Source organism: Microbulbifer sp. 2205BS26-8, from assembly GCF_030731025.1.
GTDB lineage: Bacteria > Pseudomonadota > Gammaproteobacteria > Pseudomonadales > Cellvibrionaceae > Microbulbifer > Microbulbifer spongiae.
In genome coordinates, this window is the sequence record NZ_JAVAMR010000014.1 from 1 (window position 1) to 57,311 (window position 57,311).

55 protein-coding genes and 3 tRNA genes (1 of these 58 running past the window's edge) are annotated in these 57,311 nt (G+C 56.5%); 20 read left to right on the top strand and 38 right to left on the bottom strand.

Translation table 11 applies throughout. The features are described 5' to 3' along the window. Positions 1-211 precede the first annotated feature (211 nt). From panB to Q5Y71_RS06825, 4 genes are all read right to left on the bottom strand, one after another. The gene (panB, locus tag Q5Y71_RS06810) at positions 212-1,027 is read right to left on the bottom strand and encodes a 3-methyl-2-oxobutanoate hydroxymethyltransferase (RefSeq protein ID WP_306041069.1); all 816 of its coding nucleotides are present in this window, start codon (positions 1,025-1,027) and stop codon (positions 212-214) included. A gap of 55 nt (positions 1,028-1,082) precedes the next feature. After that, complete coding sequence (locus tag Q5Y71_RS06815; protein WP_306041070.1) at positions 1,083-2,369, bottom strand: transposase; 1,287 nt, start codon at positions 2,367-2,369, stop codon at positions 1,083-1,085. A 284-nt stretch (positions 2,370-2,653) separates the two neighbouring features. After that, positions 2,654-3,016 carry a hypothetical protein gene (locus Q5Y71_RS06820; RefSeq protein WP_306041071.1) on the bottom strand — a complete coding sequence of 121 codons (363 nt, stop codon included), beginning with the start codon at positions 3,014-3,016 and terminating at the stop codon, positions 2,654-2,656. Beyond that, positions 3,010-3,414 (bottom strand): hypothetical protein, encoded by a 405-nt coding sequence (locus Q5Y71_RS06825; protein WP_306041072.1) that lies wholly within the window; start codon positions 3,412-3,414, stop codon positions 3,010-3,012. Before Q5Y71_RS06825 ends, Q5Y71_RS06820 begins: the two co-directional genes overlap by 7 nt. 353 nt (positions 3,415-3,767) lie before the next feature. Between Q5Y71_RS06825 and Q5Y71_RS06830 the strand changes: the two genes are divergently transcribed. Continuing rightward, the gene (locus Q5Y71_RS06830) at positions 3,768-4,475 is read left to right on the top strand and encodes a SapC family protein (RefSeq protein WP_306041073.1); all 708 of its coding nucleotides are present in this window, start codon (positions 3,768-3,770) and stop codon (positions 4,473-4,475) included. A gap of 411 nt (positions 4,476-4,886) precedes the next feature. Here the strand turns inward: Q5Y71_RS06830 and Q5Y71_RS06835 are convergent. The 12 genes from Q5Y71_RS06835 to Q5Y71_RS06890 all read right to left on the bottom strand — a co-directional run bounded on the left by Q5Y71_RS06835 (position 4,887) and on the right by Q5Y71_RS06890 (position 13,531). Further along, positions 4,887-4,961 (bottom strand) — tRNA-Gln (locus tag Q5Y71_RS06835). Positions 4,962-4,998: 37 nt separating this feature from the next. Then, positions 4,999-5,075 (bottom strand) — tRNA-Met (locus Q5Y71_RS06840). 86 nt (positions 5,076-5,161) lie between these two features. Next, complete coding sequence (locus Q5Y71_RS06845) at positions 5,162-6,121, bottom strand: DMT family transporter (RefSeq protein ID WP_306041074.1); 960 nt, start codon at positions 6,119-6,121, stop codon at positions 5,162-5,164. Between the two features lie 57 nt (positions 6,122-6,178). After that, complete coding sequence (ychF, locus tag Q5Y71_RS06850; protein ID WP_306041075.1) at positions 6,179-7,273, bottom strand: redox-regulated ATPase YchF; 1,095 nt, start codon at positions 7,271-7,273, stop codon at positions 6,179-6,181. A 203-nt stretch (positions 7,274-7,476) separates the two neighbouring features. Beyond that, complete coding sequence (gene pth / locus Q5Y71_RS06855; protein ID WP_306041076.1) at positions 7,477-8,085, bottom strand: aminoacyl-tRNA hydrolase; 609 nt, start codon at positions 8,083-8,085, stop codon at positions 7,477-7,479. Between the two features lie 5 nt (positions 8,086-8,090). After that, positions 8,091-8,726, bottom strand: a complete 636-nt coding sequence (locus tag Q5Y71_RS06860) for a 50S ribosomal protein L25/general stress protein Ctc (RefSeq protein ID WP_306041078.1) — start codon at positions 8,724-8,726, stop codon at positions 8,091-8,093. Between the two features lie 191 nt (positions 8,727-8,917). Beyond that, positions 8,918-9,847 carry a ribose-phosphate pyrophosphokinase gene (locus tag Q5Y71_RS06865; protein ID WP_301419012.1) on the bottom strand — a complete coding sequence of 310 codons (930 nt, stop codon included), beginning with the start codon at positions 9,845-9,847 and terminating at the stop codon, positions 8,918-8,920. A 95-nt stretch (positions 9,848-9,942) separates the two neighbouring features. Beyond that, complete coding sequence (locus tag Q5Y71_RS06870; RefSeq protein WP_306041079.1) at positions 9,943-10,224, bottom strand: hypothetical protein; 282 nt, start codon at positions 10,222-10,224, stop codon at positions 9,943-9,945. Beyond that, positions 10,193-10,267: transfer RNA gene (locus tag Q5Y71_RS06875), tRNA-Gln, on the bottom strand. Before Q5Y71_RS06875 ends, Q5Y71_RS06870 begins: the two co-directional genes overlap by 32 nt. Before the next feature lie 10 nt (positions 10,268-10,277). Beyond that, complete coding sequence (gene ispE / locus Q5Y71_RS06880) at positions 10,278-11,180, bottom strand: 4-(cytidine 5'-diphospho)-2-C-methyl-D-erythritol kinase (RefSeq protein ID WP_306041080.1); 903 nt, start codon at positions 11,178-11,180, stop codon at positions 10,278-10,280. A gap of 64 nt (positions 11,181-11,244) precedes the next feature. Beyond that, a complete protein-coding gene (gene lolB / locus Q5Y71_RS06885) occupies positions 11,245-11,886 on the bottom strand; it encodes a lipoprotein insertase outer membrane protein LolB (RefSeq protein ID WP_306041081.1) in 642 nt (213 codons plus the stop codon). Continuing rightward, positions 11,870-13,531 (bottom strand): tetratricopeptide repeat protein, encoded by a 1,662-nt coding sequence (locus tag Q5Y71_RS06890; RefSeq protein WP_306041083.1) that lies wholly within the window; start codon positions 13,529-13,531, stop codon positions 11,870-11,872. Before Q5Y71_RS06890 ends, lolB begins: the two co-directional genes overlap by 17 nt. A 376-nt stretch (positions 13,532-13,907) precedes the next feature. Between Q5Y71_RS06890 and hemA the strand changes: the two genes are divergently transcribed. From hemA to Q5Y71_RS06910, 4 genes are read left to right on the top strand one after another with little or no spacing between them, the layout of a single operon-like run. Next, positions 13,908-15,185 carry a glutamyl-tRNA reductase gene (hemA, locus tag Q5Y71_RS06895; RefSeq protein WP_306041084.1) on the top strand — a complete coding sequence of 426 codons (1,278 nt, stop codon included), beginning with the start codon at positions 13,908-13,910 and terminating at the stop codon, positions 15,183-15,185. Then, positions 15,182-16,264 carry a peptide chain release factor 1 gene (gene prfA, locus Q5Y71_RS06900; RefSeq protein WP_306041085.1) on the top strand — a complete coding sequence of 361 codons (1,083 nt, stop codon included), beginning with the start codon at positions 15,182-15,184 and terminating at the stop codon, positions 16,262-16,264. Before hemA ends, prfA begins: the two co-directional genes overlap by 4 nt. A 39-nt stretch (positions 16,265-16,303) precedes the next feature. Then, on the top strand, positions 16,304-17,155 hold the full coding sequence (gene prmC, locus Q5Y71_RS06905) for a peptide chain release factor N(5)-glutamine methyltransferase (RefSeq protein WP_306041086.1): 852 nt from the start codon (positions 16,304-16,306) through the stop codon (positions 17,153-17,155). Positions 17,156-17,185: 30 nt separating this feature from the next. Next, a complete protein-coding gene (locus Q5Y71_RS06910; protein ID WP_306041089.1) occupies positions 17,186-18,088 on the top strand; it encodes a cation diffusion facilitator family transporter in 903 nt (300 codons plus the stop codon). An 8-nt stretch (positions 18,089-18,096) separates the two neighbouring features. Here the strand turns inward: Q5Y71_RS06910 and Q5Y71_RS06915 are convergent, their stop codons facing one another. After that, on the bottom strand, positions 18,097-19,533 hold the full coding sequence (locus Q5Y71_RS06915; RefSeq protein ID WP_306041090.1) for a succinylglutamate desuccinylase/aspartoacylase family protein: 1,437 nt from the start codon (positions 19,531-19,533) through the stop codon (positions 18,097-18,099). An 88-nt stretch (positions 19,534-19,621) separates the two neighbouring features. Beyond that, positions 19,622-21,022, bottom strand: a complete 1,401-nt coding sequence (locus Q5Y71_RS06920; RefSeq protein ID WP_306041091.1) for an MATE family efflux transporter — start codon at positions 21,020-21,022, stop codon at positions 19,622-19,624. 428 nt (positions 21,023-21,450) lie between these two features. Between Q5Y71_RS06920 and Q5Y71_RS06925 the strand changes: the two genes are divergently transcribed. From Q5Y71_RS06925 to Q5Y71_RS06935, 3 genes are all read left to right on the top strand, one after another. Next, complete coding sequence (locus Q5Y71_RS06925; protein ID WP_306041092.1) at positions 21,451-22,080, top strand: DoxX family protein; 630 nt, start codon at positions 21,451-21,453, stop codon at positions 22,078-22,080. A 47-nt stretch (positions 22,081-22,127) separates the two neighbouring features. Then, complete coding sequence (gene rhlB / locus Q5Y71_RS06930) at positions 22,128-23,645, top strand: ATP-dependent RNA helicase RhlB (RefSeq protein ID WP_306041093.1); 1,518 nt, start codon at positions 22,128-22,130, stop codon at positions 23,643-23,645. Positions 23,646-23,930: 285 nt separating this feature from the next. Beyond that, positions 23,931-25,079 carry a hypothetical protein gene (locus tag Q5Y71_RS06935; protein WP_306041095.1) on the top strand — a complete coding sequence of 383 codons (1,149 nt, stop codon included), beginning with the start codon at positions 23,931-23,933 and terminating at the stop codon, positions 25,077-25,079. A 173-nt stretch (positions 25,080-25,252) separates the two neighbouring features. Here Q5Y71_RS06935 and Q5Y71_RS06940 read toward each other — a convergent pair whose 3' ends face one another. The 6 genes from Q5Y71_RS06940 to gatC all read right to left on the bottom strand — a co-directional run bounded on the left by Q5Y71_RS06940 (position 25,253) and on the right by gatC (position 31,010). After that, positions 25,253-26,344 carry a glycosyltransferase family 4 protein gene (locus Q5Y71_RS06940; protein WP_306041096.1) on the bottom strand — a complete coding sequence of 364 codons (1,092 nt, stop codon included), beginning with the start codon at positions 26,342-26,344 and terminating at the stop codon, positions 25,253-25,255. Between the two features lie 148 nt (positions 26,345-26,492). Beyond that, positions 26,493-27,332 (bottom strand): sulfate transporter CysZ, encoded by an 840-nt coding sequence (gene cysZ / locus Q5Y71_RS06945; RefSeq protein WP_306041097.1) that lies wholly within the window; start codon positions 27,330-27,332, stop codon positions 26,493-26,495. A gap of 21 nt (positions 27,333-27,353) precedes the next feature. Then, on the bottom strand, positions 27,354-27,653 hold the full coding sequence (locus tag Q5Y71_RS06950; protein WP_301417331.1) for a PA4642 family protein: 300 nt from the start codon (positions 27,651-27,653) through the stop codon (positions 27,354-27,356). Between the two features lie 77 nt (positions 27,654-27,730). Continuing rightward, positions 27,731-29,182 (bottom strand): Asp-tRNA(Asn)/Glu-tRNA(Gln) amidotransferase subunit GatB, encoded by a 1,452-nt coding sequence (gatB, locus tag Q5Y71_RS06955; RefSeq protein WP_306041101.1) that lies wholly within the window; start codon positions 29,180-29,182, stop codon positions 27,731-27,733. 17 nt (positions 29,183-29,199) lie between these two features. Then, entirely contained in the window at positions 29,200-30,651 is a 1,452-nt protein-coding gene (gatA, locus tag Q5Y71_RS06960; protein ID WP_306041103.1) for an Asp-tRNA(Asn)/Glu-tRNA(Gln) amidotransferase subunit GatA, read from the bottom strand. 71 nt (positions 30,652-30,722) lie between these two features. Next, complete coding sequence (gene gatC / locus Q5Y71_RS06965) at positions 30,723-31,010, bottom strand: Asp-tRNA(Asn)/Glu-tRNA(Gln) amidotransferase subunit GatC (RefSeq protein WP_306041104.1); 288 nt, start codon at positions 31,008-31,010, stop codon at positions 30,723-30,725. 354 nt (positions 31,011-31,364) lie between these two features. Between gatC and Q5Y71_RS06970 the strand changes: the two genes are divergently transcribed. From Q5Y71_RS06970 to msrB, 7 genes are all read left to right on the top strand, one after another. Further along, a complete protein-coding gene (locus Q5Y71_RS06970) occupies positions 31,365-32,399 on the top strand; it encodes a rod shape-determining protein (RefSeq protein WP_301417339.1) in 1,035 nt (344 codons plus the stop codon). 118 nt (positions 32,400-32,517) lie between these two features. Then, a complete protein-coding gene (gene mreC / locus Q5Y71_RS06975; protein WP_306041106.1) occupies positions 32,518-33,360 on the top strand; it encodes a rod shape-determining protein MreC in 843 nt (280 codons plus the stop codon). After that, positions 33,347-33,826 (top strand): rod shape-determining protein MreD, encoded by a 480-nt coding sequence (gene mreD, locus Q5Y71_RS06980; RefSeq protein ID WP_306041108.1) that lies wholly within the window; start codon positions 33,347-33,349, stop codon positions 33,824-33,826. Before mreC ends, mreD begins: the two co-directional genes overlap by 14 nt. A 95-nt stretch (positions 33,827-33,921) precedes the next feature. Then, on the top strand, positions 33,922-34,533 hold the full coding sequence (locus Q5Y71_RS06985) for a nucleoside triphosphate pyrophosphatase (protein ID WP_306041110.1): 612 nt from the start codon (positions 33,922-33,924) through the stop codon (positions 34,531-34,533). Beyond that, positions 34,530-36,017 carry a ribonuclease G gene (gene rng / locus Q5Y71_RS06990; RefSeq protein WP_306041111.1) on the top strand — a complete coding sequence of 496 codons (1,488 nt, stop codon included), beginning with the start codon at positions 34,530-34,532 and terminating at the stop codon, positions 36,015-36,017. Before Q5Y71_RS06985 ends, rng begins: the two co-directional genes overlap by 4 nt. A gap of 45 nt (positions 36,018-36,062) precedes the next feature. Continuing rightward, a complete protein-coding gene (locus Q5Y71_RS06995; RefSeq protein ID WP_306041112.1) occupies positions 36,063-40,280 on the top strand; it encodes a YhdP family protein in 4,218 nt (1,405 codons plus the stop codon). Between the two features lie 282 nt (positions 40,281-40,562). Next, a complete protein-coding gene (gene msrB / locus Q5Y71_RS07000; protein WP_306041114.1) occupies positions 40,563-41,096 on the top strand; it encodes a peptide-methionine (R)-S-oxide reductase MsrB in 534 nt (177 codons plus the stop codon). Between the two features lie 83 nt (positions 41,097-41,179). Here the strand turns inward: msrB and yjgA are convergent, their stop codons facing one another. The 12 genes from yjgA to Q5Y71_RS07060 all read right to left on the bottom strand — a co-directional run bounded on the left by yjgA (position 41,180) and on the right by Q5Y71_RS07060 (position 50,689). Next, positions 41,180-41,719 (bottom strand): ribosome biogenesis factor YjgA, encoded by a 540-nt coding sequence (gene yjgA / locus Q5Y71_RS07005; RefSeq protein WP_306041115.1) that lies wholly within the window; start codon positions 41,717-41,719, stop codon positions 41,180-41,182. An 80-nt stretch (positions 41,720-41,799) separates the two neighbouring features. Then, complete coding sequence (mgtE, locus tag Q5Y71_RS07010) at positions 41,800-43,167, bottom strand: magnesium transporter (RefSeq protein WP_371877006.1); 1,368 nt, start codon at positions 43,165-43,167, stop codon at positions 41,800-41,802. A gap of 107 nt (positions 43,168-43,274) precedes the next feature. After that, positions 43,275-43,544: an HPr family phosphocarrier protein gene (locus Q5Y71_RS07015; protein WP_301417356.1), complete on the bottom strand. Its 270-nt coding sequence runs from the start codon at positions 43,542-43,544 to the stop codon at positions 43,275-43,277. A 25-nt stretch (positions 43,545-43,569) separates the two neighbouring features. Beyond that, entirely contained in the window at positions 43,570-44,430 is an 861-nt protein-coding gene (gene rapZ / locus Q5Y71_RS07020) for an RNase adapter RapZ (RefSeq protein ID WP_306041119.1), read from the bottom strand. 139 nt (positions 44,431-44,569) lie between these two features. Beyond that, positions 44,570-45,031, bottom strand: coding sequence for a PTS IIA-like nitrogen regulatory protein PtsN (gene ptsN, locus Q5Y71_RS07025; protein ID WP_306041122.1), 462 nt, complete (start codon positions 45,029-45,031; stop codon positions 44,570-44,572). Positions 45,032-45,034: 3 nt separating this feature from the next. Next, positions 45,035-45,325 (bottom strand): ribosome hibernation-promoting factor, HPF/YfiA family, encoded by a 291-nt coding sequence (hpf, locus tag Q5Y71_RS07030; RefSeq protein ID WP_301417362.1) that lies wholly within the window; start codon positions 45,323-45,325, stop codon positions 45,035-45,037. Between the two features lie 252 nt (positions 45,326-45,577). After that, a complete protein-coding gene (locus Q5Y71_RS07035) occupies positions 45,578-47,038 on the bottom strand; it encodes an RNA polymerase factor sigma-54 (protein WP_306041125.1) in 1,461 nt (486 codons plus the stop codon). 152 nt (positions 47,039-47,190) lie between these two features. Next, positions 47,191-47,916 carry an LPS export ABC transporter ATP-binding protein gene (gene lptB, locus Q5Y71_RS07040; protein ID WP_306041127.1) on the bottom strand — a complete coding sequence of 242 codons (726 nt, stop codon included), beginning with the start codon at positions 47,914-47,916 and terminating at the stop codon, positions 47,191-47,193. 96 nt (positions 47,917-48,012) lie between these two features. Further along, positions 48,013-48,558, bottom strand: a complete 546-nt coding sequence (gene lptA / locus Q5Y71_RS07045) for a lipopolysaccharide transport periplasmic protein LptA (RefSeq protein WP_306041128.1) — start codon at positions 48,556-48,558, stop codon at positions 48,013-48,015. Next, a complete protein-coding gene (gene lptC, locus Q5Y71_RS07050) occupies positions 48,545-49,114 on the bottom strand; it encodes an LPS export ABC transporter periplasmic protein LptC (RefSeq protein WP_306041130.1) in 570 nt (189 codons plus the stop codon). Before lptC ends, lptA begins: the two co-directional genes overlap by 14 nt. Then, positions 49,114-49,653, bottom strand: coding sequence for an HAD family hydrolase (locus Q5Y71_RS07055; protein WP_306041132.1), 540 nt, complete (start codon positions 49,651-49,653; stop codon positions 49,114-49,116). Before Q5Y71_RS07055 ends, lptC begins: the two co-directional genes overlap by 1 nt. A 64-nt stretch (positions 49,654-49,717) precedes the next feature. Further along, the gene (locus Q5Y71_RS07060) at positions 49,718-50,689 is read right to left on the bottom strand and encodes a KpsF/GutQ family sugar-phosphate isomerase (protein WP_306041134.1); all 972 of its coding nucleotides are present in this window, start codon (positions 50,687-50,689) and stop codon (positions 49,718-49,720) included. Between the two features lie 593 nt (positions 50,690-51,282). Between Q5Y71_RS07060 and Q5Y71_RS07065 the strand changes: the two genes are divergently transcribed. The 5 genes from Q5Y71_RS07065 (at position 51,283) to hisD (ending at position 55,612) form a co-directional block, all read left to right on the top strand. After that, complete coding sequence (locus tag Q5Y71_RS07065) at positions 51,283-51,936, top strand: phospholipid-binding protein MlaC (protein ID WP_306041136.1); 654 nt, start codon at positions 51,283-51,285, stop codon at positions 51,934-51,936. A gap of 87 nt (positions 51,937-52,023) precedes the next feature. Further along, positions 52,024-52,257 (top strand): BolA family protein, encoded by a 234-nt coding sequence (locus Q5Y71_RS07070; RefSeq protein WP_306041137.1) that lies wholly within the window; start codon positions 52,024-52,026, stop codon positions 52,255-52,257. Between the two features lie 42 nt (positions 52,258-52,299). After that, the gene (gene murA / locus Q5Y71_RS07075; protein WP_306041139.1) at positions 52,300-53,562 is read left to right on the top strand and encodes a UDP-N-acetylglucosamine 1-carboxyvinyltransferase; all 1,263 of its coding nucleotides are present in this window, start codon (positions 52,300-52,302) and stop codon (positions 53,560-53,562) included. Positions 53,563-53,631: 69 nt separating this feature from the next. After that, complete coding sequence (gene hisG / locus Q5Y71_RS07080; RefSeq protein ID WP_306041141.1) at positions 53,632-54,273, top strand: ATP phosphoribosyltransferase; 642 nt, start codon at positions 53,632-53,634, stop codon at positions 54,271-54,273. A gap of 16 nt (positions 54,274-54,289) precedes the next feature. After that, the gene (gene hisD / locus Q5Y71_RS07085) at positions 54,290-55,612 is read left to right on the top strand and encodes a histidinol dehydrogenase (protein WP_306041143.1); all 1,323 of its coding nucleotides are present in this window, start codon (positions 54,290-54,292) and stop codon (positions 55,610-55,612) included. A 197-nt stretch (positions 55,613-55,809) separates the two neighbouring features. Here the strand turns inward: hisD and Q5Y71_RS07090 are convergent, their stop codons facing one another. Further along, on the bottom strand, positions 55,810-56,241 hold the full coding sequence (locus Q5Y71_RS07090; protein ID WP_306041145.1) for a nuclear transport factor 2 family protein: 432 nt from the start codon (positions 56,239-56,241) through the stop codon (positions 55,810-55,812). A gap of 13 nt (positions 56,242-56,254) precedes the next feature. Next, positions 56,255-57,311: the 3' portion of a S1C family serine protease gene (locus Q5Y71_RS07095; protein ID WP_306041147.1), read on the bottom strand. Its footprint extends 86 nt past the window's final position; 1,057 of the gene's 1,143 nt are visible here — the last part of the coding sequence; the start codon falls outside the window, past its right edge; the stop codon is at positions 56,255-56,257.

Sequence of the window (57,311 nt, forward strand, 5' to 3'; positions counted from 1 at the left end):
ACATCAAGGAGGGGCAGCGCATTCCATGGCATACCTTCCTCTACCGCTCTGTATCTAAAATCAGCCAGCAAGTAATCCGATTCCTAAAATACTGTTTTTGGAAGAAAGCCTCCCGGAAGCTCTATGAACGCCAGCTGATGCCAATGCTTCTGAGGTATACGTGATTTTAACCGGACACCGTTGCCCCCCCATTACTTTCTCCAGTCTTGAATTATTCAAATCGATAGGTTTCTTTACTATTTGGAAAGCGCCCTTGCTCCACGTCTTCTTTGTACCGACTAACAGCATCATCGACGGATTTAGACAGGTTTGCGTACTTGCGCACAAACTTAGGTACCCAATCGAAAATTCCGAGCATGTCATCGGTAACCAATATTTGGCCGTCGCAATCTTTTGACGCACCTATACCTATGGTTGGAATACTAACAAATTGGGATACCTCGATGGCAAGATGCTCTGGTACACCTTCTAGCACGATAGAAAATACACCCGCTTCTTGTGCATCGCGCACGTCATTTAGAATTTTTTCTTTACTCATTTCATCACGGCCTTGGACTTTGAATCCGCCACTGACGTTGATCGCTTGAGGTCTTAGGCCAACGTGACCTACAACAGGAATACCACGATCGACTAGAAACTTAATCGTGTCAGCGATACCTGGAAAGGCTTCAACTTTAACAGCGTCACAACCCACTTCTTTCATGATCCGAGAAGCCGATTGATAGGCCACTTCCTTGCTTTCTTCATAGCTGGCAAACGGCAAATCGACGACGACCAGAGATTTCTTTACGCCTCTCATTACCGCTTGCCCATGCATGATCATCATGTCTAGGGTTACGCCAACCGTATCTGGCATGCCGTGAAGTACCATGCCAACCGTGTCGCCAACGAGAAGAAGATCGCAATGTTTATCGAGCATCTCTGCCATTGGCGCTGTGTACGCCGTCAAGCAAACAATTTTCTTATTGCCCTTAAAGCCTTGGATGTCCGCTACTGTATTGCGTTTATATTGATTAAATTTAGACATTTCTCTTTACTCTATTTAATTGTTTTTCTTGTCCACAACGGTGTCCGGTTAAAAATCACGTATACCTCAGAAGCATTGGCATCAGCTGGCGTTCATAGAGCTTCCGGGAGGCTTTCTTCCAAAAACAGTATTTTAGGAATCGGATTACTTGCTGGCTGATTTTGGATACAGAGCGGTAGAGGAAGGTATGCCAGGGAATGCGCTGTCCCTCCTTGATGTATTTCTGGTCGATGCGATCCGGCTGCTTCTTCAGGCTCTTTTCATCCCCTATCTGCCAGCGATCCTGGTGGTGGTGAGCAAACATGAGTAGCAATAGCGAGGTCATGATCGCCAGCCAAGCCTGTGCGCTGATCCCGGTTACGCTCTTGCTCCAGGCCTTCTTGCTCGCAAAACTGTTCTTCCAGGTATCGAAGCACTTTTCCTCGTCCCAGCGGCGCAGATACAGGAATGCGACGACGCCGGGTTCCAGTTCCATCTCGTTGGTGAGAAACTCGAAACAGTTTCCATCCGGCGCCTGATAGTGAATAAGACGCCACCGGGCACTGCTGGCCTTGAGCACCACTTCTTCGTCCGCCAAAATTCCTTCGTTGATCTTGTGCTCGGAAAGATCCCTCGGCTTGCGATCTTCGACCAACAGGTTGTCTTTCATGCGTGTGATCACAGTTTGGCGATAACCCTTGTACTGGGCATCCCAGAAGGGCATGTCTACATAGGCACGGTCCACGACCCATAGTGCCCGGCGTTCTTTGAGCAGGCTGCCTGGCTCTTGCCCGTAGTCCTTGAAAACCCGCATTTCGTGGAAGTTGCGCGTTTCAATCTGAACGGACGCTGGTGCCCCGATTCTGACATCGTAGAACGCCAACATCATGTGGCCCTTGGGGTTGTCCTCACCACCATGCTTGGGGGCGCAGCGATGATAATGGGCACTTTCGTGCTGGTAGCTGCCGTCTACCGCGTAGATCGAGCGCTCGCCCAATCCAGGGATCTCCGCCAGCCGGTCGGGAAGCACGGCTCGGGCCTGCCTGAACAGCTGCGTCACCATTTGTATCAGGATCTCCAGCCGGTACTCGGAGCTCAAGGCATCGGAGTAGGTTGAACGCGCCACGGGCATTTGTGCGGCCTCCGTCAAATGGAACAACAGCTGTATTTGTTCGCGCAAAGTCTGGATGCCCTGCAGGTGGCGCAGGCAGCCAAATGCGCAGAAGTCTTCCATCGGAAGTGACTTGAAGCGGCCCGCAGCATAGCGCACCCTGTTAAGCGCGTTGGATGCCGGAGAGAAGAATTCGGAAAAAACGGTTTCGCTCATCAGTTCGTTGTGTAATTTTTCGCAGCGATGGGACATGGAAATTCCTGTATATCGATCAATACGCATACAGGGATCGCGTCGCGCACCTGGATGGCCATGTCAAGTACTTTTTCGTGTTTTTTATGTATTTTCTGTCCTGCTGTATCGCAGCGAAACGGGAGCCCTGGACGGTACCGCGCGCCGACTGAAAAAAGTTCAAATATCTTTTGCACGCGCACCTATGAGGCCAAATATACGTGTCAGTGCTGGAATTTTATCGCGTTAAACTCTTTTTCTGCCGGACACCGTTGCTATTGACAATAAGGTGTTTCTCTTCGTGATTACCCCAGTCGCTTTTGGGGATTATCTACGAACATCTGATCCACTTGCTCTCTATTGACCATGCCTATTTCATCCCTCTTAATTTCTCGCACATACGCCCGGATTGACTGTTGTGCCAGACGCAAAGTCTGTGCGCTGGGCGGCTTGAATTGACCATAGAGTTCTTCGATCTCTTTGATATTGTCCTCGCGGCTCAACTCGGGGTCATAGTGGGTGCCCACAATAGAATGGAGTAGCAGGTTGACCTCTTCTGCTGTAAATATCGGCTGATCGTCGCCATCAGAAAGGGGGTCGATCAAAACAAGTGCGGCTAGATCCTCGGGAAACTCTATAAGCTCTCCGGTTTCAATCCGAATCAGCATGGTATCACCCTCAGTTGTTTAGCCAGCTCTCGCTCGAAAATCTGAAACTGGGAATAACTGGAAAAGTCGTGTTCGCTCATCGCCCAACCGAGGCCACCATCGACCTCTACTCGGGTCAGGTGCTTGAGCTTGCTTTTGACGCCCTTGTGCATATCAAGAGCCCTGGCGGTATACATCCGTTTTTTTCTGTCCGCGCCGCCCGTTCGCCTCGCATCCAGATCATCGGTCAGCAGATAGAATCCAAAAATAGCGATTCGATCCAGGTCTGGAAGGATCACTTTAACGGCGGTTTGAGCGATGGTTCTCCCTAAGCCAAAAGGGTTTATTCTGGCTGCTTTTGCAGAGTCTGTACTGTTGTGTCGGTCGGAGAACTTCAGACCCACAACGTAGCCATCCACACCAAACACGACGTGATAACTGAGCTCTACATTAAAAAAGTGCCGCCGTATGGAACCAGTTGAGTCTTTGACTTCACTTGGTTAAGTCGTGGGTGCCCCGCCATAATGTTCTTCCTTGAAACTCAATCGAATGTCCTTATTGACTGAGGCACAAGAATATACCTATCTGAGTGACGTGGTCCAGGCCCTATTTGCGCGCACCGCCCGCCTTGTGCTGCCTTTGCCGATTATTCGCAGGGTGTCACTTGCCGATGGGCGGGGATCGTGTCCCTTATCGTTAATTGCTGGATAAAGTGGTACGGTAGGCACCCCTAATAATTGAATAACACTTTATGTGGCTAGGAGTTGTACTTATGGCACAGATCAAAGCTTTGGATAAAAAGGCACATGCCAACCTGAAATTCACACAGGACATCACGTTTGACCATGTCAGTGGCAATCACATCCTGCCGCTGGTAGTCCAGGAGATGGTGCAGGCGAGCCAGAGCTACCCGATCCTGTTCGTAAAAGACCAGAATACCGATCAGTTCAAAGTGGTTGCCCTGACAGGCCTGCGCCCCGGTGAAAACCTCTTCTCCGGTAGTGAGGGCTGGAATGGCAGCTATGTTCCGTTGCAGGTACGCACCTACCCCTTTGTGCTGGTGAAGAATCCCGAAGATGCTGATCAGGCAGTGCTCTGCATTGATGAAGATTCCAGGATGCTGAGTGAAGCCGAGGGTGAGCCACTGTTCGATGCGGAAGGTGAGCAAACTGACTACCTGAAAAACTGTGCCCAGGCAGTTGTAGAGGCCGCCCAGCGTGTGAGTGTTACCGAGCAGTTTGTCGAATTCCTGGTATCCAAGGATCTGCTTACCCAGAAGAAATTGACCCTGCGTGTTACCGAGAGCGACAAGCCCTACGATCTCACCGGCTTTTTTGTGGTGGATGAAGAGAAACTGAATAAGTTGTCCGATGAGGATTTCTTGGAACTGCGCAAACGTGGCGCGCTGTCGGCCATCTATGCCTCCATAATGTCTTCCATGCAGGTCCAGAACCTGATTCGCAAAAAGCGGGCCGGTTAATAATCGGTCTTGCCTGTCTGCGCTGCGGGTTGCCAGTGATATGCCTATGGCTCCCGCTGCACTGGGTGCGATAATGCCCCCTCTCTCAAAGGCTCGTGCTTAGACAAGATGAAAGCGGGGTGCGGTTTTTCCGGCTGGCGTTTTTCCAAGGGGTTGTGCCGGATCAGCCGGGATCACACGCTTATCTCCGCACCGGCCATGGCGCCCGGCTGTGATGCTACAGACGCCACACCTGCGGGCGGCAGCGCGACCGTGTTTTGGTTTTTGGCATTGCTGTGTGGTTTGCCCGCCTGTCTTGGCAGCGGGGCAGTCACGCCATTGATCCCCAGGTTACCACTGTCGGGCCAGGGCTTTTTTCTGCGTCTGGTTTGGTATTTGTGCTGCAAAGGAGGGGGAACTGGGCAAAAGAGATGGCTGGGGCGGTAGGATTCGAACCTACGCATGACGGGATCAAAACCCGCTGCCTTACCGCTTGGCTACGCCCCAGTTTCTAATCTGTACAAGGTGGACCTTTGGCTTGAAGTGGTAGCAAGGGGGAGACTTGAACTCCCGACCTCAGCATTATGAGTGCTGCGCTCTAACCGGCTGAGCTACCTTGCCATTTTCCCTGTTCTTGCCCGGGCCTGACCGAGGGCGCGCATTATCGTTCTCCCGGTTGGGCGTGTCAACACTTTTTTGTATTCTTTTCAGTTAGTTAGGAGGTTTTCTTTTGCGTCCGGCGCAGGGCCCGGACGACGCCTGGGGCCAGTGATGGCGGCGAGGGCGGAGCCCGCCACCACGGCGCCGGCGCCGGTCCAGCTGATCCAGTTGAGGGGCTCTACAGCAATGTAGTCCGGCCAGGTGGCACTGATCAATGTGCTCAATAGCAGGGTAATGACCGGCACCAGTGACAGGGTGGCGCTGACGCTGGATGCCTCCCAATGGACCAGGGCCTTGCTGAAGGCGCCGTAGGCGATCAGGGTGTTGGCGGTGAGGAAAGCCAGCAGCGCCCACTCGAGCCCGCCGAGGTGTGTGACCGCCAGCGGGTCGGCCATGGGCAGGAAGCAGAGGGTACCGGCGATGTAAATCAATACCAGGAGGTCCTGTGGTGTGGCCCTGCAAAGAATCTTTTTCTGGAAGAAGCCGTATACAGCCCAGGCCACAGCTGCCACCAGGATGTACCCCAGGCCCAGAAGATAGTCTTTGGCGCCGTCGGTCAGGTTGCCCAGGCGCTGGTTGAAAAAGAGCAGCAGGCCGGTCACCACCATGGCCACGCCGCACCACTGGCGCAGCGAGAAGCGCTCCCCAAGCCAGAGTACGCTGGAAATCAACAACAGCAATGGCGCCAGTTGAATCACAATTTGCGCAGCGCCAGGGGTGATGTAATCGAGGCCACTGGCATAGGTGAGGTAATTGACCAACAGTCCCACAACGGCCAGCAGGGTAAAAGGCAGCAGGCCGCGGCCAAATAGTGCCCCGAGCTTCAACTGTCGCGATTGACCATAGTAGATGCCCGCCAACAGAGCGGCGCCGGCAAAGCGGTACCAGGTGGCCGTTTCCGGACTGATATGCTCCAGCAGGCCTTTGAGGGCGATAGGCAGGGCGGCCCACATAAAAACGGTTACCAGGGCCAGGGGCAGACCGATTTTCCAGTTTGATTGCGCCATGGGTTCCAGGTCGGTGGAAAGCCGCCCCGGCGACAGGGCGGCGAAAAAAGAAAAGGGTCAGACGTTAAAGCGGAAGTGGATGACGTCTCCGTCCGCAACAATGTAATCCTTGCCCTCAAGGCGCCACTTTCCGGCTTCCCTGGCGCCGGCCTCCCCGTCACAGCTGACAAAGTCGCTGTAGCCAACCACTTCCGCGCGGATAAACCCTTTCTCGAAATCAGAGTGGATCTTGCCGGCAGCATTGGGCGCCGTGGCACCGAGGGGGATGGTCCAGGCGCGCACCTCTTTGACACCGGCGGTGAAGTAGGTATGCAGGCCCAGCAACTGATAGCCAGCGCGAATCACCCGGTTGAGGCCGGGTTCCTCCATACCCAGTTCGTGTAGAAACTCCTGTTTCTCGTCGTCGTCCAGCTCGGCGACTTCCGCTTCCAGCTTGTTGCAAATGGGTACCAGCACGGCATTCTCTTCCGCGGCAATGGCGGCGACCGCATCCAGGTGCGGATTCTGCTCAAAGCCCTCTTCGTGTACGTTGGCGATATACATGGTGGGCTTCACGGTGAGCAGGCTCAATTCGCGCAGCTTGGCCAACTCCTCTTTTGCCAGGCCGACGAGGGAGCGCAGTGGCCTGGCTTCGTTCAGGTGCGGCTGGATCTTTTCCAGCAGCGCTTTCATTCTGATCGCGTGCTTGTCCTGCCCCTTGGCGGCGCGTGTATAGCGCTGCAGGGCCTTTTCCACGGTATCCAGGTCGGCCAGGGCCAACTCGGTATTGATCACCTCGATATCGGACAGGGGATGTATCTGGTTGGCTACGTGGATCACGTTGTCGTCCTCGAAACAGCGTACAACGTGGGCGATGGCATCGGTTTCGCGGATATTGGCGAGGAATTTATTGCCCAGGCCTTCACCCTTGGAGGCACCCGCGACCAAACCGGCGATGTCGGTAAATTCCATTGTGGTTGGAATCACCTTCTGCGGTTTGACAATCTGCGCCAGCTTGTCGAGGCGGCTGTCCGGAACCGGCACAACGCCGGCGTTGGGTTCGATGGTGCAAAAGGGGAAGTTCTCAGCGTCGATGCCCGCCTTGGTCAAAGCATTGAACAGGGTGGATTTGCCCACATTGGGCAGGCCGACAATACCGCAAGTAAAACCCATAGTGCTATTTTCCCGTTTGCCTGGGGCGTGTCTGCACGCCCTGCTGGTCTGCGTTGGAGAGTCCGGTCGTGACAGTGCTGGCGGGAGCCTGGATGAGCGGGATGTATGGCCATCAAACAACCGGGCCAGCCGGCGCAATACCGGCGATTTGGCGCAGCACACTATCAAGTTTTTGGGACAAAAAGCAAGCCGGTCAACAGGGCCTAACTGCCGGCCGGAGTCGCCGTATGCAGCGCCTTCATGGCCGCGCCCCAGTCGCCACTGACGGCAGTGGGCAGTACCCTGATTGCGCGATCAATGGCCTCGGCCAGTATTTCCTGTTCCGCTCTGGGGGCTCGCTGCAGGACGAACCGGACCACTTCGCCGCCGCGGCCGGGATGGCCGATGCCGAGCCGCAGGCGCATAAAATTTCGATTATTGCCCAGTGCGGCAATGATATCCCTCAGACCGTTGTGTCCACCGTGGCCGCCGCCGGACTTCAGGCGTGCGGTACCGGGGGGAAGGTCCAGTTCATCGTGTGCGACCAGGATGGCCTCCGGGGGAATTTTGAAAAAGTGCACCAGAGGGGCTACCGCCCGGCCACTGCGATTCATATACGTGGTGGGGATCAACAGGCGAACATCCCGGCTGCCGATGCGCAGGCGGCCCGTGAGGGCGTGATATTTGCTGTCCGGGTTGAGCTGGACGCCGTGGTGGCGGGCCAGCTCGACAACAAAATCGGCACCGGCGTTATGCCGTGTCCGGTCGTATTCCGGGCCGGGGTTCCCCAGGCCGACAATCAACTGGATCGGGGTGTCCGGTGCCGCTGTCAAAACGCTTACTCTTCGCTTTCGCCAGTCTCGCCGTTTTCGGCTTCGGTCTCAGCTTCAACGACGCCGCGTGGCTTGTGAATAGAGGCGACAACCAGATTGTGATCTTCGCCGTGGCTCAGATCAACCGATTCAACCGCCGCCGGCAGTTTCAGGTCGGAAATGTGCAATACGTCGCCCATTTCCAGGTTCGCCAGGTCCACTTCGATAAACTCGGGCAGCTTGGCGGCGGGAGCTTGTACTTCCAGTTCGGTCAGCGTGTGGGAGACGATACCGCCGGCTTTCACCCCTTTGCAGGTGTCTTCGTTGAGGAAGTGCAGGGGCACTTTCACGTGTACCTTGGTGTTGGCGGAAACGCGCTGGAAGTCAACGTGGAGAAGCAACTGCCTGGCTGGGTGGCGCTGCAGATCGCGCAGGATCACTTTCTCTGTTTTACCGTCGATGTCCAGGGTGAGCATGGAAGAGAAGAAGGCTTCGTTTTCCAGGGCCTTGAACAGGTCTTTGTGCAGCAGGGACACGGATTGCGGCTTGGCCTTGCCGCCGTAAATGATGCCGGGTACACGGCCCTCCAGGCGACGCAGGCGGCGGCTCGCACCTTTCCCTTCATCGCTGCGGGCAATGGCGTTCAGTTTGATATCAGACATGGGTTAAACCTCGGATTGTCTGTCCAGGGCGACCTGCGACCGGACCGCGCTGGTGTGGTTGAAATTGGGCTTGTGCCCAACAAGAAGGAATCGCCTGGCTTTGCCGGGCGGGCGCGTATTCTACGGCAATCGGCGCCGAAGGCAAAGTGCGGGCCGGCACGGCTCGGCCGGCAGTCGCTGGGGCCGGACGCCTAGCGAAACATTGCGGAGAGGGACTCCTCGTTGCTGATGCGGCGCATGGATTCGGCCAGCATCGCAGACAGGGTCAGCTGGCGTATCTTTGGGGCTTTTTCCATCTTGTCGCCCAGCGGGATGGAGTCGGTCACGACAAGCTCGTCGAGTACCGAATTGTTCAGGTTGTCGATGGCGTTACCCGATAGCACCGGGTGGGTGCAATAGGCGACAACTTTCTGGGCACCGTGCTCTTTGAGGGCACTGGCGGCATTGCACAGGGTGCCGGCGGTGTCCACCATATCATCCACCAGCAGGCACGTACGGCCGCTGACTTCGCCGATGATATTCATCACTTCCGCCACGTTATCGGCGGGACGGCGCTTATCGATAATGGCCAGGTCACAATCGAGGCTCTTGGCCACAGCGCGGGCGCGCACTACGCCGCCGATGTCCGGGGAAACGACCACCAGATTCTCGTATTTCCGGCGCTCGATATCGTCTAGCAGCACAGAGGAGCCATAGACATTGTCCACGGGTACGTCGAAGAAACCCTGGATCTGCTCGGCGTGCAGGTCTACGGTCAATACGCGGTCAATGCCCACGCTGACCATCATATCGGCAACCACTTTGGCGGAGATGGGTACACGCTGGGATCTGACGCGGCGATCCTGGCGGGCGTAGCCGAAGTAGGGCACTACGGCGGTAACGCGGCCGGCGGACGCGCGGCGCAGGGCGTCCACCAGCAGGATCAGTTCCATCAGGTTACGGTTTGTGGGCTGGCAGGTGGACTGCACCACAAAAACGTCACGGCCGCGCACGTTATCGGTAATTTCGACGGCAATTTCCCCGTCGGAGAAGCGTTTGACCACGGCTTCCCCAAGGGGGATTGCCATATGGTCGACGACTTTCTGTGCCAGCTCCGGATTTGCATTGCCGGTAAAGACCATTAAGTCAGCCACTGCGAGTTCCTTTAGTTTGTCTTGAAGTGTAGGTGTGTGCACAATTTTGCCAGCAGTTGGGGTAGGGCATTTCCCGTTCTTGCCTATTGCGGGAGAGGCGGGGCGGGATAGGGGTATTCTGTTGGCCGCTCCCCGTCATCCGGATAGTTGCGCCGACTTTCACGGAGTCCCCCGGTCGTCGACAGGGATTTGCGCGCAAGTTCGCCTTCGCCATTGTGGAATGGGGGGCGGGCTGTGTTCAGCCCTGCACGGGTAACCTGGGCCGGCTGGATCGATGTCGACTGAAACATGGGGAACCGGTTTTCAATAGCGCCACTGCCAATAAACAGAAAGTGGCTGGGGCGGTAGGATTCGAACCTACGCATGACGGGATCAAAACCCGCTGCCTTACCGCTTGGCTACGCCCCAGTGTCTGTCCTCATTCGCTTGAGGTTAATTTCGCGAGCACCTGGTGAACGGGAGAAACTGGTACGCCAGATGCTATAAACCCCCGCCATTTGCCCGGAAGCTGTGCAAACACCGTATTGGCAGCGCATGCGGTATGGAAAGCTGCGAATACACAGCCGCCGGTACCGGTGAGTTGTGCCGGTGCGAATTGCTCCAGCCACACTCTGGCATCGCGGACCTCAGGGTAGAGATGCTCTACCAGTGTCTGGCAGTCGTTACCGGGAAAAACTTGCCGCTTTTCTCCGCTCAGCGCTTTCTCCGAGCGCAGCTTCTCGCGAAGGGCCGCTAATGTAATTGGGGGGGAATCCCTTGTCAAACGCGGGTCGCAAAAAATGGTTGCAGTGCGTACTTGGCAACCCGGTGACACCACCAGATAGTGGCGTTTTAGCGTTGCGACCGGGGTTAATTTCTCCCCGATGCCCTCGGCCCAGGCGGTGCGCCCGCGCACAAATACCGGAATATCTGCACCCAGCTGGTGGCCCAGTTCGGCCAGCGCGTCGATGGACAGGCCGCACTGCCACAGGTGGTTGAGACCCAGCAGTGTGGTGGCGGCATCGCTGCTGCCGCCACCGATACCGCCGCCGTGGGGCAGATGTTTGATCAGTCGAATATATGCGCCCGGTACCTTGCGATTGTGGTTCAGGGATTGTTCCCGCAGCAGCCGGGCTGCGCGGTATACGAGGTTGTCTTCCAGCGGGATTTTCAGTGCACCGGCATCCACGCGGATTTTACCAGTTTCACACAGTGAGAATGTCAGTGTGTCCCCATAATCGAGCAATTGAAAGAGTGTCTGCAGCTCGTGGTAGCCGTCCGCACGGCGGCCGAGTATACGCAGGAACAGGTTGAGTTTTGCGGGCGCGGGTAACTGCAGCATGAGGGAGGGTTGGGCCGGTTAAATCTGATCGACTCATTTTACCTTCTTGCGGGCCTTTCAGCATTCAAAACTCCCACGCCTTGATCACCAGAGTGACCTGCACAGGCCCGGCGCTGGCGTTGGTCCGTGCCTTGATGCGGGTGGGCAGACGGTAGGGACCATTTTGGCGGTAGTCGCTGAACCGGAGCAACCAGCCGGATTGCTGCAGGCTCAGCAGCTGCCCCTGTGCATTGTGTCTCTCAGCGCCTTTGGCTCCGGGGGCCGGCAGTCCACGCACCCAGTAAAACATCTCGGCAGCGGGCAGAGGCCAGCCCAGGGTTTGTGTGGTGAGTTGAGAGGCGCTGCGCGCCACAACCGGGGGTTCATCGCCTCGCACCAGGCTGACGCCGCCGGCGGAGCCGGTAATGACCGTTGTGCCGGCGCCGAGAGGACCACTGAGGTGAAGCCGGTAATTCTGCACACCGTTTTGTGCCCAGGTCAGGTTGGCGCTGCCGTTATCCTTTGGAGAGCGCACACCCAGCTTTCCCCTGATAGTCCACTGCTCCAACTGTGCTACCGTTTTTGCTGTGGTTGTTTCCCGCGGCACATCCGGTGTGCGCTGTTCCCTGGTTTTCTGGCTGGCACAGGCAGAGAACAGGAGGGTGAGAGCTGCGACCAGCAGAAAAAAATAGTTGCGGGCGGAGGGGAATTCAATGATCGGATACATGCTGTTGTAGTGACTCTTTGATTTGCAGACGTTTCATTGCGGCCGGAATCATTTCACTGTGGGGGTGGGTTGCAAGCCCGTCTTTCCAGACCTTGAGGGCACCGATGCGATCTCCCTGTACCCAGAGCACCTCGCCCAGGTGGGCAGCGATTTCATGATCGGGCAACTTCTCCAATGCCCTGCGCAAGTAGGTTTCTGCCGCGCTGTAATTACCCAGACGGTACTGCACCCAGCCCATGCTGTCGAGGATGGCGGGATCTTCCGGTTTCAACGCCAGGGCCTTGTTGATCAGCTGAAGTGCTTCCCCGCGGCGCGACGGATCGTCGATCAACTTGTAGCCCAGTGCGTTCAGTACGGTGGCGTTTTGTGGGTCGCGTTTGAGTAAACTGCGCAGATCGCGCTCAAAGGCCGCGGCATTGCCGAGTTGATCGTTGAGTAAGGCGCGGGCATAGATCAGGCGATGACTGACACTGTTGGCTGCGAGGGCCTGTTCGACCCGCTCCAGTGCCAGTTGCGGCTCGCCGTTCTTGCGCAGCAGTTCAACCTCCATGAGGTAGAAGTGTTCCTCCTGCACAGGGTGTTGTTGGCGAAGCTCGGCAAACCACTGCCGGTTGTCCTTGTGCTGGCCAGTGGCGGCGAGCAATCGGGTACCGCGGGTGATGGCTTTCAGGTAATCGTTGCCCGGTTGGACCTGGCGAAAATGTTCGACAGCGGTGGTAACCTCCTGCTGCTTCTCGGCTAGGCCTCCCAGATAAAAATGTGCTGAAGATTCGTGTTGTCCCAGTTCCAGCAATTTTGTAAACAGTGGCTTGGCCGCGTCTATCTGGTTGGTCTCATATTCAATCAGGGCGAGGGACAGGATCAGATTGCCATCTTCGGGGCGCTGTTTGACCAGTTCGGCAAATTGCTGGCGTGCCAGGGCCAGGTCCTCGCGGATCAGCAGGCGCGCATATTGCAGGCGCAGACGGCTCTCATCGGGGTGGATGTTGACCAGATTTTCCAGGAGTTCGATCGCGTCGCGACGCTTGCCGAGGTCAACCAGCAGTTGGCTTTCCAGCAGCGGCGCATCGAGCTGGTCGGGGTGCTGTTGCTGGACCTGGTGCACTAGGGTGAGGGCGCGACCGTACTGCTTGCCGGCACGCAACGCCATGGCATAGGCCAGAATCACCTCGTCGTTGTTGGGGTATTCCTGAGCCAGATGGGCAAGATTTGCCAGGGTTTGTGCATCGAGTTGCTGATGTGCGATGGCAGTGGAAGCGAGGGACTGCAAGGGCGGCTTGCCGCCCAGCGCCAGGGCCTTTTCTGCATGGGCCAGGGCGGCCGGCAAATTCCCGGCCAGAGTCAGTTCCGCAGTTACCGCCAGGTGAGCTTCAGTATTTTCCGGCTCCAGTTCGACCCACAACTGGGCGGAACGCAGGGCGGCCTGGCGGGCATTGAGGAAGCGGGCGATGTGCGTAGCGCGGGCGGCTACGCCGGCATCCTGAGTGACCTTCGCCTGGCGGTAGTAGTTGGCGAGAGCGACATCGTAGTGCTTGCGGATACCGGCAACTTCCGCCACCAGCAATGTGTAGAAGGTATCAATTGGAAAGGCCCGTGTGTCGGCCGGCCGGGATGAGACGGCTGTTTTTGTCTTTTGGTCCTGCACAGCCTGGCTGGGGGGTTCCCCGGTACCCCCCGGTGATGGTATCTGGGTACAGGACCCTACCATGAATAGAGAGCAGAGGCCAAGGTACAGGGGGAGACTGGCGGCCCCGGGCTTTGGGAATAACAGGCAGGGTGGGAGCATAGATCGTGTCCATACGTTGCTGGGCGCGGGAGCGGGGTACGAGTGGCGTGTTTTAACCGATTAACGCCATATAATTCTAGTCGTGAATCGTTCTGCGAACGGCAGGCTCCTGGCCTCCTGGCCAAATCAGCGCGCAATTTAACCGTCAGCCGGTCTTGCAAGAGAGATGGCGGCCCCTGAAAATGCGCCCCCAATGTGAATTTCGCACTTCGAGATTGAGCACCGACGAAACGCTATGCCATTTGTTATCCTGGGTATCAACCACGACAGCGCGCCCATAGAGGTGCGCGAGCGGGTGGCTTTCGCGCCCGAGGCGGTGGCCGGTGCCCTGGCAGATGCGCGCACATTGCTCGACTGCCGGGAGCTGGCTATTCTCTCCACCTGCAACCGCACCGAGATCTATGGGGCCATCGACGCAGAGCCACTGCTCCGGTGGCTTGCAGAGTACCAGCGTATACCGCTGGAACAGTTGAAAAGCTGCAGTTACCACTATAACGGAGAGGCGGCAGTGCGGCATATGATGCGCGTCGCCTGCGGCCTTGACTCCCTGGTCCTGGGTGAGCCGCAGATTCTCGGGCAGGTCAAGTCTGCCTATGCGGTGGCACGGGAATCCGGCAGTGTCGGCGGCGAACTGCACCGGGTATTCCAGAGGGTGTTTACCGTCGCGAAAAAAGTGCGCACTGAGACAGCTATCGGTGAAAACCCGGTGTCTGTAGCCTATGCCGCGGTATCCCTGGCCTCGCGTATTTTTACTGATCTGAAGAGGCAGACGGTACTGTTGATCGGCGCCGGTGAGACGGTCGAACTACTGGCACGATACCTGTTGGATCAGGGCATCAGGCAGTTGATTGTGGCCAACCGGACCCTGAGTCGCGCCCAGGTGCTGGCGGAGAATTTTGGCGCGGAGGCAATTTTGCTTGCCGATATTCCCGAACATCTGGACCGCGCAGATATTGTCATCAGTTCCACCGCCAGCCAGCTGCCCATTCTGGGAAAGGGCGCGGTGGAATCCGCGTTGCGCAGACGTCGCCACAGCCCGATGTTTATGGTGGACATCGCCGTACCGCGGGATATAGAACCCCAGGTGGGAGAGCTCGATGATGTCTACCTGTACACGGTGGACGATCTGCGCGGTGTGATTGATGAAGGCATGCGCTCCCGCGAGAAAGCCGCCGAGGCTGCAGGGGCGATAGTGGACACCGCCGCGGCAGAATTTACCAAAGAGTGCCGGGCACTCGGGGCAGTGGATACCATTCGCAGCTACCGTCAGCGCGTCCAGGAAATCAGTGGTGTGGAACTGGAGCGGGTGCTGTTGCAACTGGACAAGGGCGGGGACCCACGACGCCTGATGGAACAACTGGTCCGGACACTGACGAATAAACTGATCCACGCGCCCACGGTCAGCTTAAAGAAAGCCACTGCCGATGGCGATCTGGAGCGCCTGCGCATTGTGCGTGAGGTGGTGGGGTTGGACGACCTCGCCGAGATCCCATTAGAGAAAAAGCACAAATGAAAGAGTCGCTACTGAACAAACTGGATCACCTGCAGGAGCGCCACGAGGAGATATCTGCGCTGCTCGGTGATGCCGGTGTAATCGCCGACCAGGAACAGTTCCGCGACCTGTCGCGAGAGTATGCCGAACTGGAAGAAGTGGTGAAATGCTATGGCCGTTACCGGCAGCTGCAAGAGGACATGGCGGCGGCGCGGGAGATGCTCAGCGAGCGCGATTCTGAATTGCGTGAGATGGCGCAGGAGGAATTGAGCAAGGCGCAGTGCCAAGTGGCGCCTCTGGAGCGCGAACTGCAGGCCCTGCTGCTGCCCCGCGACCCCAATGACCGCAAAAATGTCTTCCTGGAGATCCGCGCTGGCACCGGTGGTGATGAGGCGGCGATTTTTTCCGGCGATCTGTTTCGCATGTATTCCCGCTACGCGGAAAAGCAGGGCTGGCGCCTTGAAATTATCAGTGAAAATCCCGGTGAACACGGCGGTTACAAGGAAATCATTACCCGCGTGGCAGGCGAGAATGTCTACGCGAAGCTCAAATTCGAGTCCGGTGCTCACCGCGTCCAGCGGGTTCCGGAAACCGAGTCCCAGGGGCGTATCCACACCTCCGCCTGTACCGTGGCAGTCATGCCGGAGCCGGATGAGCGCGATGCCATTGAGGTTAACCGGGCCGATTTGCGCGTGGATACCTATCGCGCCTCCGGCGCCGGTGGCCAGCATGTGAACAAAACGGATTCCGCCGTGCGCCTGACCCATATTCCTACGGGTATCGTGGTGGAGTGCCAGGACGAACGCTCCCAGCACAAGAACCGCGCCAAGGCAATGGCACTGCTGCAGGCCAAACTGTCCAGCGAACAGGAGGCGGCTGCGGCGCAGGAAATTTCTGATGCACGCAAAAGCCTGGTGGGCAGCGGTGACCGTTCCGAGCGTATCCGCACCTACAATTTTCCCCAGGGGCGGGTGACTGATCACCGTATCGGCCTGACCCTGTACAAACTGGATGAAGTGATGCAGGGTGCGCTGGAGACTGTGATCGAGCCGTTGCGCACCGAGCACCAGGCGGACCAGCTCGCGGCTATGGGCCAGTAATGCTGATGTTTCTAAGCCGCTATAGATAGCTGTTTACGTATGGCCAGTGTCAAGGACAATATTGCTCGCTGGGTGGAATTAACCCACAGCGAGTCGGCGCGATTGGATACAGAGGTTCTGCTCGGCCATATCCTTGCGCGCGGGCGCGTCTGGCTCTACACCTGGCCGGAATATCAATTGACGCCGGCCCAACAGTGCGCATTTGATGGACTACTGGCGCGGCGCCGAGATGGGGAGCCGGTGGCACACCTGACCGGAGAGCGGGAATTCTGGTCCCTCAGATTAAAAGTCGATGCCTCCACCCTGATTCCCCGCCCGGACACCGAGCTGCTGGTGGAAACGGCCCTGTCGCTCTGTCCGCAGCAACAGCTGTGTGCGCTGGACCTGGGCACCGGCACTGGGGCCATAGCACTGGCGCTGGCTGCGGAGAGACCGGGTTGGTGGATTATTGCTGTGGAGAAATCGGAAAGAGCGCTGGTGCTGGCCGAGGAAAACCGCCGTAACCTCGGCTTTCACAATGTGGAGATACAACAGAGTGACTGGTTTGCCCAACTGCAGCCGCAGCGTTTCGCGCTGATTATCAGCAACCCCCCCTATATCGACAGGGCCGATCCACACCTGCAACATGGCGATGTGCGCTTCGAACCGCACTCCGCACTGGTGGCGGGACGCCGGGGCCTCGCGGATATCGAGCATATCGCCACGCGCGCTGTCGATTACCTGGAAGTGGGGGGCTGGTTACTGGTGGAGCACGGCTGGCAGCAGGCGGCGCGGGTGCGGAGGATTTTTAGCGCGGCTGGTTTTGTTGATGTACAAAGCCGCAGGGATTTTTGCCGCCGGGAAAGAATCACGTTGGGGCGAACACAGCCACAGTTGTCCGCCGGAACATAGAGCATCCCGGCGCTGAGAAAAGGGGGGTCTGTGCACGATCACGTCCACCATCGCAACGGCAATGGCGCCTTGCGCCCGCTGCTGATTGCTTTCCTGCTCACACTGGGTTTCTCCTTTGTGGAATTGGTGGGAGGCTGGCTGTCCGGTTCCCTTGCACTGCTCAGTGATGCCGGACATATGCTCACGGATGCTTTTGCTCTGGCGCTCGGGGCTGTCGCTGCGGCGCTGGCAAAAAAACCGGCGGATCGCGATCTGTCTTTTGGCTGGGGTCGGGCGGAGGTGTTGGCGGCGGTGATCAACGGTGTGATTATGCTGCTGATCGTCGCTGGTATTTCCTTTGCCGCGATTGACCGGCTGCGCAACCCACAGCCGGTGCAGGGCACTACAGTGATGCTGATTGCTGCTATCGGGCTGCTGGTTAATATCCTGGCAGCCTGGACACTCTACCGGGGTGAGCGCACACTCAATATCCGCGGGGCTCTGCTGCATGTCATGGGGGATTTGCTGGGCTCGATGGCTGCTCTGGTCTCCGGTGCGGTGATCTACCTGAGCGGCTGGTTACCCATTGATCCGTTATTGTCCCTGTTGATCTGCCTGCTAATCCTGATTTCCTGTGTGCGCTTGCTGCGCGATGCGGTCGATGTATTGATGGAGCGGGTACCGCGGGAGCTGAGTCTGCCGGTGGTGGGTGAGACTCTAGCGCAGGTCAGCGGAGTGCGCTCCGTGCACGATCTGCATATCTGGCGGTTGGATTCCAGTACCGTTTCGCTTTCAGCACATATTGTGGTGGACGACCTGTCGGCCTGGTCGGCGGTGCTGGAGCGCCTGCGGGAAACTCTGATCAAGCGCTTTGGTATCGAGCATATTACCCTGCAACCGGAACCGATTGATCAGGTCGGGCCCGTGATTATCGACAGGGTCAGGACACCCTGATACCGGGTTCAATCTTCATCGTTGAGGGGTTCCGGGACCGTGTCAGTGGGGAATGTGTGTGCCGGTTTGACTACCCCGGCCTGCTCGGCTGCGGGGACCTCCGCAACCACTTCCTGAGGTTTGCTGATCTGTTCTCCCGGCGCCTGGATACCGATATGGTAGGCGGCGAAACCGGGCTGTACCACCTGGTTCAACGCCATACCGAGAATACGCCCGCTGTGTTCTGAGCGAATTTCGGTGCGCACATTGGTAATGGGGTTGGTGACCGTGCCGAGTAGGTCTCCCCGGCCTATAAACTCGCCGAGCTGCACTGCACTGAAGATGATGCCGCCGGTGGTGGCGCGCTGCCAGGTGGAATTGTAATACACCGGCTCCGGGTCACCCCACAGGCGAAATTTGCGTACCATACCCAGTTGGTTCAGGAGGGTGCGGATTCCTTTCACACTGTGGCTGACGGATGGTTCGTCGAGCACCATGGGTGCCCCCGCCTCCAGCGTAACGGTAGGAATGCCCACCTCGACAGCGGCGCGGCGCAGTGTGCCTTTGGCACCGGTACTGTGCAGCACCACGGTGGCACCGAAGCCCTTGGTCATTTTCACGACTTTCGGATTGCTCAGGTCACCGCGCAGCTGGGGCAGATTGGTTCGGTAAAAAGAGCCTGTATGCAGGTCGACCACGGCATTGCAATGGCTGATCACTTCGTGAAAAAACGAATGGGCGATGCGTGAGGCAGAAGAGCCATGGGGGTCGCCAGGGAAGTGCCTGTTGAGATCGCGACGATCTGTGAGATAGCGGGAAGCACGGTGAAAGCCCTGCAGGTTCACGATGGGCACCCCGATAACGGCGCCGCTCAAGTGTTCGGCATTCAGGTGGTACAGCACCCGCCGTACGGTTTCTATACTGTTGAGTTCGTCGCCGTGCACTGCGGCGGTAAGGCACAGAACCGGTCCCGGTTTGGCCCCGTTCACCACCAGTACCGGGGTGGGGCTGTAGACGCCTTCAAAGTGTTGGCTGGGAGACCAGGCCAGGCGGGTAGCGGTTGCCGGAGGTACCTCGGTACCGAGCAGACGCAGGGGCTTGGCGGCCTCCCTGGGTCCTGGTGAGAGGGTTTCCGCTGTGGTGATTTCCTGCACAGGTTGCCCCTGCGCCTCTTGCTTGATGGTATGTGGGGGCTCCATGTTTGCGATGGGCTGGTCCAGCTGCAGGTTTTCCGCCTGGGGCAGGGGTGTCTGCGAACTGCTGTCCGGACCCGCATCAGGTGGGCGCGGCGTATCCCCGCTGGGCACTGGCGGTGCGGGCAGAGTGATGTCCGGCTGCAGGTTTTCCGCCTCGGGCACAATCGAATGTTGCGCCGGATCGGTCTCACCCAGTCCTTGAGTGGCGGTCACCAGCAGGGCAAGGCCCAGCAAGCACTGGATTCTGCTTGGGGAGAGGCGTGGGGTCATGGTTTCCTCCGGTCAGTCATTGGGTTTGTACGACGCTGACGGTAGTGTTTTTGCCCGACACAGGCGCACACTTGGAGCGCGGGCCCGATCAGGATGTTCCCCGCAGTTGAGAAGCCCTCCTGGCGATAGATGGCCTACGGGCCATGGTGATGGCCCTGCGGCTGGTGTGCCAAAAGCGCATTGCCAGCAGTATTGAGGCGGTGCCGAGGCCGATACAGACCCCGGTCCAGTAGCCATACACGCCCCACAAGTTCTCCCCCAGCCAGTAAGCGCTGGAGAGCCCCACCAGCCAGTAGGAGAAAAGCTGGATAAACATGGGCACGCGGGTGTCCTTGTATCCCCGCAGGGCGCCCCAGGTCATGGCCTGGGCGACATCAACCAATTGGAATGCCGCACAGAGCAACAGCAGATTGGTGGCAACGGCGACAATCTCTGCGCTGCTGGTGTAGACCTGTACGAAAACACTGCGCAGGCTGATCAGCAGGATCCCGGTGCCCAGCGCGTAAAGTACTCCAGTACCAATCCCCACCTTGCCCGCAAACAGGGCCCGTTTGGGCCGCCCCTGACCCAGTAACTGGGCAGTGCGGATACTCAGGGCCTGAGCGAGCGCCAGAGCTATCAGATAGAAGATTGAGCCCACGTTCATACCGATCTGGTGGGCGGAGACGATCGCCGCACCGTATGGTGCCAGCAAAACGGTCAGGCTCGCAAAGAAAGTGACCTCACTGGCGGCACCGACACACACCGGCAATCCCACTGCCAGCAGGTGCAGGAGGGTGGGCCAATGGGGCTTGGAGGGTGTCAATTTGAGTTTAAGCGCACGGTATGCGGGGTCGCTGCAGGCGTGCCAGAACAGCGCCAGGGCAATCAGGCAGCTGAGCGCGGCAGTGGCCCAGCCACAGCCGGCACCACCCATGGCGGGTATCGGACCGGCGCCAAACACAAAGAGCATATCTAGCGGAATGTTGAGTACCGCTGCGGCGAGGTAGATGCGCATAACCGGGCGCACCTGTCCCATGCCCTCGCAGTAACCGCGCAGGGCCGTGCCCAGGGCGAAGGGCAAGGTGCCGACGGTCAGGGCCAGGATATAGCTTTGTAGCACCTGTCGTACAGGGGCTTCCGTGTCTATCCACTGACTCCAGACCGGTACCGCCAACAGGGCCAGAACCACCAGGAGGCCGCCGACGAATGCGATCCACAGCCCCTGGTGCAGCTGCCGTGCGCAGCCTTTCTCATCCCTCGCACCGCGCAGATTAGCCACAAGCGGGGATACCGCTGCGAGCAAACCGATCAGGGTCACAGCGCATACCGCCCAGATACTGGCGCCGAGCGCCAGGCCTGCCAGGTCCACTTCCCCGGCGCGACCGGCCACGATGGTATCCACAACACCCATGCTCACAACGGCCAGGTTACTGACCGCCAGGGGCCCACCCAGCGTGGCCAGGTGTGACAGTTCAGTGGAAATGGCGTGTCGATAAAGCTTCAACAAAGAAAAAAACCAGATTTCAGCGCTGTATACCAGTCGAAGATCGAGGGCAATCAGCCAAAGAGTGTGGTATTGGTAAACCGGCTTTGCAAAAGGGCCGCCAGTAGATCGCCGTGGCCAACCAAAAGGCAATTGACCGCACGAGTCTCCCGTCACCAACTAAAGAGCCGGCTATTTTACGGCGAAACCCGGATTTGGCCCAGTGACTATTGGGATCGGTCCGGGCACGACCTGTGGAGCGAGGGTGCTGCAGCTGCAGAGTTTGTTCACAATGGCCAGTTTCTGATATCAAGATATCCATTCCTGCAGATGGCAGCAATGAAAGTAACCTTTGCGCTGACCTGCGCGTTTGGGGGTGAAGCCCCTGTGTAACAGATGTTGTGCCCGCTCGACTAAAGTGAACAAATAGACCGAAAGGGAGAGTGAAGATAATGAGTGGTGCGGTGAATAGCCTGGGGCGCTGGTATGCTTGCTTCTTGCATTTTGTGCGCAAGATCGACTGGTTGGGGCCACTGGCTTTGCGTATCTATTTGGCGCCGATTTTTATTATGGCCGGGCTTAACAAGATGGGCAGTATTGAAGAGGTTGCGGCATGGTTTGGCAACCCGGATTGGGGCCTGGGACTGCCCGCCCCGATGTTGATGGCCTGGCTGGCGGCGCTGGTGGAATTCTTTGGTGGTATTGCCATTTTGGTGGGCTTCAGCACCCGTCTGGTGGCGATTCCGCTGATGTTTGTGATGGCGATTGCGGCGGTGACGGCGCATTGGGAAAACGGCTGGTCAGCCCTGCCGGATAAGACCCTGACAGCGCCCTGGGAGTGGCGTGAGGATCTGATCGACGATGCGGCCCTGCGCAAGGAGCGGGTGGTTGCACTGTTGAAGGAACACGGCAACTACGAATGGCTGGTGGAAGCTGGCAATATCACCATCCTGAAAAACGGTATTGAATTTGTTGCGACCTATTTCATTATGTTGCTGGCATTGCTCTGCAGCGGAGCAGGCCGTTTTTTCAGTATCGATTACTGGCTGTGCCGGCGCTATTGCGGGCGGGACCCCAGCTAGAGATGGTATACTCGCCAGCTATTTGAATATTTGAGCGAGTATCTCCCTTGATAGGCAAGCTGTTTCGCCGTTCCACCTCTACTGAGGACAAAAATCCCCCCCGGGGCAAAGAGCGCTCCCGGCGCTCTAACGAGGGTCCGGGATCGCCTGGCAAGGCGCCCGAGCATAAATCCCGCCGGAGCGGGGAGCAACTTCGCCAAAGCGGTGGCAAGTCGTCCCACAGCAGGGGGCGTCAGCGCAGTCGCAGATCTCAATCTGAACGACTCGCCACCCCCTGGGCGCTGGATGCATTCCAGGTTCCGGAGCAGGCGGGCAAGGTTCGCTTCCACGATCTGAATCTGCCCCTGGAGCTGATGCATGGTATTTACGATCTGGGCTTCCAGTACTGTTCGCCTATTCAGGGGCAATCTCTGCCACACACCCTCAACGGGCATGACCTGGTGGGCAAGGCGCAGACCGGCACCGGCAAGACCGCGGCTTTCCTGATTACCGTTATCGACGACCTGCTGCGCCACCCCTTTGATGGAGAGCGTTATGCCGGTGAGGCCCGCGCTTTAATCATCGCCCCGACCCGTGAACTGGTGATGCAGATTGCCGATGATGCCAGGGCACTGTGCAAATATACCGGCTTGGAAATCCACACCCTGGTGGGAGGGATGGATTACGACAAGCAGCAGCGCAACCTGAATGAGCGTTTGGTGGATATCCTGGTCGCCACGCCCGGGCGACTGCTGGATTTTGTCGGCAACCGCGACTGCTATCTGGACCAGGTGGAGGTTCTGGTGATCGATGAGGCCGACCGCATGCTGGATATGGGCTTTATTCCCCAGGTGCGCCGTATCGTGCGCCAGACTCCGCGCAAAACCCACCGCCAGACTATGTTCTTTTCTGCGACCTTTACTCCCGAAGTTGATGCTTTGGTTGAACAGTGGACCGATGACCCGGTCTTGGTGGAAATCGAGCCGGAGCGGGTGGCCACTGACTCTGTAGAACAGCACGTGTACTTAGCCGCAAGCGAAGAAAAATATGCCCTTCTGTATAACATACTGCAAAGTGGCGATGTGGATAGCCTGATTGTATTCGCCAACCGCCGAGACCAGTGCCGCCGCCTGCACGAACACCTACTGGCCCACGGTATCTCTGCGGGCCTGCTCTCCGGCGAAGTGGCGCAGAACAAGCGCGTGCGCACCCTGAACGACTTCAAGTCCGGCAAGACCAAAGTGCTGGTGGCCACCGATGTTGCCGGCCGCGGTATCCATATCGACGGCATCAGCCACGTGGTGAATTTCACACTGCCAGAGGAACCGGAGGATTATGTGCACCGTATTGGCCGTACCGGCCGTGCCGGTAAAACGGGTACCTCTATCAGCTTCGCCTGTGAAGATGATGCTATGCGCCTTGAGCCGATAGAACAGTTACTGGGGCAAAAACTGAAATGCGAGGTCCCACCGGAAGCGCTGTTACAAAAGCCCCCTGTGGTTGAAGTCCGCCATGGCGGGGGTGACAGGGGCCATAGAGGCGGCCATGGCGGACGTCGCGGCGGCGGTCGAGGCCGTCCCCGGTAATCCGCCCTTTGACTGCACACAGGATAACCCGATCCAGCGACACTGCCGAATAATCCAAGCTTCCGGTCCAGGTAGTGTTGAAACTGTGGTGAAAGTATCAGTTTTCACTGTCCCGCTCTTCTTTTCCTTCACGCCGTTTATTTCTGTCCTAGAATCTTACAGTCACTCCCTGTGACTGAGGTAATCACACTATCGATATTCCCTAGGCTTGAGCGGCTCTCTTCGTATTGGAGCCTGCCTTGCATTCGGCTATTTTCCCTTGCAAGTGAAATGACTGGATTTTGGATGCGTACGCTCTATCTCCATATTGGCTTTCACAAAACAGGCTCCAGTTCCCTGCAACTGGCTTTAAAGCACTACGCCGAGCAATTAAAGACTACAGGATTTGAGTTTCTGTCCCTTGGTAAAAAGGGGAATTCCTCTGCTGCCGTTGAGGTTTTTAAGCGCAGTGGGCGCGTGTTTTTCAGGCTGAATCAGCACCTTGATATGCTGCTGGCAAGCAGTACCGGTGAGAGCACAATCGTTTCTGCCGAGCACCTGTGTTTCTTGCATATGCACAGGGATATAGAGCAGGTCTACGCAGTCTGCTCAAAATATTTTGACGATATCCGTGTCGTTATGTATCTGCGCAGGCAGGATTTGCAGGCCGTTTCCTTTAAAAAACAGTCTGCGCGCGGATGTGTTTCGAACATGAGTTCTTCGAGCAAGCTGTTTGGACACAGTGAAGGTGCTTTTCCCCGGTTAGATGAAAATATTAAAATTTATTATGATTATTTTGCCAAACTGCAACTGTGGGAAAGGGTTTTTGGTAGAACATCACTTACGATCAGGGAGTTCTCCAGTGAGACGCTTAGGGGTGGGGATATTGTCAGTGACTTCTCGATGTTCTTAGGGCGGGATCTGGTCATTCCCCCCTGCCGGGTGAATGAGGGTATAGGCCGTAAACAGTTCCTCTTGACCCACAAGCTGCTTGAATTGGGGGTGGCGGAATCTGAGATTAAAAAACTCAAGCCGGTAATGGTTAGTGACAAGACGGTGTTGAAACCTTCTCGCAGTGCTGCAGTGGATTTTTTTATGCAGTTTAAACAATCCAATCAACTGCTCAATGACCACTACCTGCAACATGGTTCTGGCCTGGCATTTAACGGCGATTTCAGCAGTTACCCTGAGCGGGGTAATGACCGCCTGTGCTTACAGGATCTGGCTGCCTGGGTTCCCGAACTGTTTGCTGCTGGGTTGCAGGCGCCGGAGGGGCTGCGGGACACACTGCTTATTGGCCGGATCAGGACACTGTTGATGGAGGGAGTAATAGATGTCGCACTGGCAGGGGAGCTTGAGGGCTTGGCACAGTGCCTGACCCCCACAGCACATATCGCCCAGGTGCGGGAGCCATGGTACCGGCTGATCAAGGGAAGAAAGCGCTCCGGGAGATAGATTTTACACGGATTTGACTCAGGTCCATGGCTGGAAACACAAGTGGAAAGCCTGTGTTGAGTGTTTGCAGTGCATCATTGGTGGGCCTGGAAAGCGGGTGGGGGAAGGGATAATCATCCTGCCGCTGTTTTTTCGCAGATAGATCTTTCCCGGCATCGTAGAGGGTCGAATTGCTATGCGACCAATGTCCTTGTGTAAATAGTGAGAGTTTGCTGGGCAATTTTTTCCCAGGTAAATTGTTCTCTTACGGTCTTGAGTCCACAACTTCCCATATCCCTGCTGAGTTCACGGTTGTGCAAAAGTCTCAGAATTGCATTTGTTAGGCCCTCTGATGACCCGGGCCTGGTTAATATCCCGGTGACGCCATCTTGAACAATGTAAGGTGTGCCGCCAACGTCAGACGCGATAAGCGGCAATCCCGAGGCCATGGCTTCGAGCCCGGCAATACTCATTCCCTCCATAAAAGAAGGGAGTGAAGAGGCGTCTGCCCCCCTATAGATATCGGACATTTCCCGGTGGCTGACATTTCCTAAAAAGTGAGCATGTCCGGACTTTATTTTATTTTTTAAGATGTCTCTGATCCCGGCGGATTCACTGCCCTCGCCGGCGATGACTAGATGCAAACGGGAATCGTCGATGGCGGCAACAGCCTGGGCAAGGAAGCGTACCCCTTTCACTGGTTCGAGCCGGCAGCCGATAGCGATTATGTAGGCACTCTCGGGAATAGCCAGTCTAGTTCTTAAAGACGATTCACCTGGATGGAAGACGGAGGTGTCAACACCATTGCCAGTGAAAAGGATAGGCTTTTGGTAGCCGGTTTCCTTGGTTTTTTCGATCAGGATCTCACTGACAGCCAGTGTCGCTGAGGCGACCTCCAGCTGCCTCAGCATTTTCCTGCGGGTTTTCTCCCCTCTCTGTGCCCTCTTGATAAATGAAGAGGTGTGGTTGGTAAATATTACCGGGATGGATAACCCCCTGCAGGCATTTAAGGGGCGCATTCCGTGTACGTGAATGATATCTATCTGGTGTGCGCGGACAGTCTGCTGAATACGCCTTCGGAGCAGCCAGTCATACAGTAAATGGCTGTTGGGTAATGTGAGACGCTCTACGCTCACTCCGTCAAAATGGTCACGAAGGGGTATGTTACCGTCTGGTTTTCGGGTCAGTACCTGGACGTGATGACCGATCTTGACCAGTGCTTTGGAAAGTTCGAGTACATGTGTCTGAACTCCACCGATAGAGGGTGGGAATGTATTGCTGATCATTAAAATATTCATGGCAGCGTACAACAATTTAGCTGGCCGAGGAGGTATTGGCTACAGCGGAGATGACTGAGCGCGGCGGAACGGGGGTTCTGCCACGGGTTTGTGTGGCACGCAGCGTCTAGCGGGCAGCATGTATTTCCACCAATCCCTAGTGGGGTTGTATGGCAGAATGCGTTTTTGTACCAGGGTCTCCCTCCTTGCGCAAGCGCTCAATCCACAGCGCGGTACCGCCCGCTACAGCGGCAGGCATCACGAAAATATTTAAAATCGGTACCATCTTGGCAAGCATGACGGTTCCGCCAAACGCGAGGCTGGTGAGTTTGCGGCGCCGCAGCACACTTTTTAATTCATAGAAGGGGCGCTGGTGATTGTCCAGTGGGTAATCCACATATTGTATCGCCATGCACCATGCGCCCCAAAGCGCGGTGAGTACTGCGGGAAGAATGATGGTCCAACTGGTGACGGTGGCGACCAGGAAAATAACCAGACCCCAGGCAATAAAATATCCCAGCTTGCGCAGTTCCCGCCCGAGTGTGCGCCAAACCATACTCAGCAGGGGTTCGGTCGGCGGCGCCTTGCCAGTCAGCAGTGCCTCCACTTTTTCCGCGAGCAGGCCGTTAAATGGAGCGGCGATGATATTTGTGATAATGCCAAACAGGTAGCCGTATACAAGCAGAAACAAGAACAGTACCAGCAGGGCAATGGTCCAGGCGAGCCAGCGAAACACACTGGCTGCCCAGGCGGCGCCCTTGGCCATGATTGCCTCCCACCAGGACATATTTTCGGTGTCAACCGGTGTGTGGGTGAGCAGGCTGCCAAGATAGTCGGTGAGACCGCCGAGTTGCGAGATCATAATGGCGCTGATGACAATAAACAAAACAAGGTTGATCAGCAGTGGCACCAGAATAAAGGGTCGCAGCTCACGGCGGGTGATAAGGTGAGCACCGCGCAGCAAGGCGTCGATACCGTGTACAGGGTTGGAAGTCATACTGTTACCTCTTGCCAGCTGTCAGGAGCGGGCGCCGGCGGCTTTCAGGATTTCGCTGTAGCCGCCACCCAGACGGTGCTCATTGATGCGGGCCAACAGGGTTTTGCCATCCGGGCCCGGACAGTCCAGGTCCAGCCCCTGGGCTTGAAAAAGCTGTACAAAAGTGGCGAAGTTCTCTACCCGCATACTCCGATAAGCTCGCTCTAGAAGATGGTAATCCCGGTTAATGCCTTCAGGTGCCTCGCCAACCAGGAAACCGGCGATGCGTTTCTCATCAAAGAGTTCCCCTAGGACCTTTTGCTTGTCTTTTTTAAGGTTCAAAATCCAATCCTTATTTCATGCAATATGATATGCGGTGGTTCTGGCCAGCCAACCAGCAGGGTTTCTGCTATCGGCGCTCAAAGTAGGTCATCGAGCTTTTCCTTGAGAATCTTGTTGAGCATTTGCGGATTGGCCTGCCCACTGGAAGCTTTCATGATCCGACCAACAAAATAGCCCATCATTTTTGGCCGTTTGGCTTCGTCCGCCTTGCGGTAGTTTTCCACCTGCGTGCTGTTGGTTGCGATCACCTCATCCACCATTTTCTCGAGCGCACGGCTGTCGGATACCTGTATGTAGCCATGTTTCTGGATAATCTCATCGGCCATGTCCGCGCTCTTTGTCATAGCTTCAAAGACTCGCTTTGCAATCTTGCTGGAAAGGGTATTGTCCTTGATACGCACAATGAGGCTGGCCAGTTGTTGTGGGGAAACCGGCGATTGGGAGATGGTGATCTCCTGGCGCTTCAGCAACGCGCTTATCTCTCCGGTAATCCAGTTGGCTGCCAGTTTGGGCGCATTGCAAGCCCTGTTGACGGTTTCGAAATAATCGGCAGTGGCGCGCTCCTGAGTGAGCAGGTTGGCATCGTAGGTGGAGAGTGAGTACTCGGACTGGAAGCGCGCGGCCTTGGCGTCAGGTAACTCGGGGAGCTGGACGCGGAGTTGTTCGATATAGTCGTTACTGAGTATAACCGGGAGTAAATCAGGGCAGGGGAAATAGCGGTAGTCATTGGCCACTTCCTTGCTGCGCAATGAGCGTGTTTCATCTTTGTCGACGTCGTAGAGGCGGGTTTCCTGCACGATATTGCCACCGTCCTCCAGAATGTCAATCTGGCGTTCAGCCTCCGCCCTGATGGCGCGTTCAACGAAACGGAAGGAGTTGATGTTTTTCAATTCCGTGCGCGTGCCCAACTCAGTTTCGCCTTTTGGCCGCACTGAGACGTTGGCGTCGCAACGCATGGAGCCCTGGGACATATCTCCGTCGGAAATGCCCAGATAGGTTACAACAGAGTGGATTTTTTTCAAAAAGGCAACCGCTTCGGTTGCACTGCGCATATCGGGTTCCGAGACGATTTCAATCAGTGGCGTGCCGGCGCGATTGAGATCGATACCAGTCATGCCGTGGAAGTCTTCGTGCAGAGATTTGCCGGCATCCTCCTCCAGATGGGCGTGGTGGAGACGCACGGTTTTGTTGCCGCCGTCTGCAAGATAGATTTCCACTTCACCGGCACCCACGATGGGCTGATTCAGCTGGGTGGTCTGGTAACCTTTGGGCAGATCCGGATAGAAATAGTTTTTGCGCTCAAAAACGGAGCGTTTGCCGATGCGTGCTTGCATGGCCAGGCCGAACATGACCGCGTAGCGGAAGGCCTCTTCATTGGGCACCGGCAGGGTACCCGGCATGGCCAGGTCGACGGCACAGGCCTGGGTATTGGGCTCTGAACCGAAGCGGGTGCTGGCACCGGAGAAGAGTTTCGACTTGGTGGATAGCTGGACGTGTACTTCCAGCCCGATCACAATTTCCCATTCCACGATGAAGACTCCTTTCCTTATACAGCGACAGCGCTGGCAGTGTGCCAGTTGGTGGCCTGCTGATAGCGGTGAGCGATATTGAGCATGCGAGCCTCATCCAGATAGTTGCCTATGATTTGCAGGCCTACAGGCAAATTGTCAACCAATCCGCAGGGGATGGACATACCTGGCAGCCCCGCCAGGTTGGTGGCGATGGTGTAGATATCTTCCAGATACATAGCCACGGGGTCGGCACTTTTGGCACCCAGTTTAAAAGCCGGGGCGGGCGTAGTGGGTCCCATAATCACATCTACTTGCTCGAAAGCGCTGGCAAAGTCCTGTTTGATCAGGCGGCGCACCTGTTGAGCCTTGTTGTAATAGGCATCGTAATAGCCCGCGGACAGCGCATAGGTGCCGACCAGAATGCGGCGTTGCACCTCCTCGCCGAAGCCCTCGCCGCGGGAGCGCTTGTACAGGTCGCGCAAATCCTCAGGAGTCTGGCAACGATATCCGTAGCGTACCCCGTCGAAACGGGACAGGTTGGCGGAGGCTTCTGCCGGCGCGATCACATAGTAAGCGGGAATCGCCAGCTTGCTGTGGGGCAGGCTGATGTCCAGCAATTGTGCCCCAAGCCGCTCGTACTCCCGGAGGGCTTCCTGTATACAGGCAGCGGTGCGGGGGTTTAGTCCCTCCCCAAAGTACTCGGTGGGAATGCCGATCTTGAGCCCGGTAAGGGCATTATTCAGACCTTTGCCAAAGTCGCTTTGTGGTCGATTCAGGCTGGTGGAATCCCTGGGGTCGTAACCGGCCATGGCGGAGAGGAGGTAGGCTGCATCCTCGGCGGTGCGCGCAATGGGTCCGGCCTGATCCAGGCTGGAGGCATAGGCTACAATACCCCAGCGTGAAACGCGTCCGTAGGTGGGCTTCAGGCCGGTGGTATTGGTCAGGGCGGCCGGCTGGCGGATAGAGCCGCCGGTGTCGGTTGCGGTAGAACCTGGTACCAGCAGAGCCGCCACAGCCGCGGCAGAACCCCCGGAGGAGCCGCCGGGGACACAGTTGGTGTTCCAGGGGTTTTTTACCGGGCCGTAGTAGCTGCTTTCACTGGAGGAGCCCATGGCGAACTCATCCATATTGGTTTTCCCCAGGGTGACCGCGCCTGCCGCATTCAACTTTTCGACAATGGTGGCATCGTAGGGGGGCACAAAATTATCCAGCATTTTAGAAGCGCAACTGGTGCGCACGCCGCTGGTGCAGATAATATCCTTGTGGGCGATGGGTATGCCACACAGCGCCGGTGCTTCCCCGCCGGCCAGGCGCTGGTCGGCGGCTTTGGCCTGGGCCAGGGCCCGCTCTTCGGTCACCGTGATAAAACTATTGAATCCACTGTCCAGCTGCTGAATGCGGTCGAGTAAATGGCGGGTAAGTTCGGTACTGGAAAACACCTTTCTCCGCAGTCCGAGGATGATCTCGGCGATAGTGAGCTGATGCATAGTATTCCTTTTAGACTCTAAACAAACCGGGGACTGGGAATTGTCGGGCGGAGTTTGTTGATAAAACCCATTCAATCGATCACTTTGGGAACCAGATAGAGACCCTCCTCTGTCTGCGGCGCCAGGGCGAGAAACTCTTTGCGCCTGTCGGATTCCGTCACGGCGTCAATGCGCAGCGTTTGTTTCTCTTCCAGCGGATGTGCCATGGGTGCGATGCCGTCGGTATTGACTGCCTGTAACTGATCCACCAGTTGCAGGACCTCGCCGAGACGGTGGCTGACCTCTTCCAGGGTTTCTTCGGATATGTCAATGCGGGCCAGTTCCGCCAGCTTCTCTACGGTTTGCGTATCCACAGCCATGGCAATGAAGCTCCTCCTGTTGGGTTGCGAATCGAAGACCGTTGCGCCGGACTTCGGGCAGGGTCGGTCAATTTAGCACAATGAGCCGTCATTCTCATCGACTGCGGTGCCCATGGCCGGTTGTCATCGATTGGCCCGGCTTCAGCCTTGCTCTGAGTCGGTGCGGTTGTTAGAGTTTGCCGAATCCCGCCGGGCGGTGGGAGATTCCGGTCAGTTGTGTAAATCCCGGCCTGAAATGCGGCTCGGAACTCAGATTTATTCAGGTAGACTAACTAAAATTTCCAGCCATAAAATTAGCCGCATTTGCCGTGCCCGGCCCGGGGGCTGACTAAGACTACAAGGTAATCGAATTCCATGTTTAAACGTTTGCGGGGCATGTTTTCCAGTGATCTCTCCATCGACCTGGGGACCGCCAATACGTTGATTTACGTTCGCGATCGCGGCGTTGTACTCGACGAGCCCTCCGTTGTCGCTATCCGTCATTACAATGGCCAGAAAATCGTTGAGGCCGTGGGTGTTGAAGCCAAGCGAATGCTGGGCCGTACTCCCGGTAATATCTCCGCAATCCGCCCCTTGAAGGATGGCGTCATCGCCGATTTTCAGGTTACGGAAAAAATGTTGCAGCATTTTATCAAGAAAGTGCATGAAAACAGTTGGATGCGCCCGAGCCCGCGGGTACTGGTGTGCGTGCCTTGCCAGTCTACTGAAGTGGAACGTCGCGCGATCCGTGAATCCGCCCTGGGTGCCGGTGCCCGGGAAGTGTCCCTGATTGAGGAGCCCATGGCAGCGGCGATCGGTGCCGGTTTGAATGTGGAAGAAGCCAGCGGTTCAATGGTGGTGGATATCGGCGGTGGCACCACTGAGATCGCGATTATCTCGCTCAATGGCGTCGTCTATTCAGATTCGGTCCGCATCGGTGGTGACCGTTTCGATGAGGCCATCGTGAATTATGTGCGCCGCAACTACGGCAGTGTAATCGGTGATGCCACTGCAGAGCGGATCAAAGAGGAGATCGGTTGTGCTTATGCGGGAAGTGAAGTGCGCGAAATCGATGTGCGCGGACGCAACCTGGCCGAGGGGGTGCCACGCAGCTTTACCCTGAATTCCGATGAAATTCTCGAAGCCCTGCAGGAGCCTCTCACCGGCATCGTGCAGGCGGTGAAAAGTGCGCTTGAGCAGTCTCCTCCGGAACTGGCCTCCGATATCGCTGAGCGGGGTATGGTACTGACCGGTGGCGGCGCCCTATTGCGGGATCTGGATCGCCTGTTAATGGAAGAGTCCGGTCTGCCGGTGATTGTTGCCGATGACCCGCTCACCTGTGTGGCCCGCGGCGGCGGCAAAGCGCTGGATATGCTGGATCGGAGCCGTCTGTATCTAATGTCGAACTGATGAATCTAATGTCACTTTAAATGCTTTGCATAGCTGCCGGTGGCCAGTAACACAGTTTGAACGACATCCGATCTATGGTGACAACAATATTCATTGACCTGTACAAAGGGAGCTGCTTTTGAAACCGCTGTTTACCCGCGGCCCCTCCCCTGAGTTTCGCCTGCTGCTTCTGGGCTTGTTGGCGGTGGTACTCATTGCAGCGGATCACTACACGAATTGGCTCCAGCCCACTCGTGAGCGTCTCTTTGGGTTTGTTGCACCACTGTACTGGCTCACCGGCGCACCGGAGCGCGTGGGCGAATGGGCAGGTGAACAGCTTCGCTCCCGGGAAGAGCTGCTGGAAGAAAACAGCCGCCTCAAACGTCAGATACTATTGCTGGAACAGCGCAGCCAACTGCTGGCGGCGGTGAAGGCGGAGAATACCCAGCTTAAGGAATTGATGAATGCAGCGGAAATGGTCGACGACCGGGTATTGGTGGCCCAGGTGATCGGCATTTCTCCCGACCCACTCGAGCATGTGCTGCTGATTGACAAAGGCCGGGATGATGGTCTCGATGTGGGTACACCGGTCATGGACGCCAGCGGCCTGCTCGGGCAGGTGATTGAGACGGGGGATGCATTTTCCCGGGTTCTTCTGATCACAGATGCCAGCCACGCCATTCCCGTGCAGCTGCTGCGTAACAGTATGCGTTCTGTAGCCGAGGGCACGGGGGATCTCTACCATCTCAAGCTGCGCCACCTGGCCATTACCATCGACATCCGCGAGGGGGATCTCCTGCTCAGCTCCGGCCTTGGCGGCCGCTTTCCTGCGGGTTACCCGGTGGGTGAGGTGGTTTCAGTAACGCGGGACCCCGGCCAACCTTTTGCCGAGGCAGAGGTGCTGCCTCGCGGGCGCATAAATCGCAGCCGCTTTGTATTGGCCGTCGTTGGTGACAAGGGGCAGGGCCTTGCAGGCGAATAATCGTTGGTTTGTCGCCGTCACCATTTTTTTGTCGCTATTGCTTGCAGTGATGCCCCTGCCGCAGCAATGGCTCTGGTTCCGGCCGGCTTTTCCCGCCCTGCTGGTCATTTTTTGGATTACCCAGCTACCCCAGGCCCTGGGTGTGGGCTTTGCCTGGATGGTGGGTATCCTTGAAGACTTGGCCACAGGGGCCAGTTTTGGTACCCACGCCCTGGCCCTGGCAGTGCTGGCCTATTTCAGCCTGTTGACCTACCAGCGCACCAGGGCCTTTAATCCACTGCAACAATTGCTGTGGGCCTTTGTTCTGGTCGGTATCAATCAAGTTGTGGGCAATTGGGTGCATGGTTTGGAAGGGAAAACGGTGCCGGGATTGACCTTTCTCTGGCCAGCGCTCACCACAGCACTACTCTGGCCCTGGGTAGCGTCACTGTTGCGGGGCATGTCCAGGCGTCTGGGTATTCACTGACCAAAAAGTCAGCTGTAAAGCAGAGTAAAATTTCGATCAAAATTTAGACATTTCCGCTATAATCAGCCGCTGGCCCATAGGGAATATGCAGTAGAGTGACGAATACTAGCATCGCAAACCATCTACTTCTCGCCTCGGGATCACCGCGCCGGGCACAATTGCTCACCCAGATTGGGGTTCCATTTTCTCAATTTATCCCCTCGGTAGCGGAGCAGCGGCAGCGGACAGAGAGTCCCCAGGACTATATTCAGCGCCTGGCCCATGATAAGGCTGAGGCGGGCCTGCTGGCGGCTTCGACCCCTCCAGAACTCTGGGCTCTGGGCGTCGACACGGTGGTGCTTGCTGGGGAGACCGTGTTGGAGAAACCTCGGGATTACAGTAATTTTGAATCCATGATGCTGGCTCTGTCGGGGGTCGAACACTCCACCTTGAGTGCCATTTGCCTGCGTAGCAAAAAGAGACAGTTCAGCCGCCTGGTGGAGACGCGGGTGCGCTTTCGGCACCTGTCCAGAGTGCAGATCCAAGCTTACTGGCGCACCGGTGAACCTGTGGACAAGGCCGGTGGGTATGGCATTCAGGGAATGGGTGCTGCGCTGGTGGAATCCATTAGTGGCAGTTACAGCAATGTGGTTGGCCTGCCTCTGGAAGCCCTGGTCCCCATGCTGGAGCACGCGGGGATTCCCTACTGGCAGGGGACTCGGCTTTGAGTGAGGAACTGTTGATTAATGTTGCGCCCACAGAAACCCGCGTTGCGATGGTGGAGAACGGTGTTTTGCAAGAAGTGTACCTGGAGCGCAGTGCGCGCCGAGGTATTGTTGGCAATATTTATAAGGGCAAGGTGATCCGTGTACTGCCGGGTATGCAAGCAGCCTTCGTGGACATTGGTTTGGAGCGCGCCGGGTTTATCCACGCCTCTGATATTGCGCCGCTGGATGACGAGGGGATAGAAGCGCGTGACTTGGAGGTGGCAGATATTCGCGCGCTGGTGCGCGAGGGCCAGCCTCTGGTCATACAGGTGGTCAAGGACCCAATCAGTAGCAAAGGTGCACGACTTACCACCCATCTGTCGGTATCCGCACGTTACCTCGTATATATGCCGCAAACCCGCCATATCGGGATTTCCAACCGAATTGAGGAGGAAGATGAGCGCGAACGGTTGCGCCAGTTGGTTGAGGCGGCCTCATCCCAGCTTGCCCAGGATGGGCTTTCAGCGGATGGTGGTTTTATTGTACGCACGGTGGCTGAAGGGGTGAGCGGGGAAGAACTGCTGCGGGATATCCCGTTTCTCTACAAACTGTGGGCGGAATTGGAGCAGAATATCAAGGTGCGGCCGGTACCGTCGGTAATCTACGAGGACCTGCCGTTGTCTATGCGCGCGCTGCGCGATCTTGCGCGCCCTTATACAGAAAAGATCCGCATTGACTCCCGCGAGGCCCACGGTCGAGCGGCAGAGTTTGCCGGCAAGTATGCGCCGGAAATTGCGGGCCGCTTGGAGCATTATCCCGGCGAGCGTCCCCTGTTTGACCTGTACGGTGTAGAGGAGGAGATAGGGCGGGCACTGCAAAATACAGTGACGCTGAAGTCCGGCGGTTACCTGATCATCGAACAGACAGAGGCGATGAGCACTATCGACGTCAATACGGGCGCATTTGTCGGTCACCGTAATCTGGAAGAGACAATCTTCAAGACCAATCTGGAAGCCGCTACGGCGATCGCCCGCCAGTTGCGCCTGCGCAACTTGGGGGGGATCATTATTATCGATTTTATCGATATGAAAGATGCCGAGCACCAGCGCCAGGTATTGCGGACACTTGAGAAGACGCTGGAGCGGGATCACGCGAAATCCAGTATCACCGGTGTTTCCGAACTGGGGCTGGTCGAAATGACCCGCAAGCGGACGCGGGAATCCCTGGGCCAGATACTGTGTGAGCCCTGCCCGGTCTGTGAGGGCCGCGGTATGTTGAAAAGTGCGGAAACGGTATGCTTCGAGATATTCCGGGAGATTATCCGCGAGGCGAGAGCCTACGACAGCGAAAAGATCATGGTGCTGGCAAGCCAAGTGGTTATCGACCTATTACTGGATGAGGAATCGGCCAATGTCGCCGATCTGGAAGAATTTATCAGCCGCCCGATACAGTTTCAGGTTGAACCCATCTACAACCAGGAGCAGTACGACATTGTGCTCGTCTAGCCCTCGTCCGCGCGTGCTTTCGTTGCGCTCCAAGGGTGCAGGTGCTTGCCGCTGCCCGGTTCTGGGGAGGCATTGCTGATGGGTGTGGTGCGCTGGCTCGCGAGAAAGTTCTGGCTTCTGATAGTCAGCCTGGTAATCGTTCTGGCAATCACTGTGCAAACCGGACGTCTGTTGTCCCCTCAGGTGGAAAACTACCGGCCGCAAATCAGTCACTGGCTTTCCAATCGTATGGGTGTGCCGGTGCAGATGGAACGTATCTCTCTGCGCTGGGAGGCCCTGGAGGTCGCATTGCAATTGGATGGGTTGCGCCTTGGTAGCAATGGAGAACTGCGTATGGGGCGCGGTCTCTTTCAATTGGATTTGCTTGCCACTTTGTGGAACCGGGAGCTGGTGTGGAAGGATCTGCAAATACATACTTTTGCGGCTGGTCTTAGTCGCGATAAACAGGGGGAGTGGCGACTCGACGGTTTCCCGGGAGTTTCCCTAAAGTCCGGTGGCGATCTCACAGCAGGCCCGAGTGCTGCGGACCCTGCACGTATTTTTCAACTCAGCCCCAAAATCCAGATACGCGATGCGGCGATCACCGTTCAACTGCCGGATAGCCAATTGGCCGAGATCAACCTGCCCCAGATCCAGCTGGAGCATCGGGGTGACTTCCGCCGCCTTATCGCCCGCGCCTTTATCTCCCGCGAGGGCGAGCACAAGCGGATTGATTCGGAGACATTGCGGTTGGTTCTTGAGGGGCGCGGTAATCCCCGAGAGAAAAGACATTTCTCTCTGCGCGGTTACTTGCAGTTGAATGAGCTGCTGATTGATGACGATATCGTCACACTTCTGCATGAACTCACACCATTGCCGGATCGCTTCCACTGGCGCGGCCGCAAGTGGGCAGACGGGCGCCTGTGGCTGCAGAAAGATGCTGACAATGGGTATCGTCTGTTGGGGCGCGTGGATCTTGCCCAGGTGGAAAACCTGGAAAAAGCCCTGGGAACGAAACAGGGTACTGCAACCGATACCGACCGGATTATGGCTCCACTGCGGGCCTTTTCCGGGGATATATCCGGGCGCTGGCTGCCCGGCGAACTCTGGCAGTTGACCCTGCAGGATATACAGATCGAGTGGCAGAACCTGCAGATGCCGCCACTCAACCTGCAGGTGAGTAGTGACCGGCACGGGCTGGCCCTGGCGGCGGATGTGATTGAACTGGGAGGCTGGCGCGAAATCGTCAAGCGGTTGGAACTTCTGGATGGCGTGGCCGATGACTGGCTGCGTGCTCTGGAGCCCAGTGGCCAGCTGCACCGGGTGCAACTACTACAGAATGCGGAGGGGGGGGGCATCCGCCTGATCGCTAACCTGCGAGATATCAGCACCCGGGCATTCCAGGGCGCCCCCGCAGTGTCTGACCTGAGTGGCTATCTGGAACTCAATGGCGCTGATGGTCGGGTGGAATTGGATGGTACCGCGCTGGGGGTCGATTTTCCCACTTTGTACGCCAAGGCTTTCTCTTTCGAGCGGGCCAGTGGTACCGTGGCTTGGGCTGTGGAAAAGGAAGCGAACGAGGTCAGCGTGCTTTCGGGGCCTCTGCAGCTGGACAGTGCCCTGGGTGAGGTCAAGGGGCAGTTTTTGCTGACATTGCCTTTTCAGGCACAAAGTCGCGCAACGGATTTTGTCTTGGCTTTGTCGCTGCGCGATGCGCCGGCCTCTGCACAGAAACTGTTGGTGCCCAAGACGGTCAGTGGGGATCTGCGCAGCTGGTTAAATAAGGGCTTGGGTACGAACAACCCCGGACGCGTGGAGAGCGCCGCATTTATCTACCGTGGTAGCAGCTATTCAAAACAGGGCAAAAGTGATGCCCTGAGGGCACTGGGGGCCCATAACAAGCGCCAGACTGTACAATTGGTGGCAGATTTTGCCGATGGCAGCCTGAAATATGCTGACGACTGGCCCTCTGCCAGGGACGTAGAGGGCCGCCTACTGGTCAATGACGGTACCTTACTGGTCAATGCCAATCGGGCCACACTGTGGGATATCGATGCCAGTGACATTCTTGTAGGGGTCACACCACTACCAGGTAAAGGTTCCCAGTTGAACGTTAAAGCCCAATTATCAGGCCCTGCTGCCGATGGTTTGCGCCTGCTGCAGGAATCGCCACTGCGCCAACAATTGGGCAGTGCCTTTGATGATTGGCAAATGAGGGGTGATATCCAGGGGGGAATCAGCCTGTCCCAGTCCCTAGGAGGTGGTGCCCTGTCTCCCAGCCAGCGGGTTGAACTGCGATTGCACAATGGGGAGCTGCTGTTACAAGACCTGCGATTGCACGCCAGAGCGTTGCACGGGGATATCGTCTACGACAGCGGTAACGGGCTTGCTGGAACGCGGTTGGACGGCAAACTCTGGGGGCGGCCGATCGCCGCGCATATCCGCCATTTTGGCGAGGGGAATTTACGCGATACCCAGATTGTTGTGGATGGTAGTGCTACCGCTGAGTCTATCACCGCCTGGGGCAGGCGGCCGGAGCTGCATTGGCTGGATGGTGTTCTGGATTACCAGGCATTGGTCACTATTCCCGCTAAAGAAAAGGGAGCGCCCTATGCTGCGATTTTCGAGCTGACATCCAACTTGGCCGGTGTGGCGGTTAACCTGCCGCAGCCGCTGGGAAAAGCGGCCCAGAGCGAAACAAATTTCGTACTGCGCGCACCGATTGGCACTCAGGGCAGCCTGTTTCACTTGGATTATGGTGAGCACCTGCAGGGGCAGTTCTGGTTGGTAGAGGGTGTTCTGGACCGCGCTGCTATCGCTTTGAATGCCGGGGCAAAATTACCCGCACAGCGGGGTCTGGCGATCACTGGAGACATATCCAGTATCGATTTGCCTCGCTGGCAAAAGCAGTTGGATGTCTATTTCAAGGAGGGGGATGCTCCATCTAGTCTAACTGGGGAAGTGAGTAAAAACTGTATATCTGACCAGAGTCCGGAATGTGCCGATCATGACGGCGGTTCCATTGTAAAAACTGCACCCACATCGTTGCCGGTTAGCCTTGATCTCAGCACCGACCGCCTGCAGCTGGGCGCGGTTGATATTGAACATATCCACATCACCGGGCAAAGTGTCGGCACCAAATGGCAGCTGGATTTTGACAGTGAAATGGCGGCGGGCAATATTGCCGGGGTGCTGGATGAGGAGGTGCCGCTGCGATTGCAGTTGGCCCATTTGCGTCTACCAGCCCCGAAGCAGGGAGAGGAGTTGTCCAACAATGCACCTTCCCTGCACCTCTTCCTTGAACAGAGAGAAGATCCCTGGGCGGATTTTGATTTCGAAAGTTTGCCCGCCATCGACTTCAGTACAGAGAACCTGCAACTGGGTGACGAGGCGCTGGGGCGCTGGTCCTTTCGCGTGCGGCCTTCATCGGACCGCCTCGTATTGAGCGATATCCGCGGTGCAGTGCGCGGCTTCCGCCTGGAAGGGCGCGGTACTGGGGAGGCACGCCTCGGGGCTCAGCTGATGTGGATGCGTGATGTCGAGGGCAACAGTACCTCCCAGTTTATCGGTCGCCTGGTTGCCGATGACCTCGCCGATATCCAGCGCTCCATGGGACACCAGCCCCTGATTGAAAGTAAATCCGCCAGCTTCGATACCGCCTTGCGCTGGGATGGTTCACCGGTTCAGGTGAAGGGCAGTCTGCTCTCAGGGGCTTTAAAAATTGACATCAGGGATGGCCGTTTCCTGCGTTCCACTGGCACAGCGGGCTCCACGGTGTTGCGTTTGTTATCTCTGTTTAACTTCGACACCTGGGCGCGCCGTCTGCGACTGGATTTCTCCGATCTGTATAAAAGTGGTATGGCCTTTGACCGGGTTCGCGGTGAAGTGGTGTTCGAGGGAGATGGCCAACTGTTGATTGCAGTACCGATTCAGGTGGAGGGGCCCACCAGTGAGCTGCAGATGGCGGGCAGGGTCAACCTGCTGAGAGAGGATCTGGATCTCACTCTGGTGGCAACGCTGCCAGTGGGCAACAATCTCGCCCTGGTCGCCGCGTTGGCTGGCAATCTTCCCGCTGCCGCGGGAGTTTACCTGATCAGTAAGGCTTTTAAGAAGCAGGTGAATAAAATGGCCAGTGTCAGTTATCGTATCAGCGGTGACTGGGCCGAGCCGCAAATCCGTTATGACAGGCTCTTTGATGGTGATGGTGCCAAGCGTGAGGGTGTGATCTCTGTGCAGCAGCAGAATCCACCACCAGAAGAGCAAGCGGGCACCGGCGGCCGGTAATTGCACCAAGACGGTTAACCCGGTAATCCGTTGCGTTTTTCATAACTGGGCGCACAGCTACTCTTGCATGCCTGGCGCGGTTGGCTGGGGTTTTTATACTTTCAACGGGTTGCCCCAACCTGCAGTCAACAGGGACACTGCCCGGTGCGATATGCCTCCACTGGGGATACAGCCAGGGAAATCCCGCCGATATTGGCTGCCAGTATTTCCACTGAACTGGCACCATCTGCCACACTCTAACTCTAGGGTAATGGTTAATCACTGAAGAGAGGAGTTTCCGCGATGGAGAAGTCCCGTGTACTTGGTCCGCTGCTGGTTGCAGTTGTGGCAGTTTCAGCCTGTTCCGAGGCTGATGAGCGGCAAACCCAGACCATGACAGTGGATGAAGCTAAGGTGCGTATCAGCGAGGGCAAAGACTTGGAGCAGATACCAAAATCGGTCTGGAAGCAACTTTTGCCGGAAGACCGGTACAAAGTGCTTTGGGAGAAGGATACGGAGCGGGCTTATAGTGGCAAGTTACTTTACAATAATGAAGAGGGGGTGTATGTCACTGCAGGTTGTCGCCTGCCGGTGTTCAGTTCGGCGCAAAAGTATAAATCCGGTACAGGCTGGCCCAGTTTCTGGGATGTGGCCTACCCGGAAAATATTGTCCTGAAAGATGACTTTAGCTGGGGCCTGAGGCGTACCGAAGTGTTGTCCAAATGTGGTGAGCACCTGGGACATGTCTTTAAGGATGGCCCTGCACCGACCAATCTGCGTTACTGCTTGAACTCCCTGGCACTGGATTTCGAGCCGGCCATGGAAAAAAAGCCGTAGTATCGATTGTCTGTGGGACTGGTCGGCAGGCGCTGCCTGGTTCGACCTAATGTCGTCTACTTTCCGTAAAAGCCAGTGTCGACTTAGGCCCGATTATCCCGTTGACCCTGCCCCGACTTGTCCTGGGCTTTTCGCGAAAAGAAATCCCGCAGATAGCGAAACAACTTGCGCTGGTTGGTAGGGGGCAGGCTGTTTTTCATTTCCCGACAGGCGTTGCGCACCAGTTGGCGCAATTGCTGGTGGTCCACTTCTGGGTACTGATTAAAAAAGTCCCCCTGAGCATCGGCGTTCTCTTTCAGGAGGCGATTGCGCCAGTCCTCGGCCATTGTATCGAAGGGCAGGTGCCGACGGTCAAGCTCCTTGAACCTCTTCAAAGCAGCACTTATGGCCTCGTGATCAACACTGCGCATTAATTTTCCGATGTATTGCATCTGGCGGCGGCGGGCTTCATTGGATTTGATACGAGCACAGGTCATGATTGCTTCCCGCAGAGTGTTACTCATCGGCACTTTGGCCAGACGGGCTTTGGAGAGTTCAGTCAACTGTTGTCCCAGCTGCTGCAGCTCGTGCATTTCCTTTTTGAGCTGGGTTTTGCTCTTCGACAGGTCGTTGTACTCGGTCATTGTGGACTCCGTGTGTTGGAAGGCTATCCCGACTCTGCTAGGCCTGTAGCGGCGCTCCGTCACAGGCTGTTTTTGCCCATTTAGCTAAAGTACCAGGTGGCGAGCCCGAGGAAGGACATAAAACCCACAACGTCTGTCACCGTTGTGAGTGCCACGCCACCGGCCAGGGCGGGGTCAATATGTATGGCGCGCAATACTACTGGAAGTATGGCTCCGGCCAGAGCCGCTGTGATCAGATTGATCACCATCGCCGCGACAATGATTAGAGCGATGTGTATGTCGCCAAACCACAGAGCGGCGATCAGTCCAATCACCAGAGACCAGAGAAGGGCATTCAGGGCGGCCGAACCCAATTCCCGGGAGAGCAGCCAGTTCAAGTTGCTTTTTCCGATTTGCCCAAGTGCCATGCCCCGGATAACGACGGTGAGCGTCTGGCTGCCGGCCACGCCGCCCATACTGGCGACAATGGGCATCAGTACAGCCAGGGCCACTACCTTCTCCAGGGTATTCTGAAACAGGCTGATCACCCAGGAGGCGAGGAGGGCGGTTAGCAGATTGATACCCAGCCATAGTGCGCGCCTGCGCGCGGTGCGCCGTACGGGCGCAAAGGTGTCCTCCTCCTCATCCAGACCGGCGAGACTCATCAGCGAGTGGTCGGCGTCCTCGCGAATCACATCCACCACGTCGTCAATGGTGATGCGTCCCAGCAGGCGGTTCTCTTCATCCACCACCGGAGCCGTGATCCAGTCGTATTTCTCAAACAGTCGGGCAACTTCGGTATCGGGCATATCCGCGGGGATGGGTTCCACATCGGTATTGACCACCTCGCGCACCGTGACCGAAGGATCTGTAGTAAGCAGTTTTGACAGGGGTAGCAGGCCGATATATTCCCCTTTGCGGTTTACGACGAACAGGCTGTCAGTGGACTCCGGGAGTTGTTCGTGGCGGCGCAGGTAGCGCAGGACGACATCCAGACTCAGGTTGGGGCGCACCGAGATGGTGTTGGTGTCCATCAGGCCACCGGCGGTATTCTCATCATAGGCGAGCACACTCTCCACCCGCAGGCGGTCCGTCTCGCTCATGGATGAGAGCACTTCTGCGACGATGCGCTCAGGGAGTTGCTGGAGGATGTCGGCGATATCGTCCGCATCCAACCCCTCCATGATCTCCACCATTTCCTCGGTATCCATGGTGTTGAGGATCTGGCTGCGCACCTCGTCGCTGAGCTCCTGCAGTACCTCACCCTCGATATCCCGGTCGATAAGGCCCCACAGAACCTGGCGGATACGGGGGGGAGAACTTTCCAGCAGTTGCGCGATGCTCTGGGGTGTCAGAGTTTTGAGCATGCGCCGGACTTCCTGCCCTGTGCCGCTATCGAGCGCGGCAAACAGCGCGCTCAGCTGGTTTTGGGCGCGGAACTTGATTTCGGCTTGGGGTGGGCTGGACACAACGAATCCTTACTGCAGTGGTTGGAAAGGCGGCAGCCGCCGGGATAAAGCTGCGGCGATTTTATGTGCTTCGGGGGGCGCAAGCCAGTGGTACCTGTCTTTGCAGTCTACTCGGCTTCGCCAAAGCGATCCGAGATCAGGTTGCAGATGGCGCTGAGTGCTTCGTCTTCATCGGGACCGTTAATTTCCAATGTCAACTCGGTGCCCTTGCCCGCTGCGAGTAGCATCAGCGCCATGACACTTTTGGCATTGACGGATTTACCTTGGCAATGCACCTGGATATCGGAGGAAAAGCGCGCTGAAGTTTGTGCGAGTTTGCTGGCTGCGCGAGCGTGTAAGCCGAGCTTGTTGATAATGGTGAGTTGCTGTTTATGCATAGGGGACTTTCGCGCAATGGAATAGCTATCTCCGTTGCTCGCGATGGCGGATCTGCAAGCTGTCGAATTGCGGTGAGAAGGTTTTGGCCAATTGTTCCACCATGTACACCGAGCGGTGGCGTCCGCCGGTACAGCCAATGGAGATGCAGGTGTAGCTTCGATTGCTTTTTTGGTAGGAAGGCAGCCATCGCTGCAGGAACTGGGTGATGTCGGCCTCCATCTTATCGGTTTCTGGGTGGGCGCGCAGAAATTGTTTCACCTCGGGGTCCCTGCCGGTTTTCTTTCTCAGGACCGGCTCCCAATAGGGATTGGGAAGACAGCGCAGGTCGAATACCAAGTCCGCGTCTACCGGTACACCGTACTTGAAGCCAAATGACTGAAATAGAATGGCCATGCCATTGGACTGTTTGCCAACCACCCGGTTTTTAACCAGTTCACGCAGTTCGTGCAGGCTCAGGCTGCTTGTGTCGATCACCATATCTGCCATGGCTGCGATAGGGGACAACAGTTCCCTCTCCTGATTGAGGGCTTCGAGCAGATGAGTGCAGTTATTGCTAAGGGGATGTTTGCGACGGGTTTCACTGAAACGTTGCACCAGTATCGGCTCGCGCGCATCCAGATAGATCACATCGCATTGCACTTCATTTGCTCGCAGGGATTCAATCACCTGAGGCGCCTGTTTGATATCCTGCCACAGGTTACGGGCATCAATGCCCAGGCCCAAACGGGTATTTTCCTGTGGTGGCTGGTCTCCAGCCCATTTGACCAGTTGGGGCAGCAGGCTGGTCGGCAAGTTATCAATACAGTTAAATCCCACATCCTCCAGCAACTGGAGAGCTGAGCTTTTACCGGAGCCGGAACGGCCGCTGATGATCACCAAGCGCATAGAGAGTCCCTTTGTGAGGTCGGCACACTGGCGTTGTAAATTGGAAACAATGTATCACTGTTTACTTGCGGTTTGTGGTGCACACATACCGCCGTTTCCACCGGGCATGGGTTGCTTGGGCTGAAGTTTAGTGTTCAGTTCAGGCGGCTGCGGCACTGTCTAAGGCCAGCGCATAGAGTTCATCACTGGTTTTCGCCTGCCTTAACTTATCCTTTATCTGGTTATCGGAAAACAGGGCGGCGATTTGTGCAAGTGTCTCAAGGTGTTGTTGCTCTGCATCTTCAGGTACCAGCAGGGCAAACAGTAAATCCACAGGTTGGCGATCTGTAGCGTCAAAATCTACTGCAGGCTTGATGGTGCAGAGCACGCCAATAGGCTGTCTGCAACCAGGCAGGCGACAGTGTGGTATGGCAACACCCTCCCCGATGCTGGTGGAGCCGAGGCGCTCGCGGGCAATCAACTGATTGAAGATGGTATCGGCGTCATGTTGAGAATATTGCTCGGCGATTGCCTGGGCAATATTGAGCAGTAACTTCTTTTTGCTGCTCCCTGCCAGATGGCAAAAGCTGAGGTGGGGGGAAAGTAATGCTTCGAGTGTCATAATTCAGCGGTGGCTTTGCAACTTCTCTTTGTGCTTTTTGAGTTGGCGGTCCAGTTTGTCCGCGAGCGCATCAATGGCCGCGTACATATCACTATCCTCAGAGCCTGCACAGAGGTCATGACCATTGATATGTACCCGGGCTTCGGCTTTCTGGATCAGTTTTTCAACGGATAGGATGACTTGGGCGTTAGTAATGTTGCCGTAATGCCGAGACAGCTTTTCCAATTTGTTTTCGCAGTAACTGCGCATGGGGGGGGTGATATCGACGTGGTGACCACTAATGTTGATCTGCATGGATTTCTCCTTACCGAGTGCACTGCATACCGGCAAACGGCTTCCTTTCGGGCCGCAACCCTACTAGGAAGTGGGCCAGAATGGAAGCATATACTCAAAGTTTGGGTTTTGGTTGGGGGATAAAACCTACAGGGCGCCAGTCAGTTTGTGACTGCATGTGAACTCTGGGTCGAGCAGTCGGCCACTGCCAGTTGGGGGTGTAATGAAACCGAGCGCTGGGCAGCATTGCCGTTAAGAATGGATAGCGGTGGGTCAGGCTAAGCGTTTGCGCTCACTGGAAGAGGGGATTCCCATGGACTCCCGGTATTTCGCTACTGTGCGGCGTGCTACCTTGATTCCCTGCCTGTCGAGTTCCTGGGCGATTTTATTATCCGAAAGGGGCTTGCGTGGGGCTTCGGTATCAATCAGTTTGCGAATCATTGCGCGAATGGCGGTTGACGAGGCGTCCTCGCCGGAATCGGTGCTGACATGGCTGGAGAAAAAATATTTGAGCTCGTAAACGCCCCGGGGAGTCAGCATGTACTTCTGGGTGGTGACTCTGGAGATAGTGGATTCATGCATGCCAATGGCTTTGGCAATATCTGCCAGTACCATCGGCCTCATGGCCTCGGGACCCTCTTCGAGGAATCCCTGCTGTTTCTCAACAATACAGGTCGCCACCTTGAGCAGGGTATCGTGGCGGCTCTGCAGGCTTTTCAAAAACCAGCGCGCCTCCTGGAGGTGGTCCCGCAGGAAGCTGTTTTCTCTGGAGTTATCTGCGCGCCTGACCAGGGCGGCATAGTGATTGTTAATACGGATTTTCGGGGTGATTTCCCCATTCAGATCCACCTGCCAGCGCAACCCTTTGCGGGAAACAAGGATGTCAGGAATGACGTAGGCGGTCTCCTCTCTGCCATAGCGCTCCCCGGGGGTGGGGTTTAGGGTCTGGATCAGGCGAATTACCGCGCCTAACTGGGCCTCATTCAGGTTTGTGCGCCGGCTCAGTTGGCGGAAGTCCCGTTTTCCGAGCAGACTGAGATGGCGTTCAATAATGTCCTTGGCCTGTTTAAGCCAGGGTGTGCTGGCTGGCAGCTGCTGCAACTGCAACAGCAGGCACTCCTGCAGGTCCCGTGCGCCACAACCAGTGGGCTCGAACTGCTGGATCGCTTTGAGCACGGCGAGGACCTCATCCTCTTCAACATGGAGGGACGCTGTGATCTGTGCAATGGGGGTTCCCAGCAGTCCGCAGGGCTTGATCGCATCAATCAGGTTTTCACCGATCCACTTGTCATGCGCAGATAGTGTGGTGAGGTTGAGTTGCCAGTGCAGGTGATCCTGTAGACTGTCTCCGGGAGCACTGTGCTCAAACTCTAATTTGTCACCATCGAATCCACTGCTGTAGTTGCCGTAGATTTCGTCCCAGCGGGAGTCCAGCGGCAACTCGTCGGGAATATTCTGGCTCCAGCTGTCTTCACTGAGTTCGTGCTCACCACTGGAGGAGGCGATTGCACTTTCTGAGCCAGCTGTCGGCTCCTGCTGGGCGTTGCTCTCTGCGATATTGGCTGTAGAGAGAACCTCGTCAGTCTCGACTTCCAGCATTGGGTTGCCGTCCAGAGCGGCCTGGATCTCCTGTTGTAAATCCAGTGTCGACAGTTGCAACAGGCGTATTGCCTGCTGCAACTGCGGGGTCATGGTCAACTGGGTGCCGAGCTTAAGCTGAAGAGACTGCTTCATAGTGGGGCGCTACAAACCGAGGTGGCCGGTATTCACCAAAAGTTACCCATAATGGCGCAGACTACCCCGCTTGCCGGGATAACACAAGCAATAAACGTGCCTATAAATCATGCCCAGTGTGGAATTTGAGCGCAAAAATGGCAGCTTTTCCTCTAGATGGTAAATTCGTGCCCCAGATAAACCTCGCGCACCTGCTGATTCACGAGCACTTCTTCCGGAGTGCCGGCGGCGATAATATGGCCTTCACTGACGATATAGGCGGTTTCACAGATATCGAGGGTTTCGCGCACATTGTGGTCGGTAATCAGGACACCAATACCCCTGTTGCGCAGGTGGCGGACAATGTCCTTGATATCGTTGACCGAGATCGGGTCTACCCCAGCAAAGGGTTCGTCCAGCAATACAAACCTGGGATTTGTGGCGAGTGCGCGGGCGATTTCCACCCGGCGGCGTTCTCCTCCTGAGAGGGCCATCCCCAGACTGTGCTCGATATGGGTAATATTGAACTCACTGAGCAGTGCCTGGGCCTGCTGCTGGCGTGCAGAGCGGGACAGGTCCTTACGGGTCTCAAGGATGGCGAGAATATTGTCGCGCACCGACAGGCGGCGGAATACTGAGGCCTCCTGGGGCAGATAGCCGATCCCTTTGCGTGCACGACCATGCATGGGAAGGCTAGTGATGTCTTCATCATCGATTAATACCCGCCCGGTATTGGCCCGGACCAGGCCAGCGATCATGTAAAAGCAGGTGGTTTTCCCGGCACCATTGGGGCCCAGAAGGCCAACTATCTGACCACTGGTGACGCTGACGGAGACATCCTGAACGACTTTTCTTTTCTTGTACTGCTTGGCGAGGTGTAACGCTTTGAGCGTTGGCATAGTGTGTTCCGAAATCTTTCCCTGCCGTGGGCACAGAGTGCCTTCCGGTAAAGGTTTGACAGTGAATTAGTACTGTATCCAGGCTCGGGTAGGGACCTATTGACCCTCTCTCCCGTTGTTGGAGGTTTCTTTCTTTTCCGGCTTCCAGATCATCTCCACGCGACCTTTCCCGGTCTGTCCCCGGGCACTCAGTTGTTCGGTGGTGAGGTCATAGTTGATCTTTTCTGCTGCCAGGGTATTGCCATCCCGGTCCACTAGGGCCTCGCCGGTAAGGAGAAGTTCTTCCGAGCTGACAGAGTATTCTATGCGCCGGGCGCGCGCCTTGACGGGGTTTTCCCCTGCGAGGATCTTCTGCTCGAAGTGAGCGGGTTTTCCCTCAGCGATGACGCGCCGGACCTCCTTGTCGGTTGTGAAGTAGACCTCGACACGATCCGCGCGTATTTTCAGGGAGCCTTGGGTAATGACAACGTTATTACTGTAAACGACCAGGTTACTGCTCAGAGCGGCATTCATCGCATCAGATCTAATATTCACGCGCTGTTCGCGGTCTTCAGGTAATGCATCTACCCCCGCGGTGAAGAATAACAGGGCTGCAGCGGTGGAAATCTTGCACAGGTGACGGAATAGGTTAGTCGGTGTCATAGCTGCTCTTAACGTCCGATAGGATTTCCACCCGGTCTTCACTCAGATAGGCGCGCATGCCCTTGCCGGTGGTACGGTTGGGGCCGGAGGTGATAGTAACAACTTTGTCGGTTTCGGCGAACTCCCTGTCTGGCAGGAGAGTAATGCTGGGTGTTTCCAATTTGATACCACCTATGGCGGGTAGTTCATCAATCACCACTTCTCCTTCCAGGACTACCCGTTCACCGCGATTGTAGACGGTACCCCACCTGGATTCAGTGCGCCATTTTGGTTGGTCATCCTCGTAGAAGAACAGGCGTGGCTCTGTTAGGTCGGCCCGGTCACGGCGTTTGAACTGGTAGTAGGTAATCTGCTGGGCATCCACCCGGTAGGCCAAGTTACCCTCTTGATCAAAGTGCCGGGTCTTGGCGTTGCGAATGATCAGTTCGGCGGCGCGGTCCTGCTGTTGGGGCGTGGGGCGGATGCTCAGCAACTGCTCCGGCGGGCTTTCGGAGAACCAGAGCCCCACACTGATCAGCAGTATAACCAGTAGTAACGGCAGCCAAGTGCGGCGCATCAACCTTCTCCAAGGTAGGGGGCAAGCGCCATATCAAATGTCCCCTGAGCCCGCATGATGTGATCACAGACTTCGCGCACAGCACCCTCACCGCCGCAGGCATCCGTGATCCATATAGCATGCTCGCGCACGGGTTGGGCAGCATTGGGCGGTGCAATTGGACAGCCAATGCGCGTCATGACCAGAAGATCGGGATAGTCATCGCCGATATAGGCGATCTCCTCAAGCCGACAGGGCTCATCGGCCAAAAGCTCCTGCAAGGCGTTGAATTTATCTTCTCGACCCTGGATCAACTTGCTGATGCCGAGTTCGTGTGCGCGGCGCTCGACCACACTGCTGCGCCGGCCGGTAATAATGACCACATGCACACCGGATTTCTGTAGCATTTTTATGCCATGCCCATCCAGAGTGCTGAATGTTTTGAGTTCGTTACCGCTGCTGTCGAAGTAGAGTTTGCCGTCAGTGAGGACGCCATCTACATCCAGTACCAACCAGCGAATGCGCTTCAATGCACTGTTTAATCGTTCTTCTGGGATCACTGGAGTATCCTTGTAGGTTATCGACGGCTGCGGCACTTTTCCGCTCCGTACAGGATTGTTTATTTCAGATGACGCCGGCGCGCAGTATATCGTGCATATGTAGTACGCCGATCGGAATATGGGTTGCATCTTCCACGACAAGAGCGGTGATCTTGTAATCTTCCATAATTCTCAGCGCTTCCGCGGCCAGGGTTTCGGCGGAAACCGTCTTCGGACTGCGGCTCATCACTTGCGTCATGGTCGCCTGGTCAAATGCCACTTTCTGATCGATTACGCGGCGCAGGTCGCCATCGGTAAATACACCCAGTAATTTCCCACTGTGGTCGATAACCGTAGTCATGCCAAAACCCTTGCTGGTCATTTCCAGAAGAGCTTTGGACAACAGGGTTTCCGGGTGCACTCGGGGCAATTCTTTCCCGGCGTGCATCACATCTTTAACTTTGAGTAGCAAGCGTCGCCCCAGGGCTCCGCCGGGATGCGAAAAAGCGAAATCCTCGGCGGTAAATCCCCTGGCCTCAAGCAGGGCCACTGCCAATGCATCACCCATCACGAGGGTGACGGTGGTAGAGGAAGTAGGGGCCAGGTTGAGCGGGCAGGCCTCTGTTTGTACCGAGATGTCCAGATTGACCTCGGCAGCCTGAGCCAGGGACGAGTCGGCTTTGCCGGTCATACTGATCATTGGGATGCCAAGCCGTTTCAGCAATGGCAGCAGGGTGAGTACTTCCGTCGAGGAGCCCGAGTTGGAAATCGCGACTACCAGGTCGTCGCGGGTAATCATTCCCAGGTCTCCGTGACTGGCCTCGCCCGGGTGAACGAAGAAACTCGGTGTACCAGTGCTGGCCAGGGTTGCGGCTATCTTGCGTCCAATATGCCCGGATTTTCCCATTCCGGTCACGATGGTGCGGCCAGAGCACTGCAAGATCATCCTGCAAGCCTGTTGAAAGTCGCCATTAATTCTGTTTTCCAGTCCGGCGACAGCCTCTGCCTCCATGCGAACGGTGCGGCGCCCTGCCTGCAATATCAGATCCTGAGTCATCAAATGCCTCTGGTTTGCTAACGTCTATCTACGTAGGTTTGTACAAATAGTAATCTTCCCCAGCCAGGATAAGCTGCGGGAACGATTTGACACAGGGACGTGTCGCCCCTGGTCTGGAACCAGTGAAAGCGCTGGAAACACCTGCATCAGCGCATATTTGCGGTAGTTTTTCAATAAAGCGGTGATCCAATCGATGCTGAAAGACTGGTTGGACTGCCAGAATAAGTGGCCAACTTGTGATAGTGCTACCAGTCTCTGCCAGCGGCATCGCGCAATCTTTGAGATACGCTGTCCGATCGGGCTGGTTTTCCTCCCCCTCCTGCTCTTCTACTGTCGTGCTAATCTATATTATTAGCGGGCTACTGGCGCGGGAACCCGCCGAACAACCGGGAGGGGTGATCAAATGACATTCCAGTACACCCCCCACATCTTCAGGCGCGGTCATGGTATAGTCTGCCGCCGCTGCTGTCAGCTTTGTCATTCAATGGATGAACGGCAAAGCCCTTCTTCTCAGGCATCGGGCGGCATGATCGATATGGCACTTATTTACGCTGTTTGCGTCCAAGGAAAAATTGGATAACAGGAGACTCTTTGTGAACACATCATTTTGGATTGATCGGCAAGGTTTGTCACAGTGGCTAAAGTGTGTGCTCTGCGCATTCCTGGTATCTGCGGCAAGCTCTGCAGCGAATGCCGCTCAAAATCCCTATGTGGTGATCGAAGGGGTATCCCAACAATTGTTGAGTGTGATTCGCTCGAATGCGCTATATGCCAATAGTGACCCGCAGAGATATTACAGCGCCGTAGAGAACGTGCTGATACCGATTGTGGATTTTGATTTTATTGCGATCGGTGTAATGGGGCGCTATGCCAAACAGGCTACAGCGAGCCAACGCTCGCGTTTTACCAATACGTTCCGTCGGGATCTGGTAGCAACATTTGCCCGTGGAGTGGCGAATTTTGGTGATCTGGATGTGAAAGTGGTGAATCCGGGAACGGTTCCCATCGGAAATCGGGTCAATGTCCTGCAGGAGGTGCGCAGTAAAGAGGGAATTACCAAGGTGTCCTATACCTTGGTACGCAATCGCGCGGGGCAGTGGAAGTTGATCAATGTGATTCTCAACGGGGTCAATCTGGGTAAAACGTTCCGCAGTCAGTTTGCCCAGTCAATGCGGACCCATGGCGATATCGACAAGGTAATTTCCAATTGGTCCGCAGCACAGGATGTTGCTGATCAAGTGAGCTAATTGGCGGACGTTGGAGCGTTCTGCTGCGTGTCCTGCGCGAATCGGGTACACTTGCGTACCGTTTTTACATCAACCCAAATCCCGCCTATGCAACCTGATGAAATCAAAGCCCTGATTGAGGGACAAATCCCCGAGAGTAATGTGAATGTTGCCTTTGAGGGCAGCCACCTTGTGGTGACTGTAGTGAGCAGTGCCTTCGAAGGCCTGACCCGTTTAAAGAAACAGCAACTGGTTTATGCAGTGCTCAGCGAAAAGATTGCCGATGGCACATTGCACGCCGTCCAGATGCAGACTCTGACCCCGGAAGAGGCCGGTCGTTAACCTGCACCATGAGTACTGGTGGCACCCCAACTATGAGACCGAATGGATAAGTTATTAATTGAGGGCGGCAGTCCGGTGTCCGGAACATTGCGAATCTCCGGTGCAAAAAATTCAGCTCTGCCTATTTTGGCTGCAGCCCTGTTGGCAGACGGGCCGGTACATATTCGCAATCTGCCGCACCTGAATGACATCACCACCATGATCACGCTGCTGCGCTGTATGGGCTGTGATGTCACAATCGATGAGCAACTGGGTGTCGAGATTGACCCCCGCTCGGTCAATGATCTGACAGCGCCTTACGAGTTGGTAAAAACCATGCGCGCATCGATTCTTGTGCTGGGCCCCCTGCTGGCACGTCACGGTGTGGCCAATGTTTCCTTCCCGGGGGGTTGTGCCATCGGCAGCCGCCCGGTGGACATCCACCTCAAGGGCCTGGAGGCCATGGGTGCGGAAATCACCATTGACGGCGGCTTTATCCGTGCGCGTTCCAATGGCCGTTTGAAAGGCGCCAACATCGTGATGGAGAAAGTCACTGTCGGTGGCACAGAGAACCTGTTGATGGCCGCTGTGCTGGCTGAGGGCACAACTTTGTTGCAGAACGCCGCACGGGAGCCCGAAATTGTCGATCTGGCAGAATTCCTGATTGCCATGGGTGCGCAGATTGAGGGGGTGGGTACGGATACCTTGCGTATTCACGGTGTGCTCAAGTTGCACCCTTGCACCTTTACGGTGATGCCGGATCGCATTGAAACCGGGACCTTTCTTGCAGCCGCTGCCGCAGCGCGGGGCCAAGTGCGCCTGCTGCACACCCGCGCGGATATTCTCGATGCCGTGTTGCTCAAGTTCGAGGAGGCCGGTGCGCACCTGAGCTGTGGAGAGGATTGGATTGAGCTTGATATGAAAGGCAATCGTCCCAAAGCGGTCAGTTTTCGCACAGCACCCTATCCGGCATTCCCCACAGACATGCAGTCGCAGTTTACCGCGATGAATGCCGTAGCTGAGGGTAAGGGTGCGGTGGTAGAGACGATCTTTGAAAACCGCCTGATCCAGGTACACGAGCTGAACCGCATGGGAGCGGATATTGCCCTGGAGGGCAATACCGCGATAGTCACCGGGGTAGAAAAGCTTAAAGGGGCTCCAGTGATGGCCTCTGACCTGCGCGCCTCGGCGAGTCTGGTCATAGCGGGTATGGTTGCCGAGGGAACGACCACCGTCGATCGCATCTACCATATCGATCGGGGATACGAGTGCATTGAGGAAAAATTACAACAGTTGGGGGCGAATATCCGCCGTCTGGCCGGTTAGAGATAGAGCAGTGCCAGCCTTCATATTGCAGAGGTGGCAATCAATCGGGAAGCTGCGCAAACAACACCAATGACTATGCCAATCACCATCGCCTTAACCAAGGGAAGAATCCTGCGGGAAACCCTGCCAATACTCACCTCTGCTGGACTGGCGCCCTTGGAGGATCTTTCAAAGAGTCGCAAGCTGACGTTTCCCACGGAATGCGCGGGGGTGCGCCTGCTTCTCCTGCGTGGTGTGGATGTGCCTACCTATGTCCAACATGGTGCGGCGGATATGGGGGTGGCGGGCAAGGACACCTTGCTGGAGCACAGTTCCGATGGCCTCTATGAGCCCCTGGATCTCGAGGTTGCCCGCTGCCGCCTGATGACAGCCGGTATCAAAGGGACGGAACTGCCCCATGGCCGGATCCGGGTGGCGACCAAGTTTGTCGAAAGTGCCAAACGCTATTACGCTGCCAAGGGGCGCCAGGTCGATATCATCAAATTATACGGTGCTATGGAGCTGGCGCCGCTGATGGGGTTGGCCGATGAAATCGTCGATATTGTGGACAGTGGCAACACGCTGAAAGCCAACGGCCTTGAGGCGAGAGAAACCATTGCACACATCAGCAGCCGTCTGATCGTTAACAGGGCCGCCATGAAAATGAAATATCACCTGATTGGCGATCTGATTGAAAAGCTGGCAGCGGCGACCACCCGCACCCAGGGTTAGAAATTTTCCAGATACTATGACAAGTCAGTGCATTCGCCGGCTGAATACAGCGGAAAAAAACTTTGATACGCAGCTGGACCAATTGCTGGCCTGGGAAGCGGTTGCCAGCGATGCAGTGGCGTCCGTGGTTGCAGAAATACTGCAACAGGTGCGCAGTCGGGGCGATGCCGCGGTCATCGAGTATACCAATCGCTTCGATCGCCGCGAGCTGGTTCGGGCAGGTGACTTTATTGTGGCATCCGCCGATCTGAACGCGGCTCTGCAGCGTATCAGCCCCGAGGACCGTGAAGCGCTTGAAGTTGCCGCCCAGCGGGTGCGGGACTACCACTACCACCAGATGCAGGAATCCTGGCACTACACTGAAGCTGATGGCACAGTGCTGGGGCAGCAGATTACCCCGATGGCGCGGGTGGGGATTTACGTCCCCGGCGGCAAGGCTTCATATCCCTCCTCGGTTTTGATGAATGCCATTCCAGCTAAGGTTGCCGGCGTTGATTGTGTGAATATGGTGGTGCCAGCGCCGGATGGGAAATTGAATGATCTGGTTCTGGCGGCTGCGGGGATTGCGGGTGTCAATCAGGTGTATACCATCGGTGGTGCCCAGGCGGTGGCGGCACTGGCATATGGTACCGAGACCATTGCTGCAGTGGATAAAATTGTCGGTCCTGGCAATATTTATGTGGCTGCTGCCAAGCGCGCGGTGTTTGGCCGTGTGGCCATCGATATGATTGCGGGGCCATCGGAGATACTGGTGATCTGTGACGGCGGCACCGATCCAGACTGGATTGCCATGGACCTGCTTTCCCAGGCCGAGCACGATGAGATGGCGCAGTCAATTTTGCTGTGCCCGGATGCACAATTCCTCGATAAGGTGGCGGTTTCTCTGCAACAGCTGCTGACCGATCTGCCCAGGGCGCCGGTCGCACGAAAATCCCTGGCCAAACGGGGGGCCTTGATTCAGGTTGGTTCGCTGGAGGAGGCAATAAGGCTTTCCAATCGCATAGCCCCTGAACACCTGGAGGTTTCTGTCGCCGATCCCGAGCGTTTTCTGCCGCAAATACGCAATGCCGGCGCTATCTTCCTTGGTCGCTACACCGCAGAAGCATTGGGGGATTACTGCGCAGGTCCCAACCATGTGCTACCCACCAGTGGTACTGCCCGCTTCTCATCGGCGCTGGGGGTGTATGATTTCCAGAAGCGCAGTTCCGTTATCTATTGTTCCGCCGAGGGCGCTGACAAACTGGGCCGTGTTGCCGGGACGCTCGCCCGCGGCGAGGGATTGGAGGCCCACGCCCGCTCCGCCGCGTTTCGCATCAAGGGTGATACCTCCGGCCAATAAACCGCTCCTCCATGGCCCGGCGGCGGATATTTAACGTCGTTTTTGAGTGGCTGGCGTAGTAACGGTGAGACCTTCCCAGTGCTTTTCAAGGTTGCGTAGCGGTTATACTTTGAGCACCCATGGTGCAAAACTACAGAGATTGCCGAGTCAACAGCGCTTTTTTCCCTGTATGGGTATTACATTGAGCCCGGATGGACTCAGTCAATGTGCGGAATTTTTGTCGCCTGCCAGGCAAGTGCGCGCCACTCGCCTTTTTGTTTGACAAAGGTTCCGGTGTTGAAATAGTGGTTAGCTTCCCCGCTGGTGCTGTCATCAGCTAGCAATTTGAACGCCACAATGGCGGTGTCTCCCAGCAGTCGGATATCAATATCTTCAGCGGTGTAGCGCACGGATACCAGGTCACTGCCTGGGTTTTCCAACCCCTGCATAATCTGGCGCTTACCGAATCGCTTGCCAGCTGAGCTGGTATAGATCAGGTCTTTGGCCCAAAAGCGGCGGTGGACTTCCGCATTGATGGCGGCATTGTTGAGAAAGTGGGTAAGAAGCTGCTTGAGTTTTGCCTGGTCGTCAGCTTGGGCCGGGGCGATGGTCAGTACCAGAAACAGGACCAGGGATAGTGCACGCATCATAAACTCTCAGTGGTTAATCTGTGGCGGTGGATGGCTTGGGTTTGACTGAGACTGTTGCTTCCACGGTATGCGCGGAACCGTCGCGGACAAAGGTGATGGATACGGTATCGCCAGGCCGCAAGGTTGCCATTGTCGCCTCACCCTGCTTGCCATCGCCGATTGGGAGACCATCAATATGTGTCATGACATCCCCCGGCTTGAGCCCTGCAGTGTGGGCGGGGCCTTCATTGTAGATGGCCGTGACCATGACCCCCCCCGCTGAGCTCAGGTTGAACTCCCTGGCCATCTGCGGGCTGATGGCACTGGCCTCTATGCCGAGCCAACCGGGTACCACCCGACCGTAAGCAATAATGTCCTGCATCACTTTAAAGGCGATGTTGGCGGGGATGGCGAAACTGATGCCTCCTGAGTACCCGGACTGGTTGAGAATTGAGGTATTGATCCCCAGCAGGCGCCCCTGTGAGTCAACCAAGGCGCCACCTGAGTTGCCGGGGTTTACCGCAGCATCCGTTTGCAGGAAGTTCTGCAAATACCCACCTCTGCCAGAGTTCTCCAGATGGCGTCCCTTGGCGCTGATGATCCCCTGAGTCACTGTCTGGCCAACTCCAAAGGGATTGCCTATCGCCAGAACGATATCCCCCACCTGAGCGGCTTCGGGTTTCCCGACGGCGATTGAGGTGAGATTGGTGAGTTCAATCTTCAAGACCGCTAGGTCGAAATCTGCATCGCTGCCCACTAGCCGCGCCTGCGCCTCCCGGCCATCTGCCAGCAGGATAACGATGGCGTCGGCCTGGTCGACGACATGGTGATTGGTGAGGATATAGCCTGTATCGCTGACAATCACACCAGAGCCCAGGTTGGATTGCATCCGCTCCCGCTGGGGTACATTCATATTATCGAACAGCCGGCGGAACAGGGGATCACTAAAAAGGGGATGCCGTCGTTGTGGCACGGCTGTACGGGTATAGATATTCACGACGGCGGGGCCGGCGAGATTCACTGCGCGGGCGTAGGATACGGGGCCTTGCCAGTCTTCCATCGCAGGGGAGGGCGCACTGCCGCGCAATTGC

Coding starts and splice junctions, on each gene's coding strand:
- panB (WP_306041069.1), bottom strand. CDS start 1,027: ATGTCTAAATTTAATCAATATAAACGCAATACAGTAGCGGACATCCAA.
- Q5Y71_RS06815 (WP_306041070.1), bottom strand. CDS start 2,369: ATGTCCCATCGCTGCGAAAAATTACACAACGAACTGATGAGCGAAACC.
- Q5Y71_RS06820 (WP_306041071.1), bottom strand. CDS start 3,016: ATGCTGATTCGGATTGAAACCGGAGAGCTTATAGAGTTTCCCGAGGAT.
- Q5Y71_RS06830 (WP_306041073.1), top strand. CDS start 3,768: ATGGCACAGATCAAAGCTTTGGATAAAAAGGCACATGCCAACCTGAAA.
- Q5Y71_RS06845 (WP_306041074.1), bottom strand. CDS start 6,121: ATGGCGCAATCAAACTGGAAAATCGGTCTGCCCCTGGCCCTGGTAACC.
- ychF (WP_306041075.1), bottom strand. CDS start 7,273: ATGGGTTTTACTTGCGGTATTGTCGGCCTGCCCAATGTGGGCAAATCC.
- Q5Y71_RS06860 (WP_306041078.1), bottom strand. CDS start 8,726: ATGTCTGATATCAAACTGAACGCCATTGCCCGCAGCGATGAAGGGAAA.
- Q5Y71_RS06865 (WP_301419012.1), bottom strand. CDS start 9,847: ATGGTCTTTACCGGCAATGCAAATCCGGAGCTGGCACAGAAAGTCGTC.
- Q5Y71_RS06870 (WP_306041079.1), bottom strand. CDS start 10,224: ATGCGTAGGTTCGAATCCTACCGCCCCAGCCACTTTCTGTTTATTGGC.
- ispE (WP_306041080.1), bottom strand. CDS start 11,180: ATGCTGCAGTTACCCGCGCCCGCAAAACTCAACCTGTTCCTGCGTATA.
- lolB (WP_306041081.1), bottom strand. CDS start 11,886: ATGTATCCGATCATTGAATTCCCCTCCGCCCGCAACTATTTTTTTCTG.
- hemA (WP_306041084.1), top strand. CDS start 13,908: ATGCCATTTGTTATCCTGGGTATCAACCACGACAGCGCGCCCATAGAG.
- prfA (WP_306041085.1), top strand. CDS start 15,182: ATGAAAGAGTCGCTACTGAACAAACTGGATCACCTGCAGGAGCGCCAC.
- prmC (WP_306041086.1), top strand. CDS start 16,304: ATGGCCAGTGTCAAGGACAATATTGCTCGCTGGGTGGAATTAACCCAC.
- Q5Y71_RS06915 (WP_306041090.1), bottom strand. CDS start 19,533: ATGACCCCACGCCTCTCCCCAAGCAGAATCCAGTGCTTGCTGGGCCTT.
- Q5Y71_RS06925 (WP_306041092.1), top strand. CDS start 21,451: ATGAGTGGTGCGGTGAATAGCCTGGGGCGCTGGTATGCTTGCTTCTTG.
- Q5Y71_RS06935 (WP_306041095.1), top strand. CDS start 23,931: ATGCGTACGCTCTATCTCCATATTGGCTTTCACAAAACAGGCTCCAGT.
- Q5Y71_RS06940 (WP_306041096.1), bottom strand. CDS start 26,344: ATGATCAGCAATACATTCCCACCCTCTATCGGTGGAGTTCAGACACAT.
- cysZ (WP_306041097.1), bottom strand. CDS start 27,332: ATGACTTCCAACCCTGTACACGGTATCGACGCCTTGCTGCGCGGTGCT.
- gatA (WP_306041103.1), bottom strand. CDS start 30,651: ATGCATCAGCTCACTATCGCCGAGATCATCCTCGGACTGCGGAGAAAG.
- gatC (WP_306041104.1), bottom strand. CDS start 31,010: ATGGCTGTGGATACGCAAACCGTAGAGAAGCTGGCGGAACTGGCCCGC.
- Q5Y71_RS06970 (WP_301417339.1), top strand. CDS start 31,365: ATGTTTAAACGTTTGCGGGGCATGTTTTCCAGTGATCTCTCCATCGAC.
- msrB (WP_306041114.1), top strand. CDS start 40,563: ATGGAGAAGTCCCGTGTACTTGGTCCGCTGCTGGTTGCAGTTGTGGCA.
- yjgA (WP_306041115.1), bottom strand. CDS start 41,719: ATGACCGAGTACAACGACCTGTCGAAGAGCAAAACCCAGCTCAAAAAG.
- Q5Y71_RS07015 (WP_301417356.1), bottom strand. CDS start 43,544: ATGCATAAACAGCAACTCACCATTATCAACAAGCTCGGCTTACACGCT.
- rapZ (WP_306041119.1), bottom strand. CDS start 44,430: ATGCGCTTGGTGATCATCAGCGGCCGTTCCGGCTCCGGTAAAAGCTCA.
- ptsN (WP_306041122.1), bottom strand. CDS start 45,031: ATGACACTCGAAGCATTACTTTCCCCCCACCTCAGCTTTTGCCATCTG.
- hpf (WP_301417362.1), bottom strand. CDS start 45,325: ATGCAGATCAACATTAGTGGTCACCACGTCGATATCACCCCCCCCATG.
- Q5Y71_RS07035 (WP_306041125.1), bottom strand. CDS start 47,038: ATGAAGCAGTCTCTTCAGCTTAAGCTCGGCACCCAGTTGACCATGACC.
- lptB (WP_306041127.1), bottom strand. CDS start 47,916: ATGCCAACGCTCAAAGCGTTACACCTCGCCAAGCAGTACAAGAAAAGA.
- lptA (WP_306041128.1), bottom strand. CDS start 48,558: ATGACACCGACTAACCTATTCCGTCACCTGTGCAAGATTTCCACCGCT.
- lptC (WP_306041130.1), bottom strand. CDS start 49,114: ATGCGCCGCACTTGGCTGCCGTTACTACTGGTTATACTGCTGATCAGT.
- Q5Y71_RS07060 (WP_306041134.1), bottom strand. CDS start 50,689: ATGACTCAGGATCTGATATTGCAGGCAGGGCGCCGCACCGTTCGCATG.
- Q5Y71_RS07070 (WP_306041137.1), top strand. CDS start 52,024: ATGCAACCTGATGAAATCAAAGCCCTGATTGAGGGACAAATCCCCGAG.
- murA (WP_306041139.1), top strand. CDS start 52,300: ATGGATAAGTTATTAATTGAGGGCGGCAGTCCGGTGTCCGGAACATTG.
- hisG (WP_306041141.1), top strand. CDS start 53,632: ATGACTATGCCAATCACCATCGCCTTAACCAAGGGAAGAATCCTGCGG.
- hisD (WP_306041143.1), top strand. CDS start 54,290: ATGACAAGTCAGTGCATTCGCCGGCTGAATACAGCGGAAAAAAACTTT.
- Q5Y71_RS07090 (WP_306041145.1), bottom strand. CDS start 56,241: ATGATGCGTGCACTATCCCTGGTCCTGTTTCTGGTACTGACCATCGCC.